Genomic DNA, 49768 nt, shown 5'->3' with positions numbered 1-49768 from the left:
GTTAGACGTATTCGAAAAGTCTTTTGAGAAGCTTAAAAGAGACCGAAGCAAGAAAGACACCCGTGTCGTTATTTCGGAATTCCTGGAAAAATTTGAATCGTCGGACTTCAACCAAGCTATACATTCTTCCGCAATTTTCGACGCTGAATTGCCTGTATGGATGTACCTCCTCGGTGGTATTGAGGCCGCAGTGAAAAAAGAGGAGCTCCTCGATGGTCGAGTTGAAATTTTAAATGAATTTCTGTTGGAGCATATTAATAATTTAAGCTTTGGTGAACCCGACAGAAAGAGCTATACGGGTATATTGATAGAAAATAGATTGTGGGCAAGCGCAAAAATCATAAAGAATGTCGACCCATTTCTTTTAAATTCAAAATTTCCGGCAACTTACTCGTGTATTATTAGTACCTCAAAAAAATATGACAAAAAAGCGTCCTTGAATCTTCTCCAGGAATTGATTGGAATGGGCTTTGACGTAAACAAGCCGACAGACGTGAATAAAATAACGCTACTCATGAAGGCTTGCGCAATTTCAGATTTGGAAACGATAAAAATTTTGCTTGAGTATGAAGCAGATATAAACGCAATTGACTCTAAGTATGGCGCTAGCGCCTGGATGCATGCAATAGAAAGCAAATATGGGTTAGGGTCTTTTTCGGCAAGGGACAGATTGTTCAGGGTTCTCAATTTATTAATCCGAAGTGGTGCCGATATTTTTGCAAGACCAAATAATCAGCGCAATTTTTATGATTTCGTTACGAAATCAAAGATTCTTGATAAAACAGAAAAAGATAAGCTTCGATCACGCTTTGAAAAGAATAAGAAAGGAAAGGTTGCGCTAGAAGAGGACAAGGAAAACAGAAAGAAAACTTTGGGAGCAGAAGATAAAATCCCAGAGGATTTTATTGTTCAGTACCACCGTGATACAGATTTTCTCCTCATACCGACTGATCTTTTGGTTCACGAAATGATCTGTATTTTTATGAAGTTTGGAATCAACGAATTCTACGCGAGAGACATTTCCAACGTTGTTAATCGAACCGTAAAAAAATGGACGGACTATAAACCACCTATGTCTCCAGGGCTTGCGGAAGAGAAGCTCGATGAGCTTCTAGATTTTTCTGATGAATTGCAGTTGGAGAAGTCGAGAGATCTTCGATACCGCTGCAAGATGATTAAAGAGAATCTGTCGATGTCACCTAAGCTTGATGAATTGGTCAATGTGTTTGCCAAAATACGATCTAATAACTTAGATAGTGGTGGTATGTCATAACTAGAGGCTGTTGTCGGACGGGCCTTCGCTCGCGCTCAGGCACGCCGCAAAGCCGAGCGTTAAATTAGTAATGGTAGCGGAGTTGTGCGAGATGTAGAGCGTCATCCGTGACTTTGTAGACCATGCGATCCTCTTCGTTGATTCGGCGCGACCAATAGCCGGCAAGGCTATGTTTCAGCGGTTCTGGTTTACCAATACCTTCAAACGGCTCACGCTTGGTTTCCTTGATTAACTTGTTGATTCGTTTAAGAGTATTTTTGTCGGTTTTTTGCCAATAGAGATAGTCTTCCCAGGCATTCTCGGAGAAGATAAGCTTCATTCAAGAAGATCCTTTTCTTGCCCGCCGCTTTGCTCTAGCTCAGCAACGGATTCTAGCAACCGGCGAGCGTTCTTCGGCGCACGCAGCAGGTATGCGGTCTCCTGCAGAGCTTCGTAATCCTCTAATGAGACCATTACCACCGACTGCGATTTGCTCCGAGTAATTATGATTGGTGAGCGGTCTTCACAGACCCGGTCCATGGTTTTTGCTAGGTTTGTTCTGGCAGCGGTATAGCTGATGGCATCCATAAGATTAATCCTGTACGTGATATTGATCATGTACAAGATACCGTACGACAGATGATTTAACAATCGGCTACACAGCGACCGGTTTTCCGCCGCTTCGCGGCTCCAACATGGCGCGTCAGCCGGGCGTTAGGCTCTATTGTTGCGTGATGCGCACCAAGCTATCATTCCCTCTGATTAAATCTTTCCGTCACAAAGGACTGAAGCGGTTCTACTCGACCGGCAGCACGACGGGCATACAGCCTGACCATGCCAAGAAACTGCGTATGCAGCTGGCTGCTCTGGATACGGCGACTTCAGTGGAAGACATGGATATTCCAGGACGGCAACGCCCACATTCTTGATTATGAGGATTATCACTAATGACTATGCATAATCCGCCGCATCCTGGTGAATTCATTCGCGAGGTGTACCTGGAGCCTCTCGGTATCAGCTCTCGTCAGCTTGCCTCCAGTCTGGGCGTTTCACCTTCTACTTTGTCTCGGCTGCTCAAAGGAGATAGTGGTATTAGCCCGGAAATGTCATTGCGGCTATCCAAGATTCTCGGGCGCACTCCTGAGAGCTGGTTGGCGATGCAAGATATGTACGACCTATGGGTGGCTCGCGGCACAGTCAATCTGGATGGTATTCACCGCCTGGACTTCGAAGCAGCTTAACCAGTGGCTGTTGTCGGGCGCGCCCGCGCTGGCGCTCCGGCACGCCGCAAAGCCGGGCGCAAAAAGGACGGCATGGATGGTAAAAAATTTCCTTGCAGATGCGGGCTCGTTGGCTCCCTCCGTTCGGAGCAGCCACGAGCTTTATCGGTCGGCTTTACAGCCACTGATCAGCATTATTACGCCTACCTATAATCGCGAGCGAACCATCGCGCAGGCGGTGGAGTCTGTCTTGGCGCAGTCTTATGAGCGCTGGGAGCTTCTGATTATTGATGATGGTTCTGAAGACGGCACGCGAGAGCAGTTATCTGGTTACCTGGACGATGCCAGGGTTCAGTACCATTTTCAGGAGAACCAGGGGCAGAGTGTTGCCCGGAATCGGGGGCTTCGTTACGCGCGTGGAGAATACATCTGCTTTCTGGATTCGGATGATCTGTGGGTGCCGGAAAAGCTGGAGCGGCAGGAGGCACTGATGAAGGCATACCCGGATGTGGATGTGCTTCACAGTGATGAAATCATGATTGATGAACAGGGCCATGAGTTATCCCGCAAGAATATGCGCCGATATTCCGGCAAAATTGCCCGTCAGATGCTGGTAGATAACAGTGTCAGCATCAATACCGTGATGGCACGGCGCGAATGTTTTGATGCGATGGGCGGTTTTTCCGGTCGTTATGGCGTTGCCGATGACTACGACATCTGGTTGCGTTTTTCGTCTCGTTACACGTTTTTCTATGTGCCCGAGTACTGGGGTTATTATCGGGTTATGCCGGATCAGATTTCCAGCAACAAGGTGCGCCGTTTCGAGGCGAACGAGTCGATTATTCTGGATTTCATCAAAGCCTATGGTGAAGTACTTGAGCCCTGGGAAATTCGGTGGGGGCTGGCTCGTTTCTACTGCAGAAAAGCCCGCTATTTTGCCGCAGCGGGACAACGTGCGACCGCTTGGGGAGCGCTGGGGCGGGCGGCGCGTTTCGCCCCTCTGGATTTCGCGGTCTGGCGAAGTCTTTACCGGGTTATGTTCCCGCGTCGGTCCGGGAGCCGGGAGTAAGCTAAAAGATAGGCTCCCCGCTCGCTTTCACGGCATAAAACAGGCAGTCGCTCTTCGCAATCGCCGGGTTGGTCGTGATCATAAACAGCCGAATGGCCTGGGCGGGGTGAATCTTCCCGTTTTCAATCCGTAACACCCGTGCTGTGCTCTCGATCCGGTTATGGCCAATGGCAGTGAGGGTGCCAAGGCCCTTTTCCCCGATCCACCCGAGCGATTCGTGGGGGTAAACAATGCCGAAATTGCGGTGTTCAATGTCGGGGGGAAAGGTCAGGTCTGCCTGGCCGGAGGGAGTATCGCGATATTCGATGCTGGCCTGGTTGGCCAGTTCCACCCGGATCGGGTTGCGTAAGACGCTCACATCCCACTCGGCCTGCTCCAGTGACAGCACATCGGTTTTGGTGGTGTACCGAACGAGGCCATCGTAGGCCAGTTGGTGGGCGTGTTCGTCCTGGGAGCCGCCACATTCGATGGTGACCGTGGGTACCTCCTGTTCGGAATATTCCATCAGCGCGCCGAGGCGCAGGTCGGTCATAACCAGGCGATCGGTGAACAGCGAGGCCAGGGCCTGGTGGGCGGCGTCGTTGGTGATAGTTACCGCGAAGGCCGGCCCGGTGCCGGACGTATTGTGAACGTCCAGCAGGCATTCGGGATTGGCATTGCGCAGCTCGATGAGCATGGCCTCGGCAATCGCACCTTCCGGGCCTTCGAAAGGTTGTCGGAAACAGCGGTTGAGGTCCCGGCCCTCGGGCCGCTGACGCACCGTAAGTTTGGGCGGAGTTTTCGCCGGGTACACACCGCCGAGCAGAAAAAGCATATTCACCTCGGGTGTGCGCTGTTCCAGTAGCCATCGGTGCAGTGCAAAGAATCCCGAGGGTTCGTTGCCGTGCAATAAGGTCGCCATGGCGCGGGTGCGGCTGCGGTCGCGGCCGGCCACATGAACCACGGTGGGGCCGGTCAGTTGGTCCAGCCACTCCAGAGGTGATCGGCCAAGGGTTTTGGGCGACGGGTCGTTCAGGTAATCGAGAACGTTGGCGTTGCTCACGGCGACAATCTCCATTCGTGGAGTGGTCGGTTGGTTTTCTGATTCACCATATACAGCGCCAGCATACTTTGAAACGCTTCGTCGGGCGTCATGGCGGTCATAAAGGATTCTGTTATGGCGCGCTGCCAGCGGGCACCCGTGGTACGGCTTTGTAGCCGACCTTCGATGATGCCCAGCAGGCGGCTGATTTCGTTGTCGTCTAAACCAGTCTGCCCTAAAGCTTCGCGGGCCCTGGGTAGCAGCGACTCGGCCACGGCTATCAGAGGCGAGGCTTGCAGCTGAACCTGATTCTTGTGCGGCCAGATAATCTCGGCATCGATGCCGTATTTGGCAGCCCGGTAAAAATTGTGTTCGGTGTAGTGGAACGGAAAAATTGAGGTCAGGTGGTGGATGTCGTCCAGCACCGCCAGGGCCATCCCGATCACAAAGAGGCCATTCGCGCACATATCCACTGCAGTGGGCCCAGCGGGCATGGAGCGAATCTCGATGCGCAGGTGGCCGCCGGCGGTAGGGTCGTAAATGGCACGGTTCCAGGGCCAGGTGGTGCCCTGATGCAGGCGCAGCTCGGCCAGTTCCGGCATTGCGCCGCTGTCGATCACGGCCATTGGGTCTTCATCCGACATCAGAGGAATGATGGGGGGATACAACGAAGCCGAGGCGGCAAACAGTTCCCAGGCGCTGCGGGCCCAGCCATTGCCGTAATATACCCGGGGCGGGTGGCGCCAGGTCTTGTGGTTCGGCGACCGGCTGTCAATGGATTGTTTGAACAGGGCAATGCGGGTTTCATCCCAGAGGTGATGGCCAAACAGGCTGGGAGAATTGCTGGCCAGGGCCAGGGCAATCGGGGTGACCAGTTGAACGGCATTGAAATAATCGGCAAACCGTCGCGCCGGCACGCGCCAGTGCAGCTGGAAGGAGGTGTTGGCGCCTTCCATATAGACGTCGTCTGCTTCCAGGTTCAGCACGTCGTGGCCACCAATGTGAATGCTGAACGGCTCGCTCCGTTGCTCAATCAGCGCTTTTGACAGGGCGTGGTAACGGGGTTCGTTGGTCATCACCTGAGCGCCCATGTCGGACTGGCGCAGGGTGGGCAGAATGCCAATGGGGACCAGTTCACCGCCCAATGGCGCGGCATGTTGATTGATGCGAGTGATGGCTGCGAGCAGTTCCTGTTCGGTTCTGGCGAAAGGGCTGCCTTTGAAGGTCTGGGGGCTCAGGTTGTACTCGAGGTTGAAGCGATTGAGCTCGAGCGTGAGCTGCGGGTCTCTGGCGCTGGCGGCAATCGCCGTGTTGATGGGGTGAATGCGCAATTCCGGGTTAACGATGTAGAACTCGACTTCCGCCCCGATAGAGGCTTCACCCTCACCAAAGCCTGGCCGGGCAAGCAGGCGGGTGAGGGCGGTCAGGTCCGTTCGTACCTTGGCGGCAAAACGGTCGAATTCCTCTGGCGCAAACTCTGTTGTTTGAATCGACAGTCCCACGGTAAGGTTGTCTCTTGCGCTGACATATCTTTGATATTAGTGGAAGATGCCCCGATTGCCTTGTTAAACCTTGCGAAAGACCACGGGAGCCTCCTCGGGAATGACACGAACGGTTTTGATTATTGAAGACAATCCCGGCATCGGCGAGCTGGTTCGTATGCAGGTGACCGACCTGGGCATGACACCCGTTCTGGTGGATCGCGGCGATACGGGGTTGGCGCGGTTTCGCGAGGGCGGTATTGATCTGGTGATTCTGGATTTGATGCTGCCCGGGCTTGACGGGCTGGCGGTGTGCCGGGAAATCCGCGCCTGCCCGGGCTATGTGCCGGTCATGATGCTAACGGCCAAGAGTACTGAGCTGGACCGGGTGCTGGGGCTGGAAATGGGGGCCGATGACTATCTCACCAAGCCGTTCAGCGTTGCCGAACTGGCCGCTCGAATCAAAGCTCTGTTCCGCCGGGTGGATGCTTTGTCTCAGGGCACGGCACCAACGGAGGATGCCGGCGAGCTCTCCGTCGATGGTCTGCGGATAGACCCGGTGCGGCGGCGGGTGTTTGTGGAGGAGCAGGAGGCAGATTTAACCGCCCGTGAATTTGATCTGCTCTGGCACTTTGCTTCGCATCGCGGCCGGGTTTTCAGCCGGGCCCAGTTGCTGGATGCGGTCTGGGGCTACAACCATGATGGCTACGAGCATACCGTAAACACTCATATCAACCGGCTGCGCAACAAGATCGAAGCCGACCCTGCGAACCCGAGCTACGTCCAGACGGTCTGGGGCGTTGGCTACCGGTTCATGGATTAGCGATGGCGCTTTCTGTCTTCCGAACCCTCTACGCTCGCCTGGCTATTGGTCTGTTCCTGCTGTTGCTGGTGGTGGGCGGCCTGTTCACTTTCCTGAGCCTGACCTCGGTTCGGGAGTACTCGGCGGCGGTAAACCACCAGATCAATCGCGATCTTGCCCGGAATCTGGTCTCCGACCGCAACCTGGTGACTGATGGCCGGCTGAATCGCGATGCCATGAAGCAGCTTTTTGATTTGTACATGGCGATTAACCCGAGCATCGAGATCTATTTGCTGGATACCGACGGCACCATTCTCTCGTTCTCGGCCAACCCCGATAAGATCAAGCGCAACCGGGTGTCGCTGGGGCCGATCAGAACCCTTCTGGAGAATCCGGTTGCCTATCCGTTGCCGGGCGATGATCCGCGCAGCCACGACCGGCAAAAAGTGTTTTCGGTCACGCCTGTGCCTTCGGCTGACAACCCCACCGGCTATCTCTACGTCGTGCTGAGGGGTGAGGAATTTGATCTGGCCGAGAGCATGGTTCACAGCAATCGGTTATTGAAAATGGGCGCAGGTGCCCTGGTGGTCAGCCTGATCGTGGGTTTGCTGGCGGGCCTGGTGTTTTTCCGGTTGTTGACTCGGCGCCTGTCGCGGCTGACTGAGCGCGTGGAGTCGTTCGAGCGGGATATGTCGCCAGACACAACACCAGACACGGTGAACAAGGGCGACGATATTGATTATCTGGCCTCGCGGTTCGACCGGATGGCCGAGCGCATTGTCGCCCAACTGGATCTGCTGAAGCACAAGGACGCCCAGCGGCGGCAGTTGGTGGCTCAGGTGTCTCACGACCTGCGAACACCGCTGGCGTCGATTCAGGGCTACATTGAAGCTCTGCAACTGAAACAGGAAACCCTGGATGCCGGCGAGCGGGCCCGGTTCCTGGATGTGGCGCTGGCGGAGAGCCATCGGTTGGGGCGCCTGGTGGAGGAGTTGTTCGAGCTGGCCGCGCTGGATGCCCGGGAGAAACAACCAGATGCAGAGCCTTTTGTGGTTGCCGAGCTGCTTTATGATGTGGTTCAGAAACATCGGCCGGAAGCGGCTGGCGCGGGTATTGAGCTGACCATTGTGGCGGCCGAACCGGTGCGGGTAACGGCCGACATCGCCATGACCGAGCGAGTGCTGGACAACCTTATCGGCAATGCCATCAGCCATGCACCGAACGCGACACAAGTAACGCTGGCGGTTGTGGCACGAGAGGGCGGCGCAGCCATTACGGTGGCGGATGCAGGGCCGGGCATCAAGGCGGATGATCTCGACCACGTTTTCGAGCCTTTTTATCAGGCCGCAGAGGCTTCCCGCAGCGGCCACGCCGGGCTGGGGCTGGCCATTGCCCAGCGGCTGGTTGTCCTGCAATCCGGGACCTTGTCTGTGCGTAACGCCGGCGGCGCGGAGTTTACGATATGGCTGCCGCAGGCAGATCCAGCGTCGGGTAACGCGTCGTAAGGCTCACCAATGTTATACATTTGTGATATTTGCCGAACGGTTTCGTGACTCCATGGCAGTAGGCTCTGGATATGGAATCCAATGAGGAGAAGTCTCATGAAACGCAGATTTGCAGGTTTGTTTTCTGCCCTGGCGTTAATGTTTGCGGTTGCAGGGTTATTTGCGGCGCAGGTGTCGGCCGAAAAATCGGAACGTGAACTCAGCCGGTTTGCACCTGATCAACCGGGGCTGGCCGTTGCCACCTTTGCCGGCGGCTGCTTCTGGTGTGTGGAAGCCGGTTACGAAAAAATCCCCGGCGTTGTCGAGGCTGTGTCCGGCTACGCGGGCGGTGACGAAAAGAACCCGACCTATCAGCAGGTCTCCTCTGGCCGCACCGGCCACACCGAGGCTGTGCAGGTGTATTACGACCCCGACAAGATGACCTACGAGGGCCTTCTGGCAGGACTCTGGCGGATGATGAACCCGACCGACCTTGAGGGGCAGTTTGTGGACCGGGGCAAACAGTACCGCCCGACCATCTTTTATCATAATGCCGAGCAGAAGCGTTTGGCCGAGGCGGCGAAACAAAAACTGGAGGCATCCGGGGTTTACGATAACCCGGTAGTCATCCCGATCGAGCCACTGAAAATCTTCTACCCGGCCGAAGAGTACCACCAGGATTACTACAAGAAGAATCCGATTCGCTACAACTTCTACACCTTTAATTCCGGGCGTTACCAGTTTATCGAGAAAGTGTATGGCGAGGATTACGAACTGGACTTCTCCCGCTATGTGCCTGGCGCCAATGGCGACCCCAAGGCCAGCGGAAGTGCCAGCAAGGAACAGGCAACATCAGGCAACGGCTTCAACCCGGCGACCTTTGAAAAGCCGAGCCAAGAAGTTCTGAAACAGCGCCTGACCGACCTGCAATACGAGGTAACCCAGGAAGATGCGACCGAGCGCGCTTTCAACAACGCATACTGGGACAACAAGCGCCCCGGGTTGTATGTGGATGTTGTCTCTGGTGAGCCGTTGTTTTCCTCCCGGGACAAGTACAAGTCGGGCACCGGCTGGCCCAGTTTTACCCGGCCTCTTGCTTCCGACGCCGTGGTAGAGCGTGAAGACAATACGTTCTTCATGACCCGAACCGAAATCCGCAGTAGCCACGCAGACTCTCATCTGGGCCACGTGTTCAACGATGGCCCGGCGCCAACCGGATTGCGCTATTGCATGAACTCGGCGGCCATGAAGTTTATCCCGCTGGAGGAAATGGAAGCCGCCGGTTATGGCCAGTGGATTGACGAGGTGAGGCAGGGTAGCGCGCAGTAGCGTTATCTTCACAAGTGCAATTCAGGTGCCTAGCGGCACGGGATTCAGTTACAGTCATGCCACCAAGTACTGAATGAGAAGGGGAGAGCATTGAATGAGTGATCCGACGTACACGCCGCCCAAAGTCTGGAAGTGGGACCCCGGCAATGGTGGGCAATTCGCTAACATCAACCGCCCGATTGCCGGACCTACCCACGACAAAGAGCTGCCGGTGGGTGAGCACCCCTTCCAGCTGTATTCCCTGGCAACACCGAACGGCGTAAAGGCCACGGTCATGCTCGAGGAATTGTTGGAATTGGGCATCAAGGAAGCCGAATACGATGCCTGGCTGGTTCGCATTACCGAGGGCGACCAGTTCAGCAGCGGTTTCGTTAATGTGAACCCGAATTCCAAGATTCCCGCCATGCTCGACCGCAGCGTAGATCCGGCTATCCGGGTGTTTGAATCGGGCTCGATCCTGTTTTATCTGGCCGAGAAGTTTGATGCTTTCTTGCCCAAAGACCCGGCAAAGCGCACCGAGGCCATGAACTGGCTGTTCTGGCAGATGGGCAGCGCGCCGTTCCTGGGTGGCGGCTTTGGCCATTTCTATGCCTATGCACCGGAGAAATACGAGTACCCGATTAACCGTTACACCATGGAAGTGAAGCGCCAATTGGATGTACTGGACCGCCAGTTGGCGGAAAACCAATACATTGCCGGTGACGAATATTCCATTGCCGATATGGCGATCTGGCCCTGGTATGGCGCGCTGGTGAAAAACATGGTGTACGAGGCGGCCGAATTCCTGGAGGCCCACACCTACACCAACGTGGTGCGGTGGACCAATGAATTGGCACAGCGCCCGGCGGTCAAACGTGGGCGGATGGTGAACAAGGCCTGGGGAGATCTGGCGTCTCAGCTGCACGAGCGGCACGATGCCAGTGACTTTGAACGGAAAACCCAGGATAAGCTGGAAGGAAAATCCTGAGCCGGTGGTAAGCAAAAGCCCGCCCGGGAACTAGCCCCGGGCGGGCTTTTTTATTTCGGCCGGCGATCGCCTTCCATGATTTTGGCCACGAACACGGATTTACCGTAAGTCTCGAAAGACCACTTCATGGTGTCTGAGAGCACCTTCATCACCTCGTCATACTCTCCAAAAATCTCGGTGCTCATGCGCCCGGAATGCACCTCCAACCCGGTTTGCTCCAGGCGGGCGATCAGATCCCATATGGGCTGTTTGTAATCATCCTTCAGCGGATAATTGCTCAGTTGCACGGAAAGATACATACGTTGTCTCCTGTTATAGCCGGCCAGGGCTCGTTCGGCCCGCAACGGTTGGATCAGAACCCCAGCGCGGACGAGGTGCTGCGGCGTGGATCTGCACCCCCGTAGAGCGTGCCGTCGTCATCAATCAGAATGCTCTGGATGGCGCCCATCGCTGAACCGGTGTTAATGGCATGACCCCGGGCTCGCAGCAGGTCGAGGGTGTCGGCGCTGATGCCCTGTTCTACCCGGATCTCGTCTGGCAACCACTGATGATGGATGCGCGGTGCACTCACGGCGGTCTGGATATTCATATTATGGTCGATCACGTTCATCACAACTTGCAAGGTGGTGGTGATGATCCGGGAGCCGCCAGGGCTGCCGGTGACCAGGAAATTACGGCCATCCTTGCGGACGATGGTTGGCGACATGGAGCTGAGCATACGCTTGCCGGGTTCCACCTTGTTGGCTTCTCCGCCGATCAGGCCGTAGGCGTTGGGTACGCCGGGTTTGGCGCTGAAGTCGTCCATTTCGTTGTTCAGCAGGAAGCCGGCACCCGCGACCGTAATGCCGGAACCGTAACTGAAATTGATGGTATAGGTATTGGATACCGCATTGCCCCAGCGGTCCACCACCGAGAAATGCGTGGTTTCCGGGCTTTCCCAGGGGGTGGGATTGCCGGAGCCGATATCGCTGGCAGGCCGTGCTTGCTCGGGGCTAATGGATTTGCGCAGCTGGCTGGCGTAACCCTTGCTGGTGAGCCCGGTTAGCGGCACCTGCACAAAATCGGTGTCTCCCAGGTATTCCGAGCGGTCCGCGTAGGCCAGCTTCATGGCTTCCGCCATGTGGTGGATGGTGTTGGCCGAGTTGTGGCCCCACTCGCCGATGGGGTAGGGCTCCAGAATATTCAGAATCTGGATAATGTGGGTGCCGCCGGAGGAGGGCGGCGACATCGAAAAGATGTCATAGCCCCGGTAGGTTCCGTGCACGGGCTGGCGAATGGCAGGCTGATAATTGCGCAGGTCGTCGAGGGTGATCAGCCCGTCACCGCGCTGCATTTCGGCCACAATGAGCTCCGCGGTTTCGCCTTCATAGAATCCGGCGATACCCTGGTCTGCAATGCGTTGGAGCGTGTCGGCCAGCTGTGGCTGGCGGAATACTTCGCCGGGCCGGGGCGCTGAGCCGTCTGGCTTATAAAAGGTGGCGCGCGTTGCCGGCCAGCGTTCAAGGCGACTCCGCGCCTGTTCCAGGCCTTCAGTGAAACGGCGGGGCACGAGGAAGCCGTCACGGGCCAGGCGAATGGCGGGTGCCAGGGCTTCTTTCAGACTCAGGGTTCCGTGCCGCTCCAGCGCCAGCGCCAGCCCGGCTACGGTGCCAGGCACGCCGGCGGCCTTGTGGCTGAATCGGCTGCGCTCTTTCACCACATTGCCTTTATCGTCCTGGAACATTGTTTCAGTGGCCGCCGCTGGCGCTGTCTCCCGGTAGTCGATGGCTTCCGGCGCTGCGCCATTGCCGGGGGAATACACCAGAAAACCACCACCGCCGATGTTACCGGAGCGCGGCTGGGTAACCGCCAGGGCGAAACCGGCAGTAACGGCGGCATCAATGGCGTTTCCGCCATTTTTTAATACCGCCAGGGCTACCTCGCTGGCCAGGGTGTGGCTGGTGGCGACCATGCCCTGACTGCCCTGCACCGGATGAAAGCGTTCACCCTCCAGAATCGCCTGCTCATCGGCAAACGCCAGGTTGGTTAGCAGTAAAATAAGCAGGGTGGCTGTCGCGCCCCAGAGTCGCCTGAGTGTGATTTTCGGTTCGAGCCTGTAGATCACTCTGTCCATGGTCGGATTCCTCGTTTCTGGCTGTCAGATAGGCTATCATAGCCGGTCATTTTTACCGGTGCGTACTCAAGGCCGCCGCCGATTCTCCGGTTTGTGGTTTCCTGTCGCACCTGCTTTCCCGGATTCAAGTTAAGGAAAGGCTTCATGGAGCATACCTATCGTCTTGTTATTTCCTGTCCGGACCGGACCGGAATTGTTGCCAAGGTGAGTAATTTTCTGTCCACCTACAATGGCTGGATTACCGAGGCGAGTCATCACTCCGACACCCAGGCTGGCTGGTTTTTCATGCGGCATGAGATCAAGGCCGAGTCCATGCCGTTCGGGCTGGACCAGTTCCGCGCCGCCTTCGAGCCCATTGCCCGCGAATTCAACATGAACTGGCACATCGCCGATTCCGCTCAGCCCAAGCGCGTTATCCTGATGTGCAGCAAAGAATCACACTGCCTGGCGGATCTGTTGCACCGCTGGCACAGCAAAGAGCTGAATTGTGAAATCGTGGCCGTTATCTCCAATCATGACGACCTTCGCCGCATGGTGGAGTGGCACGAGATTCCCTATCACCATGTGCCCGTCAGCAAAGAGAACAAGGCGGAGGCGTTTGCCCACATCGATGACCTGTTCCAGCAATACGAAGTCGATGTGGTGGTGCTGGCCCGCTATATGCAGATACTTCCTGCCGAACTGTGCGAGAAGCATTCCGGCAAGGTGATCAATATTCATCACAGCTTCCTGCCGTCTTTCGCCGGTGCCCGCCCGTACCATCAGGCTTACAGTCGTGGTGTGAAGCTGATTGGTGCCACCTGCCATTACGTCACCCGGGATCTGGACGAAGGGCCGATCATTGAGCAGGACGTGATCCGGATCAGCCACAGCGATTCTATCGAAGATATGGTTCGCCTGGGCAAGGATGTGGAGAAGAACGTTCTGGCCCGGGGGCTGCGGTCCCATATTGAAGACCGCGTGATTACCTACGAAAACAAGACCGTGGTGTTTGATTGAGGCGTTACCACAGTTGCCCCCGGCGGGGGCGGTCTGTGGTATGCTTGGCGGCTTGTTGAAGAATAAAGACGGGGCCCGGAAACGGCCCCGGTACGACTTCCAGATAACGCAAAGGAACCTTTCTCGATGGGTGAGTTAGCCAAAGAGATCCTGCCGGTCAATATTGAAGACGAGTTGAAACAGTCCTACCTGGATTACGCCATGAGCGTGATCGTTGGCCGGGCATTGCCGGATGTTCGTGACGGCCTCAAGCCGGTGCACCGTCGGGTACTGTTCGCCATGTCCGAGTTGGGTAACGACTGGAACAAGGCTTACAAGAAATCCGCCCGTGTGGTGGGTGACGTTATTGGTAAGTATCACCCCCACGGTGACTCTGCGGTATACGACACCATTGTTCGGATGGCCCAGCCGTTCTCCTTGCGTTATCCGCTGGTCGATGGCCAGGGTAACTTTGGTTCCATCGACGGCGACAACGCCGCGGCCATGCGTTACACCGAAATCCGCATGGAGAAGATCGCGCACTCGCTGTTGGCGGATCTGGACAAGGAAACCGTTGACTACGTTGATAACTACGACGGTACCGAGCGCATTCCGGAGGTGCTTCCCACCCGGGTTCCCAACCTGCTGGTAAACGGGTCTTCCGGTATTGCCGTGGGTATGGCCACCAACATTCCGCCCCACAACCTGACGGAAGTGGTCAGTGGCTGTCTGGCACTGATTGATAACCCAGATCTGACCGTTGACGAGTTGATGGAATACATTCCGGGCCCGGATTTCCCGACCCAGGGCATCATTAACGGCCGTGCAGGTATTGTCGAAGCGTATCGCACAGGCCGCGGCCGGATTTACATCCGTGCCCGTCACGAGATTGAACAGGACAAGAAGACCGGCCGCGAGTCGATTATCATCACCGAGCTGCCTTATCAGCTGAACAAGGCCCGCCTGATCGAGAAGATCGCGGAGCTGGTGAAAGAGAAGCGCCTGGAAGGTATTACCGAGCTGCGGGATGAATCCAACAAGGAAGGCATCCGCGTTGTGATCGAGCTGCGCCGGGGAGAGAACCCGGATGTCATCGTGAACAACCTCTTTGCCCAGACCCAGCTGGAAACCGTGTTCGGCATTAACACGGTGGCGTTGATTAACGGCGAGCCGAAGACGCTGAATCTCAAAGAGCTGCTTGACGCGTTCGTACGCCATCGCCGCGAAGTGGTCACGCGCCGGACCATTTACGAGCTGCGCAAGGCGCGCGAGCGGGGCCACATTCTGGAAGGCCTGACGGTTGCTCTGGCCAATATTGACGAAATCATCGAGCTGATCAAACAGTCGCCCTCTGCCGCAGAAGCGAAAGAGAAGCTGATGGATAAGGGCTGGGCACCGGGTGACGTCATGGCCATGCTGGAGCGTGCCGGTGAAGATGCCTGCCGCCCGGACGATCTGCCAGAGATCTACGGCCTGCGTAACGGCCTGTATCATCTGTCACCGGAGCAGGCCCAGGCCATTCTGGATCTCCGTCTGCACCGTTTGACCGGCCTGGAAACTGAAAAGCTCCAGAACGAGTACAAGGAAATTCTCGCGAAGATTGCCGACCTGCTGGATATTCTGGGCTCTCCCGAGCGCTTGATGCAGGTGATTCGTGAAGAGCTGGAAGAGATTGTCAGCCAGTACGGCGATGAGCGTCGTACCGAGATCACCAGCTCTCGCCGCGATCTGACCATTGCCGACCTGATTGATGAAGAAGACCTGGTGGTGACTATTTCCCACAGTGGCTACGCCAAGACCCAGGCGGTTGAAGACTACCAGGCCCAGCGCCGTGGTGGTCGGGGTAAGGCGGCAACGTCGATGAAGGATGAAGACTTTATCGAGAAGTTGCTGGTGGCCAACTCCCACGACACCATTCTGTGCTTCTCCAACCGGGGCAAAGTGTACTGGTTGCGGGTATTTGAGATTCCCCGTGGTAGCCGCGGTTCCCGTGGCCGCCCCATGGTTAATATTCTGCCGCTGGACGAAGGTGAGCGTATTACCACCTTCCTGCCGGTGCGGGATTATCCGGAAGACCAGTTTGTGCTGATGGCCACCTCGGCCGGTGTGGTCAAGAAGACTCCGCTGCCGAACTTCTCGCGCCCGCGCAGCAGTGGCCTGATTGCGCTGAACCTGGATGAGGGAGATACCCTGATTGGCGCTGCCATTACCGACGGTTCGGCCGAGGTCATGCTGTTCTCCACGGCCGGTAAAGCTGTGCGTTTCCAGGAAGAACAGGTGCGCCCGATGAGCCGGACGGCCCGTGGTGTGCGCGGCATTAAAATGCCTGAAGGCCACCATGTGGTCTCTCTGATTATTCCCCAGGATGGCGGCGTGATCCTCACCGCCAGTGAGCACGGCTACGGCAAGCGCACGGCCATTGATGAGTTCCCGGCCTACAGCCGCGGTAGCCAGGGCGTTATCGCGATGCAGTGTTCCGAGCGTAACGGCAACCTGGTAACGGCGCTGCAGCTGTTCGAAGGCGATGAAATGATGCTGATCTCGGACAAGGGCACCCTGGTGCGTACCCGTACGGATGAGGTGTCTGTGCTGAGCCGGAATACCCAGGGTGTGCGCCTTATTCGCCTGGCTCAGGAAGATGAGCGCCTGGTAGGTGTGGAGCGGATCGCAGAATCCGATGATGAAGACGATGCGGAAGTCGAGGAAACCGAAGAATGAGCAGGGCGTTCAATTTCTGTGCTGGTCCGGCCACCCTGCCGGAAGCCGTTCTGAAGCAGGCCCAGAGCGAGATGCTCGACTGGAATGGCACCGGTATGTCGGTGATGGAGATGAGTCATCGCAGTGATGAATTTGTGTCTATTGCCGAGACGGCGGAAAACGATCTTCGCGAGCTGGCCGGTATTTCCGATGATTACGCGGTGCTCTTTATGCAGGGTGGTGCTTCAAGCCAGTTCGCCACCATTCCGCTGAACCTGCTTGCGGACAAAGCCTCGGCAGATTATGTAAACACCGGGATCTGGTCGAAAAAGGCCATTGCCGAAGCCAAACGGTATGGCAGCGTGAACGTGGTGGCCAGTTCCGAGAGCGACGGTTTCACCACCATTCCGGACCCGGCCACGTGGAACACCAATGCCGGGGCTGCTTATCTGCACTACACCCCGAATGAAACCATTGGCGGCCTGGAGTATGACTTTATCCCGGACAGTGGCAGCGTTCCGCTGGTTGCGGATATGTCTTCCACCATGTTGTCGCGGCCCGTGGATGTCAGCAAATTCGGCCTGATCTATGCCGGGGCCCAGAAAAACATCGGCCCCTCGGGGCTGGTGGTCGTGATCATCCGCAAGGATCTTCTGGGTAAGGCCCGGAAAGAGACGCCGACCATGATGAACTATCAGGTCATCGCTGAGAACGGTTCTATGTACAACACGCCCGCTACCTACTCCTGGTATCTGGCCGGGCTGGTGTTCAAGTGGCTGAAAGAGCAGGGCGGCGTTGCTGCCATGGGTGAGACCAATGCCCGTAAAGCCAGGAAGCTGTATGACTTTATTGACGGCAATGATTTCTACGCCAACCCGATCGATCCGCGCTTCCGTTCCTGGATGAACGTACCGTTCACGCTGGCAGACGACGCTCTGAACAGCGAGTTTCTGAAGGGGGCAGATGCCCGAGGGCTGCTAAACCTGAAGGGACATCGCTCTGTGGGCGGTATGCGGGCGAGTATTTACAACGCCATGCCGGAAGCCGGGGTAGATGCCCTGATTGACTATATGGCCGGGTTTGCAAAGGAGCGGGGCTGATCATGACGGATGAGAAGGCCCGCCTGGGCGAATTGCGGGAGGAGATCGACTCCCTGGACCAGCAGATCATGCAGCTGATCAGTGCCCGGGCGAAATGCGCCCAGGAAGTGGCTCATGTGAAAATGGCGGCCAACCCTGGTGAGGACGTGTTTTTCTACCGCCCTGAGCGTGAGGCTCAGGTGTTGCGCCGGATCAAGGAGAGCAACCCCGGCCCGTTGCCGGCTGAGGAAATGGCGCGGTTGTTCCGGGAGATTATGTCGGCCTGCCTGGCGCTGGAAAAGCCGATGCACATCGCATTCCTGGGGCCTGTGGGTACCTTTACCCAGGCGGCGGCACTGAAGCATTTCGGGCACTCGGTGGTCAGTGTGCCGATGCCCGCCATTGATGCAGTTTTCCGTGAAGTGGAGTCCGGGGCCGCTCACTACGGGGTAGTGCCGGTAGAAAACTCCACCGAGGGCATGATCAACCATACCCTCGATATGTTTATGTCTTCGCCGTTGAAAATCTGCGGCGAGGTGCAGCTTCGCATTCACCATCATTTGCTGGTGTTGCCGAAGCACAAAAGTGACGAAATTACCCGCATCTATTCCCACCAGCAGTCTTTTGCCCAGTGCCGCCAGTGGCTGGATACCCACCGTTATGGCATTGAGCGGATTACCGTCTCCAGCAACGCCGAGGCGGCTCGCCGGGCGGCTGAAGAGCCGGGTGCTGCCGCCATAGCCGGTGATATGGCGGCGGAGCTCTACGGCCTGGAAAAGCTGGCCAACAGCATTGAAGACCGGCCGGACAACACCACGCGCTTCCTGATCATTGGCCGTGAAGAAGTGTCGGCCAGCGGGCACGACAAGTCGTCGATTCTGGTGTCCATGCGCAATAAGCCGGGCGCGTTGTACCAGCTGCTGGAACCATTCCATCGCCACGGTCTCAGCCTGACCCGCATCGAAACGCGCCCCTCTCCGAGCGGCACCTGGGCCTACGTTTTCTACATTGATTTCGAAGGTCACATGGAGGATGCCGGGGTAAGCCGGGTACTTTCCGAGATTGATGACGAGGCGGTCGAGCTCAAGCGGTTAGGGTCGTACCCCATCGGCGTGCTTTGATTTCGATATTCTGAGGAGAGTGCAATGGCAGTGGATTACCAGAGTCTTGCGGTTAAAGGTGTTCAGGCTCTGTCTCCGTACCAGCCTGGCAAGCCCATTGAGGAGCTGGCCCGGGAACTGGGCCTGGAGCCCTCGGACATCATCAAGCTGGCGAGCAATGAAAACCCGCTTGGCCCCAGTGACAAGGCGCTGGCCGCTGCCCGCAACGCCCTTGAAGAGATGTGTCTCTACCCGGACGGTAACGGGTTTGATCTGAAGCAGGCGCTGGCGCGCCGTTTTGGCGTCCAGATGAATCAGATCACGCTTGGCAATGGTTCTAACGACGTGCTTGAAGTCATTACCCGTTGTTTCGCGGATGCCGATAGCAGCGTGGTTTTCTCCCAGTATGCCTTTGCGGTTTATCCTCTGGTAACACAGGCCATCGGCGCCAACGGGGTCTCGGTTCCGGCGCAAGACTGGGGGCACGATCTGGATGCCATGGCCGCCGCGGTTACCGAACACACCAGGCTGGTATTTGTGGCCAACCCGAATAACCCGACCGGCACCGTCCATGGTGCGGCTGCAATCGAGGCGTTTCTGGATCGCATTCCTGAACGGGTTATCGTGGTGCTGGATGAAGCCTATTGCGAATACCTGGTAGGCGATGAGTATCCGGATGGCATCAAGCTGCTGCACAAATATCCGAACCTGATTGTCTGCCGTACTTTTTCCAAAGCCTGGGGGCTGGCGGCGCTGCGGGTTGGCTACAGCATAAGCTCACCGGCTATCGCCGATATTCTTAACCGGGTTCGTCAGCCTTTCAACGTGGATACCGTGGCGCTGGCGGCCGCGACCGCCGTGCTTGAGGACGACGCCTACCTGCAGAAATCCCGGGAGATCAACGCGGCCGGGCTGCGCCAATTGGAAGCCGGCTTTGAGCGGATGGGGCTGCCTTACATTCCTTCCGCCGGCAACTTTATTGCGGTTGATGTGGGGGCGTCCGCGGCCGACATCTATCAGACGTTACTGGCCCACGGCGTGATTGTTCGCCCGGTTGCCGGATACGGTATGCCCCGCCATCTGCGGGTCTCTGTGGGTTTGCCTGAGGAAAACGAACGCTTCCTCGCCGCACTGGATGAGGTGTTGGTGGCTGGCGGTCGGGAGGCATGAGGTGATGTCTTCGCAGCCTTTTTTCCGTCGGGTTGCTGTCATTGGCCTCGGGCTGATTGGTGGTTCCCTGGCGAGTGCGGTGCGCAAGCACGGGCTCGCGGACGAGGTAGTCGGTTTTGACACCCGGCCGGACGAACTGGCGCTGGCGGCAGAGCTGGGCATTATTGATGAGGCGGCCGAGACCATTGAGGCTGCAGTCAGGGCCAGCGATCTGGTGGTCCTCGCGGTGCCGGTTCGGGCCACCCGTTCTGTGCTCGGGGAGATACGGGCAGCCTTGAAAGACGGAGCGATTGTCACGGATGTGGGCAGTACCAAGTCCAGTTTTGTGGCTGATGTCGAGGCGGTATTCGGAGAGTTGCCAGCCTGGGTTATTCCCGGGCACCCGATTGCCGGTTCGGAGAAAAGCGGCATACGGGCGGCGCGTTGCGACCTGTTTGCCAACCACAAAGTGATACTGACTCCGGCTGATAATGCCGATCCCTCTGGCCTGGGGCGATTGCAGGCCTTGTGGGAAGGAACCGGAGCAACGGTGCTGACCATGTCGGTTGGGTACCATGACGAAGTACTGGCAGCGACCAGCCACTTGCCGCACCTGATCGCCTTTTCGCTGGTGGACACTCTGGCCGGTGAAGATGAAAACATGGATATCTTCCGTTATGCCGCGGGCGGCTTCCGGGATTTTACAAGGATTGCCGCCAGCGACCCGGTTATGTGGCACGATATTTTTCTGTCAAACCGGGATGCGGTACTCAGGGTAATCGATCATTTTTCAGAAGATCTGGATCAGCTCCGTTCGGCGATCGCCGGGGGTGATGGCGGCACGCTGCTTCGGGTTTTCAGTCGTGCCAAGGCGGCGCGGGAACACTTTTCAAAAATGCTTTCAGGACAGGCGTACGTGACTAATAACAGCGATAAGCAGGTGACTTTCCAAATGCAGCCCGGCGGAACCGTGAAAGGCGATATCCGCGTTCCGGGTGATAAATCCATGTCTCACCGCTCCATCATGCTTGGAGCACTGGCGGAAGGCACCACAGAAGTTAAGGGATTTCTCGAGGGCGAAGACAGCCTGGCTACCCTTCAGGCGTTCCGGGATATGGGGGTTGCCATTGAGGGCCCCGACGAAGGCTTTGTGCGTATTCATGGGGTGGGTGTAAAGGGGTTGCAGGCGCCTCGTGGGCCGCTCTATCTGGGTAATTCCGGAACTGCCATGCGCCTCTTCGCCGGCCTGTTGGCTGCACAGCCATTCGATTCCGAGCTGACCGGCGACGCCAGCTTGTCCAAACGCCCCATGAGGCGTGTGGCCGAACCGCTGCGCGCTATGGGGGCCGTGATCGATACCGGGGAGGGGGGGCGGCCACCCCTGAAGATTCGCGGCGGGCAGGCGTTGTCTGGCATTCATTATGAAATGCCCGTTGCCAGCGCCCAGGTAAAATCCTGCCTGTTGCTGGCAGGTCTCTATGCAGAGGGTGTTACCTCGGTAACCGAGCCGGCGCCTACCCGCGATCATACCGAGCGGATGCTTGAGGGCTTCGGGTACCACGTTCACCGGGATGGTGCGACGGCCAGTGTCACTGGCGGAGGCAATCTGACGGCGTGTGAGATCGATGTGCCAGCGGACATCTCCTCGGCGGCGTTCTACCTGGTGGCTGCCAGCATTGCCGAAGATTCTGACCTGACGCTTCGCCACGTGGGGATGAACCCGACCCGGGTCGGCGTGATCAATGTGTTGACGCAGATGGGTGCCGATATCGAGATCATGAACGACAGGGTGATTGGCGGTGAACCGGTCGCAGACCTGCGGGTTCGCTCGGCTCAGTTGCATGGCATCGATATACCGGAAGAGCAGGTGCCCCTGGCTATTGATGAGTTTCCGGCATTGTTTATTGCTGCCGTCTGCGCAACCGGTCGCACCGTGCTGCGGGGTGCAGAGGAGTTGCGGGTCAAGGAAAGTGACCGGATACAGGTAATGGCAGACGGCCTTGCCGCCCTTGGCGTTGAGACAACAGTGACACCCGATGGAATTATTATCGAGGGCGGCCAGGAGATCGGTGGCGGGACGGTAGAGAGCCACGGCGACCACCGTATATCCATGTCGTTCGCCATTGCCTCTTTGCGGGCGTCAGGGCCGATTCAGATCAACGATTGTGCCAATGTGGCCACCTCGTTTCCGGGGTTTGTGGACCTGGCACTGCAGACAGGCATTCGCATTCATGCAGAAGGTGGTCATTGATGAGTGAAAACGTGGCGCCAGTCATTACGGTCGATGGCCCGGGCGGTTCCGGCAAGGGTACGGTAACGCAGATGCTGGCCCGAAAACTGGGCTGGCATCTGCTCGACAGTGGCGCGCTGTATCGTTTGACGGCACTGGCAGCCATCCGGCAACAGGTGGCGTTGGACGACGAGCCAGCGCTTGTTCGAGTGGCGGCCGGTCTGGATGTCACGTTTCAGCCGACCCCGCCCGGCGATCCGGCCCGCGTATTACTGGCAGGCGAGGACGTTACGTCGGAAATCCGTACAGAGACCTGTGGTGATAACGCATCGAAAGTAGCGGTCATGCAGCCGGTGCGCGATGCTCTGCTACAGCGCCAGCGGGATTTCCGGGTATCGCCGGGGTTGGTAGCCGACGGAAGGGATATGGGCACGGTTGTGTTTCCCGATGCGCCGGTCAAGATCTTTCTCACGGCCAGTGCCGAAGAGCGGGCCCGCCGACGCTACAATCAGTTGATGGAAGCAGGTGTCGATGTTAACATTGACGCCCTTTTAGAGGAGATTCGGGTTCGCGACGAGCGGGATATTAACCGTGCCGCAGCCCCCCTCAAACCTGCGGATGATGCGCAAGTCATTGATTCTACGGGTTTGAGTATCGAAGAGGTGTTGGACAGGTGTATGGCCGCAGCAGGTCAGGCCTGACTACACCTTTTTGTCGTTGAAATGCCGGAACAGCGTACTCTGCCAGCCGCTGGCTGATTCCGGACATCGTTAACAGACCGTGTTGCTGGTGACACGGAGCACACTTGCGTTGATCATATAGGGCACATAATGAGCGAGAGCTTTGCGGATCTTTTTGAAGAAAGTCTAAAAGAAATTGACATGCAACCGGGTTCCATCGTCCAGGGAACCGTAGTTGACGTCGACAACGACTGGGTCACCGTTAACGCCGGACTGAAGTCCGAAGGCGTTATCCCCGCCTCCCAGTTCCTGAACGAAAAAGGTGAGTTGGAAGTAGCTGTCGGCGATGTTGTCGATGTGGCTCTCGATGCAGTTGAAGACGGTTTCGGTGAAACCCGTCTGTCCCGTGAAAAGGCCAAGCGTGCCGAAGCGTGGAAGGTTCTCGAGAAGTCCTTCGAAGCTGAAGAAGTGGTCAAGGGTATTATCAATGGCAAGGTCAAAGGTGGTTTCACTGTTGATCTGGCCGGCATTCGTGCCTTCCTGCCGGGTTCACTGGTAGACGTTCGTCCGGTTCGCGACACCGCGCACCTGGAGAACAAAGAGCTGGAATTCAAGGTTATCAAGCTGGACCAGAAGCGTAACAACGTGGTTGTTTCCCGTCGCGCCGTTCTGGAAGCTGAAAACAGCGAGCAGCGTGAAGCTCTGCTGGAAACCCTGACTGAAGGTCTGGAAATCAAGGGTATCGTCAAGAACCTGACCGACTACGGCGCGTTCGTAGATCTGGGTGGTGTTGACGGCCTGCTGCACATCACTGATATGGCCTGGAAGCGCATCAAGCATCCGAGCGAAATCGTGAATGTGGGCGACGAGATCAACGTTAAGGTGCTGAAGTTCGACCGCGAGCGCAACCGCGTATCGCTGGGTCTGAAGCAGCTGGGCGAAGATCCCTGGGTCGACATTAAAGGTCGTTACCCGGAAGGCTCCCGGGTTACTGCCCGCGTTACCAACCTGACAGACTACGGCTGCTTTGCCGAGCTGGAAGAGGGTGTTGAAGGTCTGGTTCACGTATCCGAAATGGATTGGACCAACAAGAACATCCATCCGTCCAAGGTTGTTCAGGTAGGTGACGAAGTTGAAGTCATGATTCTGGATATCGACGAAGAGCGTCGTCGTATCTCCCTGGGTATCAAGCAGTGTGTTGCTAACCCGTGGGAAGAGTTCTCCGGCAACTTCAACAAAGGCGACCGTATCTCCGGCAAGATCAAGTCCATCACTGACTTCGGTATCTTTATCGGCCTGGACGGTGGCATCGATGGCCTGGTTCACCTGTCTGACATCAGCTGGAACGAGACTGGCGAAGAAGCCGTTCGCGAGTACAAGAAGGGCGACGAAGTTGAAACCGTTATCCTGTCTGTTGATCCGGAGCGTGAGCGTATCTCCCTGGGCATCAAACAGCTGGAAAGCGATCCGTTTGCTGAGTTCGTTCAGCTGAACGACAAGGGTTCCATCGTTAAGGGCACCGTATCTGCGGTTGACGCCAAAGGCGCCACCATCGCCCTGAACGAAGAAGTTGAAGCGGTACTCAAGGCTTCTGAAATCAGCCGTGATCGTGTTGAAGATGCACGCAACGCGCTGAAAGAAGGTGAAGAAGTCGAAGCGAAGATCATCAGCATCGATCGCAAGAACCGCGTTATCAACCTGTCTATCAAGTCCAAAGACGTTGAGGACGATAAGCAGGCCCTGGAAAACGTACGTACCAAGACTGCAGAATCCTCAGGCGCCACCACCATTGGTGACCTGATCAAGGAGCAGATGCAGCAGCAGAACGCCAACAAGGATTAATTTTCCGGTTGGTGTCAAAAAAACGGGCTCTAAGAGCCCGTTTTTTTTGTGTTTTTTTCTGGTTTGGCTAAACTAGAGGCATTGGAACCCGGTATTTTGCTGCGGAATAATAATGACAGAGGGAAAGCCTCATGACGAAGTCCGAACTGGTTGAACTGATTGCCTCAAAGCAGACTCAGCTCTCCGTAAAGGATGTTGAGCTCGCGGTAAAAAGCATCATCGAGCATATGTCTCAGTCGCTTGCTGATGGTCAGCGTATTGAGATTCGTGGATTTGGAAGTTTTTCCCTGCATCACCGGTCTGCCCGTACCGGTCGCAATCCGAAAACCGGCGATGCGGTTCAGTTACCTGCTAAATTTGTCCCGCATTTCAAGCCCGGTAAGGAATTGCGGGAGCAGGTCAACGACAGCATGAAGAAGGGTTTCTGAAGGCACCAACGTAACCCGAAGCGAACCCCTCATACCAGGAATAGAACCCGTTTGGAGCGCTTATACATGGCAGGACTTCGAAAGATCCTAATAACAGTGTTGGTTCTGGTTCTGATTCTCCTGGCGCTGGTGTTTTCTCTGAATAATCAGATGGCGGTATCGCTTAACTTTTTGCTGTTTGAAACCCAGCCCCATGGGGTTGCCGTCTGGATTATCATGGCTTTTGTGATCGGGGCGCTCGTCGGTGTCCTGATGACGACCTTGGCCACTGTCCGCACGTCTGTCTCACGCCGTCATCTGCAGAAGCGTCTTGAGCGCACAGAGCAGGCGCTCGAAAAATCCAGGGCCCAAAACGACCGGACGATTTGATGGACATGCTGTTTCAGTGGCTGCTACTGACAGCAGCTGTTGCCGCTGGGTGGGTGATAGGTCGCTACAGTAGCTCCTCGGGTCGGGCTTCCCGGGCTGTTACGGACGAGGATTCAGTTCGCGAGCGCTTACAGTTTCTTTTCACAAATTATTCTGATCAGGCGGTTGAGAACTTTGTTCAATCCCTCTCTGTCAACAAAGATACGGTGAGCCTGCACCTCTCCATTGGCAGTCACTTCCGCAATAAAGGTGAAACGGAGCGGGCCATTCTGATTCATCAGAATCTTCTGGCCAGGCCTGAGCTTCCCGCCCGCTACTCTCCCCAGGTCACGCTTGAGTTGGCTATGGATTACCTGAATGCTGGCCTGCTGGATCGGGCGGAAGCGTTGTTTCATCAGTTGATGGGCGACCGGGATTACGGGCGCCGGTCGGCCCTTGCCCTGATTGAGTTGTACCAGCAGGAGCGTGAATGGGAAAAGGCCGCGCAGGTGGCTCAAACGCTGACTCGCAATGATGCAGACCCTGCTACTTTCAAGGCGCTTGCGTACATTACCTGTGAGCTCTCTAACGATGCCTTAACCCGGAAAGACGACCGTTGGACAGCTCAGAAACTGGCGAAAGAGGCGCTCGATTATGACCGGTCCTGCGTGCGGGCAACCTTATTGTTAATGAAGCTTCAGGTTCGCCAGGGTAATTTTCGTGAGGCTGGCAACCTGTCGCTGAAGGTTTTCGACCAGAACCCGGAGTTCGGCCCGGAAGCCGTGGATCGGTTAATGAAGCTGGAGCGTGAGCATGGCGATGTGTCCCGGCTCCACAAAAAACTCCGAAAACTTTATGAACAGTACCCCAGCACCAGTTTGCTGTTGGCATTGGTGGAGTCCGTCGAGCGTTCTTCCGGGCGGCCTGCGGCTATTGATTTGTTGCGGACGGAACTCGAGACCCGGCCATCGGTAAGAGCCTTGCTTCGGCTGGTGGAAATGGCTGGTTACGAGAAGGGCATGAACACCGACGAGGGGCGGCTTGTCAGTCGCATCGGGCATTTGATCCTGGCCAATCGCCCCGTATACCGCTGCGTGAGCTGCGGTTTTTCCGGGCAACAGTTACACTGGCTTTGCCCCAGCTGTAAGCAGTGGGAAACCGTACGTCCGATTCAGGGCGTGGAAGCGGAATAACCCTGCTGTGTTTCACTAGAATACTCTTATCCAGGAATCAGAACGTGCAAAATCCGAACGACCCGAAAATCATCGTGGCCCTCGACTTTCCCTCACAGGCTCCCGCATTGGCTCTGGCGGATCAGCTGGACCCGGCGAAATGTCGTTTGAAAGTGGGCAAGGAGTTGTTCACGCGTTCTGGCCCCGAGTTAGTGAAGGCGCTGCAGTCGCGTGGCTTCGAGATTTTCCTGGATCTGAAATTTCACGACATCCCCAACACCACCTCCGCGGCCGTGGCGGCGGCGGCAGAGCTGGGGGTGTGGATGGTGAATGTTCATGCCTCCGGCGGAGAGAGGATGATGGTGGCCTGTCGTGAGCGGCTGGAGGCCTATGGTGCCGACCGTCCGCTGCTGATTGCGGTGACGGTACTGACCAGTATGTCCGCCGAAGATCTCGCCGGCATTGGCATTACCGGGTCCGCAGAAGCTCATGTGTCCCGTCTGGCGACCCTGACCAAAAACAGCGGCCTGGATGGCGTGGTCTGTTCCGCCCAGGAAGCGCCGCGCTTGAAAGCCGAGCAGGGCGGCGACTTTCAGTTAATTACCCCGGGTATCCGGCCACTGACCGCCGATAAAGGCGACCAGCAACGCATCATGACCCCAACCGATGCCCTTAAGGCTGGATCCGACTACCTGGTGATTGGTCGCCCGATTACCCAGGCTCCAGATCCACTGGCTGCATTGGAAGCTATCTATACCGAAGTGGTTTCTATCTGACTATCACTCCGTGACTTTGTCGGCGGGGCGGGAAGGCCTTTCCAAAAATTTCGAAGGCCATGGATGGCCGGAGAGAAGCGCACATGGATGTGCTCGTAGCGGTTTTTGGAAAGGCCTTCCCGTTCCGCCGCAGCGCCACATTTAGCAGGCTGGTTTTGTTTCGTTATGGCACAAAAAAGCCCGCTAATTCAGAGAAGAAGCGGGCTTTCAAAATAATGGCTCCCCGAGCTGGGCTCGAACCAGCGACAAACGGATTAACAGTCCGTTGCTCTACCAACTGAGCTATCGGGGAACGTCGTCGTGTGACGAGGCGCGTATATTAAGTGGGTCCTACCGCCTCGTCAACCCCTCAGCCTGAAAATTTTAGCCGAGCGCCTTTTGCAACCGCTCAACGGCCTTCTCAAGGTTATCCATGCTGGTGGCAAAGCTCAGGCGCATATGCCCCGGGCAGCCAAACGCCGAGCCCGGAACCAGGGCAACGCCGGCTTCGGTTAGCAGCTTCTCGGCAAACTCCACGTCGGTGCTCACGCCGTCAGTGGCGTCAATGGCGCCCTGAAAGCTCGGGAACACGTAGAAGGTGCCGTCACCGTTCAGGCAATCCACGCCGGGGAGCTTGTTCAGTGCGGCAACCAGCCAATCATGGCGCTCTTTGAAGGCCTTGACCATCTCGCCCACGCACGCCTGATCTCCGTCCAGCGCTGCGGTTGCCGCGGCCTGGGAAATAGAGCAGGGGTTAGACGTGCTCTGGGACTGGATTTTCTTCATGGCGCCAATGATTTTCGCCGGGCCTGCGGCATAACCAATGCGCCAGCCGGTCATGGAGTAGGCTTTGGACACGCCGTTCAATACGAAGGTACGCTCATACAGTTCCGGGCAGGCATTGACGATGTTGCAGAACGGCTTGCCGGTCCACAGGATCGGCTCGTACATATCGTCGGTCGCAACCATGATGTTCGGGTGTTTTTTCAACACCTCGCCAATCGCCTGCAGCTCTTCCATGGAATAGGCCATGCCGCTGGGGTTGGACGGGCTGTTAATCACGAACAGACGCGTGCGCTCTGTAATGGCGTTTTCCAGCTGTTCCGGTGTGATCTTGAAGCGGGTTTCGGCCGTGGTTTCTATGATCACCGGCTTGCCTTCGGCTACCAGTACCATATCCGGGTATGAGACCCAGTAAGGTGCCGGAATGATGGCTTCGTCGCCTTCATTCAGGGTTGCCAGTGCCAGGTTGAAAAAGCTCTGTTTGCCACCACTGCTTACCAGTATCTGGTTGGCTTCGTATTCCAGATCGTTGTCCCGTTTGAACTTCGTAATAATCGCTTTCTTCAGGGCAGGCGTACCATCTACGGCGGTATACTTGGTCTGGCCGTTGTTGATGGCGTCGATTGCCGCCTGTTTGATGTGGTCGGGCGTGTCGAAGTCAGGCTCGCCAGCACCCAGGCCGATAATGTCCTGGCCGGCAGCGCGGAGTTCTGCGGCTTTATTGGTGACTGCGAGGGTGGGGGACGGCTTGATAGCCTGTACTCGGCTGGAAAGTTGAAGGTCCAAACTTGAGCTCCTTAAAGCTGCGTCTTATTAGGCTGCGATCGGCCGGGCAAAAAAGGAACCAAGATTGCTGGCTGATTTTTGACCCAGCCGTCGATCGCACAGATGGTATCATGAAGCTGCCAGAACGCTAAATTTCTTGAGGATTCGACGTAAATAATCCGTCGTTCCCGGATTCCGGAGGTTAGATTGCCCGCTATGGCCAACAAAGCAACCAGTGCCCGACAAGGACTGTTCCAGGTTGAATCATCCTACAGTCCCGCCGGTGATCAGCCGAAGGCAATTGCCGGTCTGGTGGATGGTATTGAATCCGGGTTGGCGCACCAGACGCTGCTGGGGGTAACCGGTTCCGGGAAAACGTTCACCGTAGCTAATGTGATCCAGCAGGTTCAGCGCCCGACCATCATCATGGCCCACAACAAGACGCTGGCAGCCCAGCTTTATGGGGAGTTCAAGGAGTTCTTTCCTGATAACGCCGTAGAGTATTTTGTCTCTTATTACGACTACTACCAGCCTGAAGCCTACGTGCCGTCGTCCGACACGTTTATCGAGAAAGATGCGTCGATTAACGAGCACATTGAGCAGATGCGGCTGTCGGCGACCAAAGCACTGCTGGAGCGCCCGGATGCGATCATCGTGGCGACCGTCTCTTCCATTTACGGCCTCGGCGATCCACAGTCCTACCTGAAAATGATGCTGCATCTCGACAGGGGGGACCAGATAGACCAGCGCTATATTCTTAAACGGTTGGCAGAGCTGCAGTACACCCGTAACGATATTGAATTCCATCGGGCCAATTATCGTGTCCGGGGCGATGTCATTGATGTGTTCCCGGCAGAATCGGAAAAAGAGGCTATCCGGATAGAACTGTTTGATGACGAGGTGGAAAACCTGAGTTATTTCGACCCGCTGACCGGTGAGGTTCTGCGGCGGGTGCCCCGGGTTACGATTTACCCGAAATCGCACTATGTTACGCCCCGGCAAACGGTGCTGGATGCCGTCGAACACATCAAGGTGGAGCTGGATGGGCGCCTGCAGCAGTTGCGTGACAATAACCGGCTGGTGGAAGCTCAGCGATTGGAGGAGCGTACCCGGTACGACATCGAAATGATGCTGGAACTGGGTTACTGCAATGGCATCGAGAACTACTCCCGCTATCTGTCCGGGCGCGCGCCAGGCGAGCCACCGCCCACGCTGTTTGACTATCTGCCACCCGATGCCTTGCTGGTGGTGGATGAAAGCCACGTGACCATTCCCCAGATTGGCGCCATGTACAAGGGCGACCGGTCCCGGAAAGAAACGCTGGTGGAGTACGGGTTTCGACTGCCGTCGGCCCTGGATAACCGGCCCATGCGGTTTGAGGAGTGGGAGCGTATTGCGCCTCAGATGATTTTTGTTTCCGCCACCCCGGGAGTATACGAGGCCGAGCACGCTGGCCAGGTGGTCGAGCAGGTTGTGCGGCCAACCGGCTTGCTGGACCCGGAAATCGAAGTTCGGCCTGCCTCCACGCAGGTGGACGACCTGTTGTCTGAAATCCACAAACGACTTGCCGTGCAGGAGCGGGTATTGGTGACCACGCTCACCAAGCGCATGGCAGAAGATTTGACCGACTTCCTGATGGAGCACGACATTCGCGTGCGTTACCTGCATTCGGATATCGATACGGTAGAGCGAGTGGAGATCATCCGGGATTTGCGCCGGGGGGAATTCGATGTGCTGGTGGGCATCAACCTGCTGCGGGAAGGCCTGGATATGCCGGAGGTTTCCCTGGTGAGTATTCTGGATGCGGACAAGGAAGGCTTCCTGCGGTCAGAGCGTTCCCTGATTCAGACCATCGGGCGGGCGGCCCGGAACGTGAACGGCAAGGCGATTCTGTATGGCGACCGAATTACCGGCTCGATGCAGAGGGCCATTGATGAAACCGAACGCCGCAGAGCCAAACAGGCCGCCCACAACGAAGAGCATGGCATTACGCCGACAGGTCTTAACAAGAAAATTGCCGACATCATGGAAGGTGCTGGGGGCGGTGGCCGTGGCCGGCGCAAGACTGAGCGGCCAGGGCAGAAAGCCGCTGAAGAGGCTGAAGATTACCGGGTGAAGGTGGGCAAGCGTTCGCCGGAGCAGGTTCTGAAGGATGTGGCGAAGCTGGAAGACGAGATGTACAAAGCCGCCACGGATCTGGATTTCGAGACCGCGGCTCGTCTGCGCGACCAGATTTCAGAACTGAAGGAAGCCGCCCTGCGTACCGGTTGATCAGCTGCGTTTCGGGCCGATAATCACCGCTGCCTGCAGTGGCTGGTTGCGGCCTTAACGGGCCGATTTCAAAACGTATTCTTGAAAACCGGCGCCGCTAGAGCCGGGCCTCAGGTGGCAGCGACCCAGACCCGGACGCTGCCAAACCAGGGGTAGTCTGCCAATAAGGCCTGGACTTTCTCGGTGGTTAGCCCAACGCCGGGGTGAGCCTCGTCCAGGAAGATTTCCAGGTGTACCCGGTTTTTCAGATAGTGCAGGCGAAGGCGGCTCTGGGGCGGAAGTTCCCCTAATGCGATGGTCAGTAGTTGTCTGATTTCCTCCCGGCCAGGCAGGTGGGGGTCGGTGGCGTTGGGAAATTTTTCGTCGTTTTCGGCGTCGATGTGGAAGTTGATATCCAGGATATTATCCAGAGCATCCCGCATTCCGCTCACGACTTTCATACCAATTTGATGCCCCTCGGATACGCTGATTTCCGGCCGGACCACCAGGTGCACGTCAAGCAGGATGTCGTGGCCCATGCGCCGACTGCGCAGTTCATGCACGTTACGCACACCGTCGGTGTCCAGGGCGATTTTTTTCAGCAGTTTGGTATCTTCTTCCGACAACCCGGTATCCACCAGTTCTTTCACGCTGTCCCAGGTAAATTTCCAGCCTATGTGGATAATAATCGCTGCGATAATGACCGCGGCGACGGCATCCAGCCACACCACCCCGAGCATCGCGCCGATGGTGGAAACCAGAACAACCACGGAAGACAGAGCGTCGGTTCGGCTGTGCCAGGCGTTGGCGATGATCAGGTCAGACCGGATTTTCATGCCGACGTGGCGGGTGTAGCGGTAAATCCATTCTTTCGCCGCCACCGACACAGCAGCGGCAACCAGTACCGGCCAGCCCGGAACCAGTTGCGCCTCCCCGGAAAGCAGGCGCAGCAGGTTCTCCCACGCGAGCGCAGCCCCCACGGCAATCAGGATGCTGCCCAGCAATAAGGTACCGAGGGTTTCAATCCTCTGGTGGCCGTAGGGGTGGTCTGCGTCCGGTTCTTTGCGGGAGAGGCGCATGACCGCTAGGACAACCCAGTCTGATGCCACATCGGTGAACGAGTGAATGCCATCCACCAGAAGCGCCTGGGAATGAAAAAGGGTACCCGCCACCACTTTAATCAGGCCTAGAACGGCATCCAGAATCATGCCAATGATGGTGACGCGTGAGGCCGCACGCTTCTCTGCAGTCAGGCTGGTTGGGGTATTCCCGGAGAGCTGATCGGGCTGTTCCATGGCATCGGCTCCGTGAGTGGCTGAATGTGGCCAGTATAGGGTGTTATCCGGATTAATGGGTGGATTTAATCGCATGACGCGGGTTGATTTATGCACATGATGACGAAGTTGTTACCCGTTAGCATTTTGTTACCAAACTCGTCAAACTCTAATTTAGTCTTTGTAACCTACTGAAAAATAACACTAAAATAGCTGATCAAAAAATGATCAATTTGTAGGCTGGCGCAGTTATCAAGGGATTGAGGCGCTTGCTATGCAATTTTCAACAGGGTTATCCACAGAATCCGTGGAAAAGCTCCGTTAGCCCATGTGGGATGGGGTTTTAGGCGGTTTTTCCGGTTTTTGTGGGATGGTGTGGAAAACTTTCGGTATACTCCCGCCACCCCGAGAAAGGAGTTAAACGATGTACGGCCTTCTGAGAAATTTGCTGTTTCGGCTGCCGGCGGAGCAGGCTCACAACCTGACCCTGGGTGGGCTCGATGTTGCTCAAAAACTGGGCGTTCTGGGCGCGTTGACCAAATCCCCGGCGCCTTGCCCCGTGAATGTCATGGGGCTGGAGTTTCCGAACCCGGTCGGATTGGCAGCGGGTCTGGACAAAAACGCGGATCATATCGATGCCCTGGGTGCGTTGGGGTTCGGCTTCATTGAAGTTGGCACTGTTACCCCCGTTGCTCAGCCCGGTAATCCCCGGCCCCGGATGTTCCGGCTGCCGGAGCATCAGGCGATCATTAATCGCATGGGATTCAACAACGAAGGCCTGGACCATCTGATCCGCAACGTTCGCGAGCGCCGTTACCGCGGCGTTCTCGGGATCAACGTTGGAAAGAATAAAGATACGCCGAACGACCAGTCAGAGCAGGACTACCGGAAAGGCATTGCTGCCGTTTACCCTTATGCCGATTACATTACCGTGAACGTGTCTTCGCCGAATACACCCGGTTTGCGGGATCTGCAATTCGGCGATTCGCTCAAGCAGCTGCTGTTTGCCATCAAGGAAGAGCAGGCCGTTTGCGAAGGTCAATATGGCCATTACGTGCCTGTCGCGGTCAAAATTGCGCCGGATTTGGATGATCAGGGCATCCGTTTTGTGGCGAATGCACTGCTCGAAGCCGGGCTCGACGGTGTGATTGCCACCAACACCACCATCAGTCGCGAGGCAGTACAGGGCCATCGTCACGAACATGAGGCTGGCGGTCTGAGCGGGGCACCGGTCCGGGAAGCGTCTGTGCGCGTGATTCAGGGGTTGTACGCGGAGCTGGGCGACAAACTGCCTATTATTGGCGTGGGCGGCATCACCGATGGTGAAAGTGCAGCTGAAAAAATCCGGGCAGGTGCCAGGCTGGTTCAGGTATATACCGGTTTTATTTACCGTGGTCCGGCGCTTGTTAACGAGGCGGTGGAGGCGATTCGGGCGGAACTTGGCTGAGGCCGGAAAGAAGGTGGGCCCGCTGAGCGGGCCCTTGCGGGGAACGAACCCCGTAGCGCTTCTTCGCATGGTACGGGGCGGGAGGCCCCGTTTTGGTTACTCTGGGTACTGCTCTGATTGTCGTTTTGCTGAGTGTAAAAAACAGATCAGGGTTAAACGGGGTTGGCCTTTGCCGCAATCATGTTGCGGTAACCGTGGCCAGTTTGTGGATGCCGGAGACGCCGGTCATGCCCTCCCAGTTATCTGTGCGGCCTTCTCGCCACCCGTTCAGCCATTCCTGGCGAACTTCCGGTTGTTCTAACGGGCAGCTGTCTTTGGATTTGCCGGACACGCCAGCGAGATAACCCCGCTTGAATGCACGAGCGTACATGTCTCTCTTCTGTCTTTTCATGCCGTTCCTCACTGATGGATTAACAGAACAAGCGTGTACACATCTGCAGTGACCATGGCACTCGGGGGCCTCTCCGGGGCAACCCACTATTGCCAGCTCCGGTCAGAGCAGTCAGGATCCTGTTAACGGAGGTTTTTACCAAGCCTCCGGAACGACGCGTCAAGTACAAGGTAAGACGAACATCGAGCCCTTGTACACTATTGTTTTAGTCTAAATGACGTTTTTATTATATTTTTTTGAAATAATAAATAAGGCGCGAAAATGGCTTTCGCCGCTATTCCGGAAACTTACCGGCTTTATCCAGAGAACCAGGAGTTGAACTTGTCCAAGCATATCTTTTTTGTAACCTGCCCCAAGGGCGTTGAGTACCTCCTGGCCGATGAGATGAAGGAATTTGGCCTGAGTCTGGTGCGGAATGCCCCTGCAGGCGTTTGGGTTGAGGGAGAGCTTGAGGGTGGCTATCGGGCGTGCCTGTGGTCTCGGCTGGCAAACCGGGTGATCCTGAACGTTGCGGAGGTGGACGCACGCAGTGCTGAGGAGCTCTACGACGGTGTCGTAACGCTGGACTGGCAAGCCCACATTCCGGCCGGGGGCAGTTTCCGGGTGACCTTCCTAGGGCAGAACGAGGCCATTCGCAACACTCAGTTCGGGGCCCAGAAGGTCAAGGACGGCATTGTCGACAGTATTCGCGGAGCCGGCGCACCCCGGCCTTCGGTAGCGCCGAAAGATCCCGACGTAACTGTGTCGGCCCGATTGAATCGGGGTCGCCTCTCGCTCGGCATCGATCTCAGCGGTCACAGCCTGCATATGCGGGGATACCGGACGGACAAGGGGGTTGCGCCGTTGAAGGAAAACCTGGCCGCGGCCTTGCTGATGAGAGCAGGGTGGCCGGCGATTGCGGCAGATGGGGGAGACTTTGTTGACCCCATGTGTGGTTCTGGCACGCTGGTGATTGAGGCGGCCTTGATGGCGCTGGATATTGCCCCCGGCCGAAAGCAGGAGCGGTTCGGATTTGAGAGTTGGCCGGGGCATCAGCCGGAGCTCTGGCTGGCTCTGCGCCAGGAGGCTGAACGCCGGGCCTATGAGGGCAAACAAGCTCGCATACCCGTGTTCGCCGGTTTTGACCAGGACGGCCGTGTGATTGCGACGGCCCGGAAGAACATTCAGCGCGCGGGCCTTGAAGGCCTGGTGCACGTGGAGGCGCAGCCTGTAGCGGAATTTGCTCGCGAGGATGCCTGGAGCAGCCAGGGCCTGGTGCTTACCAATCCTCCTTACGGAGAGCGGTTGAGCGAGCGCAAGGAACTGGCCGGCCTTTACCAGACTCTTGGGTCGGCGGTGAGTCGCGAACTGACGGGATGGCGACTGGGCGTGTTTACCGGTGCACCGGAGTTTGGTAAATCCCTTGGTTTGAGGAGCTTTAAGCAGTACAAGCTGTTTAACGGTAAGCTTCCGGCGCAATTGTTACTGTTTGATGTGCAGCCGGAAAATGCGATGACACCAAGAGACCCGGCCGCACCTGGTGAACTCCTGCCTCGCATCGCTAATCCCGAGCGAGCCGCCATGTTGCGCAATCGCCTGAAAAAGAATCTCAAGTTGATCGGCCAGTGGGCCCGGAAGCAGGGTGTGGGTTGTTATCGATTGTACGATGCCGATATGCCCGAATACGCCCTGGCGATTGATATCTACGAGGGCAGAGTGCACGTTCAGGAATACCTCGCCCCGAAGTCGGTAGACGAAAAGGCAGCCAGAGAGCGCCTGGCCGAGGCCATGGCGGTGATTCCGGAGGTACTGGATGTTGCCCCCGAGAATCTCGTGTGCAAGCAGCGCCAACGCCAGACTGGCACCCGGCAGTACGAAAAACAGGCAGCAACGGGTGAATATTTCAGGGTGCACGAACACGGTTGCACCCTGAAGGTGAACCTCAAGGATTATCTCGACACGGGGTTGTTCCTGGATCATCGGCCGGTGCGCCACTGGATACAGCAGCACGCTAAAGGCAAGCGTTTCCTGAACCTGTTCTGTTATACCGGTGCGGCGACCGTGCACGCTGCGGTGGGCGGAGCCAGCCGTTCGCTGAGCCTCGATATGTCCAGAACCTACGTCAGCTGGGCGCAGGATAATCTGGCCCTGAACCGCGCAGATCCACGTAAGCACGTGGTTGAGCAGGCGGATTGTCTTGCCTGGCTGGAAGACCGTAAAACTCAGGATCAGCGCTTTGACCTGATTTTTATGGACCCGCCGACGTTCTCAAACTCTGCCCGAATGAGTGGTGTTCTGGATATCCAGCGTGATCATGGCAGCCTGATACGCCAGTGCATGGCGCGTTTGGCGAGTGATGGCTTGCTGATTTTCTCCAATAACTTCCGCAAATTCAGGCTGGATGAAGCACTCGAAGCGGAGTATGAAGTGAGTGAAGTGAGCGCCAGCACCCTGGATAAGGATTTTCAGCGGAATTCGAAAATCCACCGGTGCTGGCATATCCGGCATCAGAATTCGTAACGGATACCCGAGGAAAACTGGAAGGCATTGGCACTGGTGTCGGTGTCTTCAAACAGCTTGCCACCCTCGAAAACCAGATAGGTGTTGTCCATAAGTTCAAGATCCAGGCCGGCCAGCCAGCTGAAACTGAAGCTGCTGCCGGGGTAGTCCCCCTCGGTATCCCGGAACTGCGCATTGGCGTCGGCATCCCGGTTATCCAGCGTTGCTTCGCCGCTCACATGGGTGAAACCAGCCTGGGCATAAACGTTGCCGAGTTCGCCGATCGGGTAGTGCAGGCCCATGTACCAGCTGCCAAAATAATCAACGGCCAGGCTGAGGTCGCCGCGGGAAATGTCGGCGTCACCAAACCCCGCGCCCAGCCGCACTTCCGCATGAATCAGATTGCTCAGGTGACCGCCGATGACGAGGGTGCCGGCCTGGCCCCAGCCTTCTTCGTCGGACACGGCAATAGAGCGATGCTCAATGGCCGTGGCAAGCAGCCCGACATAGTGTTTGTCGGAACGCGGGGCTTCCTGGGCGACGGCGGCAGGGGAGAGCAGACCGAAGGCGATCAGGCTGGTGGTAAGGAAACGGGGCAAGACGTTATTCATTATTATCGGGCTTCCTGTCGATGACGGTACTGACGCCCGATTCTGCCTATTGTAACGCTATGTTACGCAGACTTATGTCACAGTTCCCTGTGATCGCCCTGGGGTCACGGTTCGTTCAGATAGCCTTCTTCCCGCGCCAGCAGTAACAGGGCGTACACGCCATTTTCAGGGAGTTGGGGTTCAAGCCCTTCGTCAACAAGTAGTTGATGGCGGCGGTCTTCAAGTGCCTCGCTGTCCAGGGCCGTAATCAGTTCGCTGATGGGCGCAACCTCAAACGGTGGTTCGTGGCGGACAGCGCTGAAAATGAGGTCAACCAGAACTTCATCCGGGTCCAGCCCGTCGACAAAAACCGTCTGGTCAGACAGGTCTTCGTGTAGTTCTCTGACCAGCTCGATGACCGGCACACCCTGTTCTTCCAGATACATCAGATCAACATCGCCCAGATCGCCGTCTTCCGGCAACCAGGCATCTTCGGGCGCAATCACCACCGTTTTCATCTGACCCTCCGGGAGCGACCACGCCATAGCGGTGGGAAACAGGGCGTCGTCTGTCTGGCAATATTCGATATCCAGAAATTGGGGTAGCGACACAGGAAACTCCGAAGTGTTCATTGGGTGGCTATGGCAGTCCATCGCGAACCCGGTAGGAGCCGGCGCGGCTTCATGCCATACTGTGATCGCCATTATCATGCAATCAGGAAGATCATGGAACACACTGAATTCAATAAAGACTTGATTGAGTTTCTGGATGCCTCGCCAACGCCCTGGCATGCCGTCGCCACCATGCAAAACCGACTCGGCGCGGCAGGGTTCGAGGCGCTGGATGAGCGCGAGGAATGGTCTCTGGAGCCGGGCAAAGGCTATTACGTTACCCGCAACGGCTCTTCCATTATCGCGTTTCGCACCGGGACCAAAGACGTCGCCACCGCCGGTATTCGTATGGTGGGGGCACATACCGACAGCCCGTGCCTGAAGGTGAAACCCAACCCGGAGATTCGCCGCAAGGGGTTTTTCCAGCTGGGTGTTGAAGTTTATGGTGGCGCGCTGCTCAACCCCTGGTTTGACCGGGACTTGTCTCTGGCTGGCCGCGTGACCGTGCTGGACGATGGCGGCAAGGTGCGCGACACCTTGGTGAACTTCCGCAAGCCCATCGCGGTTATTCCCAGCCTGGCGATCCATCTGGACCGTGAGGCCAACAGCAACCGTAGTATCAATGCGCAGACGGACTTGCCGCCGGTGCTGATGCAGGTGCCGGAAGACGATACCACCGCATTCGCGGACTTGCTCAAGCAGCAGGTTGCCAGCGAATCGGGTATTCACGCCAATAAAGTGCTGGGCTATGAACTGAGCTTCTACGATGCCCAGGGAGCGGCGCTGGTGGGCCTGCGCGAAGAGTTTCTGGCGTCAGCCCGGCTCGACAACCTGCTCAGCTGTTACATCGGGTTGCAGGCGTTGCTGGCAACCTCGGGCGACGAGGCAGCATTGCTGGTATGCAATGATCACGAAGAAGTAGGCAGTATGTCTGCTGAGGGGGCCCAGGGGCCATTTTTGGGCGCGGTGCTGGACCGCTGGTGCGCCGCCGGGAAAACCCGTGCCATCGCCCGGTCGATGATGATTTCTGCCGATAACGCACATGGTATTCACCCGAACTACATGGACCGCCATGATGAGAATCACGGCCCGGTGTTGAACCAGGGGCCGGTTATCAAGGTAAATCATAACCAGCGCTATGCCACGAACAGCCGCTCCGCTGCTTTGTATCGGCATATCAGCGATGAACTGGGGCTGCCCCATCAGACCTTTGTTGTTCGCAGCGACATGGGATGCGGCAGCACCATCGGACCGCTGACGGCCGGTATTCTGGGCGTGACCACGCTGGATATCGGCGTGCCTCAGTTTGGTATGCATTCCATTCGCGAGACCATGGGCACCCGTGATGGCTACACTCTCTTCCAGGTGCTCAGAGAATTCATGCAGCGTTCCGAGGTTTTCTGAGGGGCAAAAGAAAAGGCCGCTGATGTGAATCAGCGGCCCTTCGGAATAAGTGGCTCCCCGAGCTGGGCTCGAACCAGCGACAAACGGATTAACAGTCCGTTGCTCTACCAACTGAGCTATCGGGGAACAGCATCAATATGGCGCGCATATTAAGTGCTTTAATTGGGTTCGTCAACCCCCTGAAATAAAAGGTCAAAATTTGCACAATGGGAAGCTGAAACCCTATCGCCCGCCAGTGTGGTTGCGAAATGGGCATATCCAGTCGGTGTGGCCGACTCTGTTCCGGAAGGTCAGTCTGCCGGGAGTGGAAGCCGAGATTCTGGCAACGGACGATAACGACGAGTTGCATCTGGATTGGTATCGCCAGGGCAGCGACCGTCTCGCTATCGTGTCCCACGGACTGGAGGGCCACAGCCGGCGACCGTATGTCCTGGGGTTGGCGCGAGCCTTGATGGCCGACGGTTGGGATGTGCTGGCATGGAACTTCCGTTCCTGCGGTGGCCGGATGAATCACCAGCCGCGCTTTTACCACAGTGGTGCCACCGCCGATCTGAACGCGGTGGTGGGGCGTGCACTGAGTGAGGCTTACGACAATGTGTTCTTGTCAGGGTTCAGCATGGGCGGGAACCTGACGCTGCTCTACCTCGCCGAGCAGGGGGAACGCGTAAACAGCCGGATCAGCGGGGCGGTAACCTACTCTGTGCCACTGGATCTGGCAGGCAGTGCCGATGTTCTGGCGCTGCCAAGCCGCCGTATCTATATGCAGCGTTTTCTGAACGATCTTCAGGTCAAAATGCGGGAAAAATCCGAAAAGTTCCCGGATCTTATTGATGTCAGTGGCTTTGAACGCATTCGCAACTTCCATGAATTCGATAATCGTTATACCGCCCCGCTGCATGGCTTTCGAGACGCGAACGAGTACTGGGAACAATGTTCGGCGCTGTTCCGCCTGGCCGATATCCGTGTACCGGCTCTGGTCGTTAATGCGGCCGATGACCCGTTCCTCTCCGCGCGCTGTTATCCGCAAAGCCGCCGTGCTTTGGGGCATCATGTGAGGATGGAGGTGCCCGACTGGGGCGGGCACGTGGGCTTTGTCCAGCACGCCCGGGATGGTCTTTACTGGTCCGAAAGGCGGGCGCTGGGCTTTGTGCGCCAGAGCCTGTGAGGCCTTAGCTGCTGGCCGGATGGGTCAGCAGGGGCTTCAGTGTTGGCCAGATGTTGTCGAGTAGCTTAGGTTGGGCGGCTTCGGTGGGGTGAATGCCATCGTCCTGCATCAACTCTTTCCGGTTGTATATCCCTTTCAGAAAGAAAGGAACCAGAACGGTGTCGAACTGGTCTGACAGGGACGGATAGATATTGGCAAACAGGGAGGTGTAACGCTGGCCGTAATTGGGCGGGATCTGCATACCCACGAGAAGTGGTGTAGCACCGGAGTTGCGGACTTGCTTGATCATATTGGCCAGATTAGATTCGATAACATTGGGAGGAAAGCCGCGCAGGCCGTCATTGCCGCCAAGCTCAATAATGACAACGCCCGGTGTGTGGGATTCCAGCAACCCGGGGAGTCGGCGCAGGCCGCCATCGGTGGTCTCACCACTGATGCTGGCATTGATCACTTCCCATTTCAGCCCCTGGCTGTCCAGGCGATTGCGCAACAACTCAACCCAGGCCGTTTGCGAGGGCACACCGTAGGCCGCGCTCAGGCTATCGCCCAGAACCAGAACCGTGTTCTGGCTTGCGGCTGCGGGCAGGGCGAGCAAAAGCAGCATTGAAAGTGCGATTGATCTGGCGTTCAGCAATAACGTATGCATAGTAATCTTGTACATCCTCTACAGATTCCCCAGCACAACTAACGGAGCGACCGTGAACCAGATGACGGATCTCAGCAAAACCGATAGCAGCCCCATGTTAAGGGTGTCCGACCTGACCCACCGGGTGAGCCTTGAAACCGATACGCTCACGATCTTGCAAGGGCTCACTCTGGAAATCAATCGGGGAGAGTCCGTAGCCATCGTTGGTCGGTCGGGTTCCGGCAAAACAACGCTGCTCGGGCTTCTGGCGGGGCTAGACACTCCCAGCGCAGGGACTGTTGAACTCGACGGTGCCGTCATCAGCACACTCAGCGAAGATGATCGGGCAAAGCTCAGGGCCCGTCGGGTGGGCTTCGTGTTCCAGTCGTTTCAGCTATTACCTGCACTCAGCGCGCTGGAAAACGTGATGTTACCGCTTGAACTGGCCGGGATGGAAGCGCCTGAGCAGCGTGCCCGGGATCTGCTCGAACGTGTTGGCCTGGGGGAGCGGCTCAACCACACCCCGCGCCAGCTGTCCGGCGGCGAACAGCAGCGGGTTGCCATTGCCAGAGCCTTTGCGTCCGATCCTGCGATCCTGTTTGCCGACGAACCAACCGGTAATCTGGACAACCGCACCGGCCAGGCGGTTTCCGACCTGCTGATGGATCTTAACCGGGAGCAAGGCACCACGTTGGTGATGGTCACGCACGATGAGCACCTGGCGGCCCGTTGTGGACGTCAGCTGCATATTGAGGCAGGAGTGTTAACAGAGCCAGGTCTGGCTCAGGAGCCCGCGTACTGATGGCTGTTTCCGGAAAACTTATGTCGGTAAACCGCGACTGGCGGGAAAGGGATGTCCGCGTGGTACTGGTCGCCCTGGTGATTGCAGTTGCAACCGTGGCGACCATTGCGTTGTTTGCCAGCCAGTTGCAGCGCACGTTGGTCACCTCAGCCAGCTCCTTCCTGGCTGCAGACCGGCAACTGGAGGCCGAGAATGGCCGGCCGGTCCCGCCCGAGTGGCTTGACCAGGCGCGCAAGCAGGGCCTGAAAACCGGGCGCATGGTCGAGTTCTCTACCATGGTATTCGGAGAGAGCGGTTTTCAGCTGGTGTCGGTAAAAGCGGTCAGCAACGAATACCCCCTGCGAGGTGAGGTCGAGATTCAGCCTGGCGCCGATGCTCCCCGGCAAATTGTTGCAGAGGGCCCGGGCCCGGGCGAAGTCTGGATCAACCCCCGCTTACTCCGGCTGCTTGAGCTGGACATGGGCGACACGCTGGAAGTCGGTAATCTCAAGCTGGAAATCACCCGGTTGCTGATCCGTGAGCCAGACGGTGGCTTCCGCTTATCGTCGCTGGCACCGCGCGTGATGATGCACGTAGACGACGTGGCCGGGACCGGCGTCGTGCAGGAGGGCAGCCGGGTAGAGTATGTCTATCTGTTCGCTGGCCCCGAGCCGGCACTTGAGGCCTACTACCAATGGCTGGCACCGCAGCTGGAGCCCAGTCACGAATGGGAGGGAGTGCGCGATGGTGAAACCTTTTCCCGTTCCCTGGAGCGAGCAGAGCGCTTTCTGCTACTCGGCGGCAGTCTGGCGGTATTGCTGGCGGCAGTGGCGGTTGCGGTTGCCAGTCGTCAGTACGCGCTTTCACAGCGGGATACCGTGGCCTTGCTGAAAACCCTTGGGTTGTCCAGCCGGGGCATCGGAAAGCTATACCTCCGCCGGCTGGCGCTCTGGGGAGCGGTTGGCCTGGCGGGTGGTCTGGCCGTGGCTCTGCCGCTTTTCTGGGTATTGGTGAGGTTATTGAGCGATGTGTTGGAACGCCCCGTCGATTTTTATCTCGACCCGGCGGCACTGACTCCGGCGCTGTTGACGGCGCTGGTGTCACTCTTCGCCTTTGCTTACCCGCCCATCCGGCGTTTGCGGCACGTGCCGGCCATGCGCGTGTTGCGCTCCCAGCCGGGTGAAACCGGCCGTGAGGCTGTCCCGGACATGATCCTTGCAGTGGTAGCGGTGTTCGGACTGGTTTGGCTCTACGCGGGTGAATTGATGCTGGTTGCGGCGCTGCTGGGTGGGCTGGTGCTTCTGCTGGGCGTACTCGGATTGTTGGGATGGGGCATGGTGGCCCTGCTACGCCGGGTGCGGGGCGGTGGTAACGCCTGGCGCCTGGCTTTGGTGGGGCTGTATCGGCACCGCCGTGCCAGCATGGCACAAATGGCAGTGTTCGCCATGACATTAATGCTGGCGGCGACCCTTATTCTGGTGCGTTCTTCCTTGCTGGACGACTGGCAGGCACAACTGCCGGATGACGCTCCAAACCATTTCCTGATCAACATAGCACCGGATGCGGTCGAGGACGTTGATGAATTCTGGAGCAGCCAGGGCTCACCCCTGGAAACGCTTTATCCGATGGTGCGCGGCCGATTGACGGAGCTTAACGGCGAACCGGTGAAAGAGGCTGTCAGCAAAGACGAACGCGTTGGCGCCCTAAACCGGGAGTTGAATCTCACCTGGATGGCCGAATTGCCAGAGGACAACCAGATTGTCAGCGGCCAATGGTTTGAGCGAGAGCAGACAAGCGGTGTTTCGGTAGAAGCGGAACTCGCGGAGAAGCTCGGGCTGGCTCTGGGCGACCGGCTGACGTTCACCATCGGTTCCAGCAAGGTAACCGAGCCGGTGACCAGTATCCGAACGGTCCAGTGGGACAGCATGAAGCCGAATTTCTATATGGCATTCCCGCCGGGTGGCGGCCTGGCAGATATGCCCGCTACCTGGATTACGGCCTTTTATCTGGACCCGGACAATAAACTGGCCCTGAACGAATTTTCTCGCCAGTTTCCGACGGTCTCGGTGTTAGAGATTGACCACATCATTGACCGCATCCAGCAGATTGTCAGCCAGGTAACCCAGGCGATTGAGGCAATCCTGGCGCTGATTCTTGCGGCGGCGCTGGTGGTTATGGCAGCGGTGGTCAGTGCGACTTTACGGGACCGACAACGGGAGGGTGCGCTGCTGAGGACCCTCGGAGGGCAGCAATCGTTGCTGGCGCGCAGCACCATGCTGGAGTTTGCGTTGCTTGGATTCTTCGCCGGCACTCTGGGCGTTATTGCCGCCGAGGGGGCGGTCTATGCGCTGCAGGCAGGGATGTTCCAGGGCACTTTCCGGTGGCACTGGCAGATCGTGCTGCCCGTGCCACTGATTGCCGCAGTGTTATTGGCACTGTTTGGCCGATGGCAGCTCCGGCCGGTGCTGAGTGTGTCTCCGATGCTGTTGTTACGCCGGCTGGAATGATGGTCGGCGTTGTTTTGGCCCAGCTTACCGGTAGCGCTCGAGGATGGCGTCCAATTCGCCATTCTCGCGCACGTTCGCCAGTTCCTGGTTAAACGCACTGGCAAAGTCGGCCCAGTCCTCGCGGAGCATAATCCGGAAACCGAATTTGCTGATGCCGTCGACCGAGGACCGGAATTCCGAGGTCAATCCCTCGTTTTTCAGAATCCAGTGGCCCAGAAGGCGGTCGGCCAGCGCTGCATGGAACTGGTCACCGTGCAGGACAAAGGTGAACAGTTCTCTGTCCCGGGAGACATCGAAGCGCTTGATGCGCTCGTCTTTGAAATAGGGCTCGAGGCGGGGATAGAGATACCCCAGATGCGTGACGACCGTCTTGCCGTACAGGTCCGCAGGGTGCGCGAATTGCAACTTGGAGGTTTTGGGGAAGAAGAAAACCTCCTCAACATACACCACGGAATCCGTGAATACATAGTTTTCAGGTTCCCTCGTCCATTCGATGGCCCGTGGGGTGCCGTCTACGTAACCCTCCTGAAGCATCTGATCAATGCGCTTGCGAGGAATCTTGACGGCTTCAACTGTGTAGCCGAGGCGCGGAATAATGAGATTTACCACGTCCCACATGATCCCGGCGGGGCCTTCCTTGCCGACAATCAGATAGGGTGGGTATCCGTTGGGCGACACGTTGAATCTGAACGTTTTGTCAGAGGATGTGCTGTCGGTGTTGGCAGCAGTGCAGGCCGAAACGAGAAGGCCGGCCAGCAGGACTGCTGCGCGGAGGGTGTTTTGGAAGGGGTGGACACTAAGCATGATCGCGAAACTCTGGGTGGGCCCAGCCTATACGCTGGTCAGAACATTACCCGGCCAACTCCCTGCCAGAAATTCTGTAAGATCTTACCGTGTTGAGGCTTTATTTCAATCAATCTGAATCTAACTTTAGGCTAACCCGGGGTCGTCCCCCGGGCATATAGGTGCCTGTCTCAATTCACGCCCAGGCGCGACGCAGAACGGTCATGGCATCCTCGAGAGACACTTCTCGCGGATTGAACATGATGGAGCCATCGTCGAGCGCCATGGTGGCAATACTCTCCAGTTGGTTTTCGATCACCTTGCCGGTCTCTCTGAGCGTGCGCGGCAGTTCACAGCGCTTGTGCAGGGCATCACGCAACTTCCGAATGGCAGAAATACTTGCTTCGGCACGACGGCTGGCCGGTGTTGCGGAATAAACTTCCGGACCTTCGAGATACAGCAACAGTTCGCCCAGCGGCTGGCGGATGCTCTCAAGATTGAACTCGAGCACATACGGCAAATAAAGGCTCATGCACAGGCCATGGGGCAGGTGGCAGATGGCGCCCGTGGCGTGACCGAGAGAATGGACGAGGCCGACCATGGAGTTGGAGAAGGCGATACCGGCCATGGTAGAGGCCTGGGCCAGTTCCAGCCGGCCATCGCTGTCTTTCGGGTTGTCCATCACGGAAAGCAGCGACTGGCTGATTTTTTTGATGGCGGCTGTGGCGTAGGCATCGCTCAGGGGATTCTTGGCCATGCAGGTATAGGCTTCGGTGGCATGGGTCAGAGCGTCCATGGCCGTTGCTGCGGTGATGTGAGGCGGCAATGTGAGCGTCATGCGCGGGTCGATAATGGCCGCGTTGGGCAACAGGAAGGATGAGGTAAATGGCAATTTTACGCCTTTTTTCTCGTCAGTAATAACGGCCACCGAGGTAACTTCCGAGCCAGTGCCCGCGGTGGTGGGGACAACAAAAAAGGGCTTGAGCGGGTGCTTCAGTACACCGGCACCACTGTATTTCGCAATGTCGTCTCCGCCTTCGGAGACCAGAATATTTACAGCCTTGCCGGTATCGATGGCCGAGCCACCGCCTACGGCAATGATCGAGTCGCATTTTTCCTGGCGGTAGATGCCCGCGATATCGCGAACGACCGCGGTGGAGGAATCCGGCGGGACATCGTCATAAACCGAGACAATCTCCAGGCCGCTTTCCTCGCAGGCGGCAATAACCGGGTCGAGCAGGCCGGCAGCGCGCACGCCCTTATCGGTAACGATCATTGGCCGTTTTGCAGCCAGGCCGGTGAGCTCGTAAGGGATATGCTCCAACGCAGATTTACCGGCAATGACTTTGACCGGGCAGAAGAACTCGTAGTATTTGTTCGTCATTATGCTCTCGCTGTCTCGACAAAATGGGTGGCGACTTTCAGATAGATGCGGGCGGCACTGATCAACTTTTCTGGCAATTTAATCGTGTCCGGGTATTCCTTGACCGCTCGTTCGGCAACCAGCCTCGGCAGAATAAAGGATTCCAGACGGTTGAGAACCCGTGTCATGCGAACGGCATAGCTCACATCTCCATCGACCAGCATCCGGTCGTTCGCGAATGCCACAGACGTTTTCTCCTGGAACGACAGCACCAGAAAGGCGTGGGCAATGTGTTTGAACTGGATCGACAGATCGACCGGGCGCGGGGCCTCTCCGGTGTGATAGTGCAGCCGGCCGTTGCCAGTGTGTTCAACAAGCAGTTTCGGCCCGTTGGGCATGACCTGCATCTCGAACAGGAAGCCCTCCGGCAGCTCCCGGGTTTCGTGACGGGTGGTTTCATCCACCTCGCTGATGGCCTGCAGGGCCCGACCCATCACCTGGAACATCAGGTCTACATAGGTTCTGCGGGCGTGGGACATCATCGGTTGAAGTCGTTTTACGATCATGATCGCCATCCGTTTGTTGTTGGATACCCTGATTTTTAGAGTTATTGCTCTAGAAGTCAATGTAATCTGCGACGCGGCGATGCCGTCAGCTGTGCAAATGTGACAGGCATAAAAAAACCGGGCATTCGGGAGCCCGGTCTTTCACCTTGAAGCAGCGGGTCAGCTGCTGAGTTCGGCCAACTTCCGTTTTGCTTCGGCGCCTACATCACCGCCGGCCTCGGCGGCTGTGGAGTAGTAGCTGACCGCCTCGCTGCGTTGGCCCTGCTGGCGCGCAATGTCGCCAAGCCGCAGGTAGGCGATAGAGGTGGGAACCACCTGATTGGCGTTTTTCAGGTGGGTCTTTGCCTTCTCCAGATTGTTCAGTTCTATTTCATTCAACCCGTTGTAGAGCTGGTACTGGAACATTTCGGGATACAGTGCCACCGCTTTATCAAAGTCTGCCCTGGCTTTCTCCGGTTGATCCGTGCCCCGGTATATGCGCCCTCGTAAAGCAAAGAACATGGCTTCGCGGGGTTCAAGTTTGATGGCCGTGTTTACTCGTTCAAGCGCCTTGTCGAATTCACCTTCCGAGGCCAGCTTCATGGCTTCGTCGTGGGCCTCATAAGCCGGTTGCAGCTTCTTGATGGTTGCGATGCGACGCTGGTAGACGTCCCGCCCGCGATAGCCGCCTGCTCCGATTTTCTGTACCAGTTCCTGGTTTTCCTGAACCCGCTTAGCTGACGGAGGGTGAGTGGCGAACATCCCGTCCAGCCAACCGCTTTGCCGGCCTTCGGATAATCGTAAAAACAGTTGCTGCAATTCCACAGCTGCCTGCGGGTTGTACCCGGCCTCTTTCATGTATCGGATGCCATAGGCGTCGGACTCAAGTTCATCGCCCTGGCTGTATTGGGCCAGCGCGAGCTGCGCGCCCACTGCAGCGCCGCCCATAATCAATCCGGCCCACTCATTGTCAGACAGGGCAAATCCCAGCCCCGCCACGCCTGCACTGATGAGCATTCCCTGTTGCATTCGCTGGACGCTGTGGCGCGCAGCAGCGTGGACAATTTCATGGCCCAACACAGATGCCAGCTGTGCTTCATCCTCTAGCTCGACCAGCAGGCCACGGTTGATGGCAATTTTGCCACCGGGCAATGCCCACGCATTGGGCACGCTGTTGTTCAAAACGACAAACTCGTAGGGGAGGTCTGGCCGATCGCTCACCCGGGCAAGTTTCTGGCCCACCTCCTGTACGTAGATGGACAGTTCCGGGTCAATATAAAAACGGCCGCCCTGGGTTTGCTGTGTGGGCGTGTACTGTTCGGCGCCCATGGCCAGTTCCTGGTTCTCGGAAATCAGCGAAAGCTGCTTTTCGCCGGTAACCGGGTTGACGGAGCATCCAGTCATTCCGGTCAGGCTCAGTGTTATTGCCGCTACCGCAAAATATTTTTTTAACATGCCGGGTCTCACCTGTGGCTTTTGGCGTTGGGGGTAAGGTTATAGCACAGACTTTCGCGTGTTTCAGGCTTCCGCCGACCGCAGTGGCCCGGGTACGCCCCTTGGCGTATCATAGGGTTACATTGAGTTCCGTCACCTCTGCACGCCGGGCATTGTAAGCATCCGATACCCGTTCCTGCTTGCTAACGCTCGGGATCTGTACCGCCGGGATTTTCACTCTGGCGCGATATCGACGCTCTGGAATGGCAATGCCTTTGAAGAAGCGCCAGTGATCCGCTCCGGCTCGGATGTGACACCCAAGACCTGAACGGCAGGACAGTCCTGAATGAATGATGAAACCCGAATCAACCGGGTCAACCGGTTTATCAGTACGCTGAATCAGGCCCGTGAGCTGGGCCTGAACGCCACCGATGCGGGCGAAGGATACCTGGTGGTGGAGCTGCCCTACAGCGACAAGATTATTGGCAACCCGGATACCGGCGTTATCCATGGCGGTGCTATCACCACACTGATGGACACGGCATCCGGTTCGGTGATGATCTGTGCCCTGGAAGATTTCGAGTTGTGCCCAACCCTCGATTTGCGGGTGGATTATATGCGCCCCGCCGAGCCCCGAAAGCCGGTGTTTGCCCGTGCCGAGACGTACAAGGTAACCCGCAATATTATTTTTACCCGCTGCGAGGCCTATCAGGAGGGCGGGGAAACCATTGCCAACTGTGTCGGCACCTTTATGCGGATTGGCAAAGAAGCCACACCGAAGTCATATCGAGATCTGATTACCGGAGGTGAAGAATGACCGACGCGGAAATCCTCCGACATACCCGGGAAACCGGGGACTTTAACCGGATGATGGAGAGCATCCCCTACGCCAGTTGGATCGGCCTTCAATGCGAGCGCTTTGGCGATGATCTGATTTTCCGGTTACCGAAGAAAGAGGAAAACCTCGGCAACCCGATCCTGCCGGCCATCCACGGTGGCGTGATAGGTGGCTTCATGGAAATGTCAGCAGCCATTTACCTGATTATGTCCCAGGATACCTTGCGAATGCCGCGCATTGTGGATTTCTCCCTCGATTATCTGCGGGCGGGTTTGAATCGGGAAACCTATGCCGAATGCCACCTTACCCGTCAGGGTAACCGCGTGGCCAACGTGATGATCTCCGCCTGGCAGAAATCCCGCTCTCAGCCCATCGCCACGGCCAGGGCCCACTTCCTGCTCGAAGACTGATTTTGCCTGTCGGCCGGGGTTGAAATGCTCCGGCCCACCCCCATTCTTGGTGACAGATTGCCCGGCACTGGTGCAGGCAAGCGTGTGGGGATGGCTTTCCGAAACACGCTGTGAATACGTCCGTGTAC

General features: G+C 57.1%; 45 protein-coding genes and 2 tRNA genes. 29 read left to right on the top strand and 18 right to left on the bottom strand.

Annotated elements, in window-relative coordinates:
• On the top strand, positions 1 to 1273 hold a 1273-nt coding region (locus ACP2AU_RS15665), incomplete at its 5' end, for an ankyrin repeat domain-containing protein (protein WP_426377153.1).
• Between the two features lie 64 nt (positions 1274 to 1337).
• On the opposite strand, the gene ACP2AU_RS15660 is transcribed toward ACP2AU_RS15665, so the two are convergent.
• Positions 1338 to 1592: a Txe/YoeB family addiction module toxin gene (locus ACP2AU_RS15660; RefSeq protein WP_426377152.1), complete on the bottom strand. Its 255-nt coding sequence runs from the start codon at positions 1590 to 1592 to the stop codon at positions 1338 to 1340.
• A complete protein-coding gene (locus ACP2AU_RS15655; protein WP_426377151.1) occupies positions 1589 to 1840 on the bottom strand; it encodes a type II toxin-antitoxin system Phd/YefM family antitoxin in 252 nt (83 codons plus the stop codon). Before ACP2AU_RS15655 ends, ACP2AU_RS15660 begins: the two co-directional genes overlap by 4 nt.
• Positions 1841 to 1947: 107 nt before the next feature.
• Between ACP2AU_RS15655 and ACP2AU_RS15650 the strand changes: the two genes are divergently transcribed.
• The 3 genes from ACP2AU_RS15650 to ACP2AU_RS15640 all read left to right on the top strand — a co-directional run bounded on the left by ACP2AU_RS15650 (position 1948) and on the right by ACP2AU_RS15640 (position 3541).
• On the top strand, positions 1948 to 2181 hold the full coding sequence (locus tag ACP2AU_RS15650) for a type II toxin-antitoxin system RelE/ParE family toxin (RefSeq protein WP_426377150.1): 234 nt from the start codon (positions 1948 to 1950) through the stop codon (positions 2179 to 2181).
• Positions 2182 to 2199: 18 nt separating this feature from the next.
• Positions 2200 to 2493, top strand: coding sequence for a HigA family addiction module antitoxin (locus tag ACP2AU_RS15645; RefSeq protein ID WP_426377149.1), 294 nt, complete (start codon positions 2200 to 2202; stop codon positions 2491 to 2493).
• Positions 2494 to 2569: 76 nt separating this feature from the next.
• The gene (locus tag ACP2AU_RS15640) at positions 2570 to 3541 is read left to right on the top strand and encodes a glycosyltransferase (protein WP_426377148.1); all 972 of its coding nucleotides are present in this window, start codon (positions 2570 to 2572) and stop codon (positions 3539 to 3541) included.
• A gap of 1 nt (position 3542) precedes the next feature.
• Here the strand turns inward: ACP2AU_RS15640 and ACP2AU_RS15635 are convergent, their stop codons facing one another.
• Positions 3543 to 4583 (bottom strand): succinylglutamate desuccinylase, encoded by a 1041-nt coding sequence (locus ACP2AU_RS15635; RefSeq protein WP_426377147.1) that lies wholly within the window; start codon positions 4581 to 4583, stop codon positions 3543 to 3545.
• Positions 4580 to 6064 (bottom strand): hypothetical protein, encoded by a 1485-nt coding sequence (locus ACP2AU_RS15630; protein ID WP_426377146.1) that lies wholly within the window; start codon positions 6062 to 6064, stop codon positions 4580 to 4582. The genes ACP2AU_RS15635 and ACP2AU_RS15630 overlap by 4 nt, the downstream gene beginning before the upstream one ends.
• 100 nt (positions 6065 to 6164) lie before the next feature.
• Between ACP2AU_RS15630 and ACP2AU_RS15625 the strand changes: the two genes are divergently transcribed.
• The 4 genes from ACP2AU_RS15625 (at position 6165) to yghU (ending at position 10625) form a co-directional block, all read left to right on the top strand.
• On the top strand, positions 6165 to 6866 hold the full coding sequence (locus tag ACP2AU_RS15625) for a response regulator transcription factor (RefSeq protein ID WP_426377145.1): 702 nt from the start codon (positions 6165 to 6167) through the stop codon (positions 6864 to 6866).
• A gap of 2 nt (positions 6867 to 6868) precedes the next feature.
• Positions 6869 to 8350, top strand: coding sequence for an ATP-binding protein (locus ACP2AU_RS15620; RefSeq protein WP_426377144.1), 1482 nt, complete (start codon positions 6869 to 6871; stop codon positions 8348 to 8350).
• A 96-nt stretch (positions 8351 to 8446) separates the two neighbouring features.
• The gene (msrB, locus tag ACP2AU_RS15615; protein ID WP_426377143.1) at positions 8447 to 9658 is read left to right on the top strand and encodes a peptide-methionine (R)-S-oxide reductase MsrB; all 1212 of its coding nucleotides are present in this window, start codon (positions 8447 to 8449) and stop codon (positions 9656 to 9658) included.
• A gap of 94 nt (positions 9659 to 9752) precedes the next feature.
• The gene (gene yghU / locus ACP2AU_RS15610) at positions 9753 to 10625 is read left to right on the top strand and encodes a glutathione-dependent disulfide-bond oxidoreductase (RefSeq protein WP_426377142.1); all 873 of its coding nucleotides are present in this window, start codon (positions 9753 to 9755) and stop codon (positions 10623 to 10625) included.
• 50 nt (positions 10626 to 10675) lie between these two features.
• Here the strand turns inward: yghU and ACP2AU_RS15605 are convergent, their stop codons facing one another.
• The gene (locus ACP2AU_RS15605; protein WP_426377141.1) at positions 10676 to 10924 is read right to left on the bottom strand and encodes a YkoF family thiamine/hydroxymethylpyrimidine-binding protein; all 249 of its coding nucleotides are present in this window, start codon (positions 10922 to 10924) and stop codon (positions 10676 to 10678) included.
• Positions 10925 to 10977: 53 nt separating this feature from the next.
• On the bottom strand, positions 10978 to 12738 hold the full coding sequence (gene ggt / locus ACP2AU_RS15600) for a gamma-glutamyltransferase (RefSeq protein ID WP_426377140.1): 1761 nt from the start codon (positions 12736 to 12738) through the stop codon (positions 10978 to 10980).
• Positions 12739 to 12882: 144 nt separating this feature from the next.
• Here ggt and purU point away from each other — a divergent pair, with 144 nt between their 5' ends.
• From purU to pyrF, 12 genes are all read left to right on the top strand, one after another.
• Complete coding sequence (purU, locus tag ACP2AU_RS15595; RefSeq protein WP_426377139.1) at positions 12883 to 13737, top strand: formyltetrahydrofolate deformylase; 855 nt, start codon at positions 12883 to 12885, stop codon at positions 13735 to 13737.
• 126 nt (positions 13738 to 13863) lie between these two features.
• Positions 13864 to 16434 carry a DNA gyrase subunit A gene (gene gyrA, locus ACP2AU_RS15590; RefSeq protein ID WP_426377138.1) on the top strand — a complete coding sequence of 857 codons (2571 nt, stop codon included), beginning with the start codon at positions 13864 to 13866 and terminating at the stop codon, positions 16432 to 16434.
• Positions 16431 to 17513 carry a 3-phosphoserine/phosphohydroxythreonine transaminase gene (gene serC / locus ACP2AU_RS15585; protein ID WP_426377137.1) on the top strand — a complete coding sequence of 361 codons (1083 nt, stop codon included), beginning with the start codon at positions 16431 to 16433 and terminating at the stop codon, positions 17511 to 17513. The genes gyrA and serC overlap by 4 nt, the downstream gene beginning before the upstream one ends.
• Positions 17514 to 17515: 2 nt before the next feature.
• On the top strand, positions 17516 to 18613 hold the full coding sequence (gene pheA / locus ACP2AU_RS15580) for a prephenate dehydratase (protein WP_426377136.1): 1098 nt from the start codon (positions 17516 to 17518) through the stop codon (positions 18611 to 18613).
• A gap of 24 nt (positions 18614 to 18637) precedes the next feature.
• Positions 18638 to 19762, top strand: a complete 1125-nt coding sequence (hisC, locus tag ACP2AU_RS15575) for a histidinol-phosphate transaminase (protein ID WP_426377135.1) — start codon at positions 18638 to 18640, stop codon at positions 19760 to 19762.
• A gap of 4 nt (positions 19763 to 19766) precedes the next feature.
• A complete protein-coding gene (locus tag ACP2AU_RS15570) occupies positions 19767 to 21992 on the top strand; it encodes a bifunctional prephenate dehydrogenase/3-phosphoshikimate 1-carboxyvinyltransferase (RefSeq protein WP_426377134.1) in 2226 nt (741 codons plus the stop codon).
• Positions 21992 to 22672 carry a (d)CMP kinase gene (gene cmk / locus ACP2AU_RS15565; RefSeq protein WP_426377133.1) on the top strand — a complete coding sequence of 227 codons (681 nt, stop codon included), beginning with the start codon at positions 21992 to 21994 and terminating at the stop codon, positions 22670 to 22672. Before ACP2AU_RS15570 ends, cmk begins: the two co-directional genes overlap by 1 nt.
• Before the next feature lie 129 nt (positions 22673 to 22801).
• The gene (rpsA, locus tag ACP2AU_RS15560; RefSeq protein ID WP_426377132.1) at positions 22802 to 24493 is read left to right on the top strand and encodes a 30S ribosomal protein S1; all 1692 of its coding nucleotides are present in this window, start codon (positions 22802 to 22804) and stop codon (positions 24491 to 24493) included.
• A gap of 131 nt (positions 24494 to 24624) precedes the next feature.
• The gene (locus ACP2AU_RS15555; RefSeq protein WP_426377131.1) at positions 24625 to 24921 is read left to right on the top strand and encodes an integration host factor subunit beta; all 297 of its coding nucleotides are present in this window, start codon (positions 24625 to 24627) and stop codon (positions 24919 to 24921) included.
• Positions 24922 to 24987: 66 nt separating this feature from the next.
• Entirely contained in the window at positions 24988 to 25290 is a 303-nt protein-coding gene (locus ACP2AU_RS15550; RefSeq protein WP_426377130.1) for a LapA family protein, read from the top strand.
• The gene (gene lapB, locus ACP2AU_RS15545) at positions 25290 to 26462 is read left to right on the top strand and encodes a lipopolysaccharide assembly protein LapB (RefSeq protein ID WP_426377129.1); all 1173 of its coding nucleotides are present in this window, start codon (positions 25290 to 25292) and stop codon (positions 26460 to 26462) included. The genes ACP2AU_RS15550 and lapB overlap by 1 nt, the downstream gene beginning before the upstream one ends.
• Positions 26463 to 26506: 44 nt before the next feature.
• Entirely contained in the window at positions 26507 to 27217 is a 711-nt protein-coding gene (gene pyrF / locus ACP2AU_RS15540; protein ID WP_426377128.1) for an orotidine-5'-phosphate decarboxylase, read from the top strand.
• A gap of 216 nt (positions 27218 to 27433) precedes the next feature.
• On the opposite strand, the gene ACP2AU_RS15535 is transcribed toward pyrF, so the two are convergent.
• Positions 27434 to 27509 (bottom strand) — tRNA-Asn (locus tag ACP2AU_RS15535).
• A 71-nt stretch (positions 27510 to 27580) separates the two neighbouring features.
• A complete protein-coding gene (locus ACP2AU_RS15530) occupies positions 27581 to 28765 on the bottom strand; it encodes a pyridoxal phosphate-dependent aminotransferase (protein WP_426377127.1) in 1185 nt (394 codons plus the stop codon).
• Between the two features lie 195 nt (positions 28766 to 28960).
• On the opposite strand from ACP2AU_RS15530, the gene uvrB reads away from it, so the two are divergent.
• Positions 28961 to 31015: an excinuclease ABC subunit UvrB gene (gene uvrB / locus ACP2AU_RS15525; protein WP_426377126.1), complete on the top strand. Its 2055-nt coding sequence runs from the start codon at positions 28961 to 28963 to the stop codon at positions 31013 to 31015.
• Between the two features lie 110 nt (positions 31016 to 31125).
• Here uvrB and ACP2AU_RS15520 read toward each other — a convergent pair whose 3' ends face one another.
• A complete protein-coding gene (locus ACP2AU_RS15520; protein WP_426377125.1) occupies positions 31126 to 32289 on the bottom strand; it encodes a cation diffusion facilitator family transporter in 1164 nt (387 codons plus the stop codon).
• A 403-nt stretch (positions 32290 to 32692) separates the two neighbouring features.
• Here ACP2AU_RS15520 and ACP2AU_RS15515 point away from each other — a divergent pair, with 403 nt between their 5' ends.
• Positions 32693 to 33715 (top strand): quinone-dependent dihydroorotate dehydrogenase, encoded by a 1023-nt coding sequence (locus ACP2AU_RS15515; protein WP_426377124.1) that lies wholly within the window; start codon positions 32693 to 32695, stop codon positions 33713 to 33715.
• 178 nt (positions 33716 to 33893) lie between these two features.
• Here ACP2AU_RS15515 and rmf read toward each other — a convergent pair whose 3' ends face one another.
• Complete coding sequence (gene rmf, locus ACP2AU_RS15510; RefSeq protein ID WP_426377123.1) at positions 33894 to 34106, bottom strand: ribosome modulation factor; 213 nt, start codon at positions 34104 to 34106, stop codon at positions 33894 to 33896.
• A gap of 321 nt (positions 34107 to 34427) precedes the next feature.
• Here rmf and rlmKL point away from each other — a divergent pair, with 321 nt between their 5' ends.
• The gene (rlmKL, locus tag ACP2AU_RS15505; RefSeq protein WP_426377122.1) at positions 34428 to 36605 is read left to right on the top strand and encodes a bifunctional 23S rRNA (guanine(2069)-N(7))-methyltransferase RlmK/23S rRNA (guanine(2445)-N(2))-methyltransferase RlmL; all 2178 of its coding nucleotides are present in this window, start codon (positions 34428 to 34430) and stop codon (positions 36603 to 36605) included.
• Here the strand turns inward: rlmKL and ACP2AU_RS15500 are convergent.
• Positions 36593 to 37195, bottom strand: a complete 603-nt coding sequence (locus ACP2AU_RS15500) for an outer membrane beta-barrel protein (protein ID WP_426377121.1) — start codon at positions 37193 to 37195, stop codon at positions 36593 to 36595. The genes rlmKL and ACP2AU_RS15500 overlap by 13 nt on opposite strands.
• A gap of 104 nt (positions 37196 to 37299) precedes the next feature.
• Positions 37300 to 37785, bottom strand: coding sequence for a hypothetical protein (locus tag ACP2AU_RS15495; RefSeq protein ID WP_426377120.1), 486 nt, complete (start codon positions 37783 to 37785; stop codon positions 37300 to 37302).
• 114 nt (positions 37786 to 37899) lie between these two features.
• On the opposite strand from ACP2AU_RS15495, the gene ACP2AU_RS15490 reads away from it, so the two are divergent.
• A complete protein-coding gene (locus tag ACP2AU_RS15490) occupies positions 37900 to 39189 on the top strand; it encodes a M18 family aminopeptidase (protein WP_426377119.1) in 1290 nt (429 codons plus the stop codon).
• 50 nt (positions 39190 to 39239) lie between these two features.
• On the opposite strand, the gene ACP2AU_RS15485 is transcribed toward ACP2AU_RS15490, so the two are convergent.
• Positions 39240 to 39315 (bottom strand) — tRNA-Asn (locus ACP2AU_RS15485).
• A 73-nt stretch (positions 39316 to 39388) separates the two neighbouring features.
• Between ACP2AU_RS15485 and ACP2AU_RS15480 the strand changes: the two genes are divergently transcribed.
• Positions 39389 to 40354 (top strand): YheT family hydrolase, encoded by a 966-nt coding sequence (locus ACP2AU_RS15480; protein WP_426377118.1) that lies wholly within the window; start codon positions 39389 to 39391, stop codon positions 40352 to 40354.
• A gap of 4 nt (positions 40355 to 40358) precedes the next feature.
• Here the strand turns inward: ACP2AU_RS15480 and ACP2AU_RS15475 are convergent, their stop codons facing one another.
• Positions 40359 to 41000 (bottom strand): arylesterase, encoded by a 642-nt coding sequence (locus ACP2AU_RS15475; protein ID WP_426377155.1) that lies wholly within the window; start codon positions 40998 to 41000, stop codon positions 40359 to 40361.
• A gap of 61 nt (positions 41001 to 41061) precedes the next feature.
• Here ACP2AU_RS15475 and ACP2AU_RS15470 point away from each other — a divergent pair, with 61 nt between their 5' ends.
• Positions 41062 to 41781, top strand: a complete 720-nt coding sequence (locus ACP2AU_RS15470) for an ABC transporter ATP-binding protein (RefSeq protein ID WP_426377154.1) — start codon at positions 41062 to 41064, stop codon at positions 41779 to 41781.
• Positions 41781 to 44267: an ABC transporter permease gene (locus ACP2AU_RS15465; protein WP_426377117.1), complete on the top strand. Its 2487-nt coding sequence runs from the start codon at positions 41781 to 41783 to the stop codon at positions 44265 to 44267. The genes ACP2AU_RS15470 and ACP2AU_RS15465 overlap by 1 nt, the downstream gene beginning before the upstream one ends.
• A gap of 24 nt (positions 44268 to 44291) precedes the next feature.
• Here the strand turns inward: ACP2AU_RS15465 and ACP2AU_RS15460 are convergent, their stop codons facing one another.
• From ACP2AU_RS15460 to ACP2AU_RS15445, 4 genes are all read right to left on the bottom strand, one after another.
• Complete coding sequence (locus tag ACP2AU_RS15460; protein ID WP_426377116.1) at positions 44292 to 44945, bottom strand: substrate-binding periplasmic protein; 654 nt, start codon at positions 44943 to 44945, stop codon at positions 44292 to 44294.
• Between the two features lie 301 nt (positions 44946 to 45246).
• Positions 45247 to 46434, bottom strand: coding sequence for an iron-containing alcohol dehydrogenase (locus ACP2AU_RS15455; protein ID WP_426377115.1), 1188 nt, complete (start codon positions 46432 to 46434; stop codon positions 45247 to 45249).
• On the bottom strand, positions 46434 to 46979 hold the full coding sequence (locus tag ACP2AU_RS15450) for a hypothetical protein (RefSeq protein ID WP_426377114.1): 546 nt from the start codon (positions 46977 to 46979) through the stop codon (positions 46434 to 46436). Before ACP2AU_RS15450 ends, ACP2AU_RS15455 begins: the two co-directional genes overlap by 1 nt.
• Positions 46980 to 47138: 159 nt before the next feature.
• Entirely contained in the window at positions 47139 to 48413 is a 1275-nt protein-coding gene (locus ACP2AU_RS15445) for a M48 family metalloprotease (RefSeq protein ID WP_426377113.1), read from the bottom strand.
• A gap of 325 nt (positions 48414 to 48738) precedes the next feature.
• Here ACP2AU_RS15445 and ACP2AU_RS15440 point away from each other — a divergent pair, with 325 nt between their 5' ends.
• Both ACP2AU_RS15440 and ACP2AU_RS15435 read left to right on the top strand, forming a co-directional pair.
• Positions 48739 to 49209 carry a PaaI family thioesterase gene (locus ACP2AU_RS15440; RefSeq protein WP_426377112.1) on the top strand — a complete coding sequence of 157 codons (471 nt, stop codon included), beginning with the start codon at positions 48739 to 48741 and terminating at the stop codon, positions 49207 to 49209.
• The gene (locus tag ACP2AU_RS15435; RefSeq protein WP_426377111.1) at positions 49206 to 49640 is read left to right on the top strand and encodes a PaaI family thioesterase; all 435 of its coding nucleotides are present in this window, start codon (positions 49206 to 49208) and stop codon (positions 49638 to 49640) included. The genes ACP2AU_RS15440 and ACP2AU_RS15435 overlap by 4 nt, the downstream gene beginning before the upstream one ends.
• Positions 49641 to 49768 lie beyond the last annotated feature (128 nt).

It is taken from the genome of Marinobacter sp. VGCF2001 (assembly GCF_049943275.1).
Taxonomy (GTDB): Bacteria; Pseudomonadota; Gammaproteobacteria; order Pseudomonadales; family Oleiphilaceae; genus Marinobacter.
Note: the sequence above shows the minus strand (reverse complement) of the source record. Positions and strands in the feature narration are given on the sequence as shown.

Excerpts from the sequence above, each read along its gene's own strand:
- ACP2AU_RS15660 (WP_426377152.1), bottom strand. The coding sequence starts at position 1,592 with ATGAAGCTTATCTTCTCCGAGAATGCCTGGGAAGACTATCTCTATTGG.
- ACP2AU_RS15655 (WP_426377151.1), bottom strand. The coding sequence starts at position 1,840 with ATGGATGCCATCAGCTATACCGCTGCCAGAACAAACCTAGCAAAAACC.
- ACP2AU_RS15650 (WP_426377150.1), top strand. The coding sequence starts at position 1,948 with ATGGCGCGTCAGCCGGGCGTTAGGCTCTATTGTTGCGTGATGCGCACC.
- ACP2AU_RS15645 (WP_426377149.1), top strand. The coding sequence starts at position 2,200 with ATGACTATGCATAATCCGCCGCATCCTGGTGAATTCATTCGCGAGGTG.
- ACP2AU_RS15640 (WP_426377148.1), top strand. The coding sequence starts at position 2,570 with ATGGTAAAAAATTTCCTTGCAGATGCGGGCTCGTTGGCTCCCTCCGTT.
- ACP2AU_RS15625 (WP_426377145.1), top strand. The coding sequence starts at position 6,165 with ATGACACGAACGGTTTTGATTATTGAAGACAATCCCGGCATCGGCGAG.
- ACP2AU_RS15620 (WP_426377144.1), top strand. The coding sequence starts at position 6,869 with ATGGCGCTTTCTGTCTTCCGAACCCTCTACGCTCGCCTGGCTATTGGT.
- msrB (WP_426377143.1), top strand. The coding sequence starts at position 8,447 with ATGAAACGCAGATTTGCAGGTTTGTTTTCTGCCCTGGCGTTAATGTTT.
- yghU (WP_426377142.1), top strand. The coding sequence starts at position 9,753 with ATGAGTGATCCGACGTACACGCCGCCCAAAGTCTGGAAGTGGGACCCC.
- ACP2AU_RS15605 (WP_426377141.1), bottom strand. The coding sequence starts at position 10,924 with ATGTATCTTTCCGTGCAACTGAGCAATTATCCGCTGAAGGATGATTAC.
- ggt (WP_426377140.1), bottom strand. The coding sequence starts at position 12,738 with ATGGACAGAGTGATCTACAGGCTCGAACCGAAAATCACACTCAGGCGA.
- purU (WP_426377139.1), top strand. The coding sequence starts at position 12,883 with ATGGAGCATACCTATCGTCTTGTTATTTCCTGTCCGGACCGGACCGGA.
- gyrA (WP_426377138.1), top strand. The coding sequence starts at position 13,864 with ATGGGTGAGTTAGCCAAAGAGATCCTGCCGGTCAATATTGAAGACGAG.
- serC (WP_426377137.1), top strand. The coding sequence starts at position 16,431 with ATGAGCAGGGCGTTCAATTTCTGTGCTGGTCCGGCCACCCTGCCGGAA.
- pheA (WP_426377136.1), top strand. The coding sequence starts at position 17,516 with ATGACGGATGAGAAGGCCCGCCTGGGCGAATTGCGGGAGGAGATCGAC.
- hisC (WP_426377135.1), top strand. The coding sequence starts at position 18,638 with ATGGCAGTGGATTACCAGAGTCTTGCGGTTAAAGGTGTTCAGGCTCTG.
- ACP2AU_RS15570 (WP_426377134.1), top strand. The coding sequence starts at position 19,767 with ATGTCTTCGCAGCCTTTTTTCCGTCGGGTTGCTGTCATTGGCCTCGGG.
- cmk (WP_426377133.1), top strand. The coding sequence starts at position 21,992 with ATGAGTGAAAACGTGGCGCCAGTCATTACGGTCGATGGCCCGGGCGGT.
- rpsA (WP_426377132.1), top strand. The coding sequence starts at position 22,802 with ATGAGCGAGAGCTTTGCGGATCTTTTTGAAGAAAGTCTAAAAGAAATT.
- ACP2AU_RS15555 (WP_426377131.1), top strand. The coding sequence starts at position 24,625 with ATGACGAAGTCCGAACTGGTTGAACTGATTGCCTCAAAGCAGACTCAG.
- ACP2AU_RS15550 (WP_426377130.1), top strand. The coding sequence starts at position 24,988 with ATGGCAGGACTTCGAAAGATCCTAATAACAGTGTTGGTTCTGGTTCTG.
- lapB (WP_426377129.1), top strand. The coding sequence starts at position 25,290 with ATGGACATGCTGTTTCAGTGGCTGCTACTGACAGCAGCTGTTGCCGCT.
- uvrB (WP_426377126.1), top strand. The coding sequence starts at position 28,961 with ATGGCCAACAAAGCAACCAGTGCCCGACAAGGACTGTTCCAGGTTGAA.
- ACP2AU_RS15520 (WP_426377125.1), bottom strand. The coding sequence starts at position 32,289 with ATGGAACAGCCCGATCAGCTCTCCGGGAATACCCCAACCAGCCTGACT.
- ACP2AU_RS15515 (WP_426377124.1), top strand. The coding sequence starts at position 32,693 with ATGTACGGCCTTCTGAGAAATTTGCTGTTTCGGCTGCCGGCGGAGCAG.
- rmf (WP_426377123.1), bottom strand. The coding sequence starts at position 34,106 with ATGAAAAGACAGAAGAGAGACATGTACGCTCGTGCATTCAAGCGGGGT.
- ACP2AU_RS15500 (WP_426377121.1), bottom strand. The coding sequence starts at position 37,195 with ATGAATAACGTCTTGCCCCGTTTCCTTACCACCAGCCTGATCGCCTTC.
- ACP2AU_RS15490 (WP_426377119.1), top strand. The coding sequence starts at position 37,900 with ATGGAACACACTGAATTCAATAAAGACTTGATTGAGTTTCTGGATGCC.
- ACP2AU_RS15475 (WP_426377155.1), bottom strand. The coding sequence starts at position 41,000 with ATGCATACGTTATTGCTGAACGCCAGATCAATCGCACTTTCAATGCTG.
- ACP2AU_RS15470 (WP_426377154.1), top strand. The coding sequence starts at position 41,062 with ATGACGGATCTCAGCAAAACCGATAGCAGCCCCATGTTAAGGGTGTCC.
- ACP2AU_RS15465 (WP_426377117.1), top strand. The coding sequence starts at position 41,781 with ATGGCTGTTTCCGGAAAACTTATGTCGGTAAACCGCGACTGGCGGGAA.
- ACP2AU_RS15455 (WP_426377115.1), bottom strand. The coding sequence starts at position 46,434 with ATGACGAACAAATACTACGAGTTCTTCTGCCCGGTCAAAGTCATTGCC.
- ACP2AU_RS15450 (WP_426377114.1), bottom strand. The coding sequence starts at position 46,979 with ATGATCGTAAAACGACTTCAACCGATGATGTCCCACGCCCGCAGAACC.
- ACP2AU_RS15445 (WP_426377113.1), bottom strand. The coding sequence starts at position 48,413 with ATGTTAAAAAAATATTTTGCGGTAGCGGCAATAACACTGAGCCTGACC.
- ACP2AU_RS15440 (WP_426377112.1), top strand. The coding sequence starts at position 48,739 with ATGAATGATGAAACCCGAATCAACCGGGTCAACCGGTTTATCAGTACG.
- ACP2AU_RS15435 (WP_426377111.1), top strand. The coding sequence starts at position 49,206 with ATGACCGACGCGGAAATCCTCCGACATACCCGGGAAACCGGGGACTTT.